The organism is Aggregicoccus sp. 17bor-14, assembly GCF_009659535.1.
In the GTDB taxonomy this organism is placed as follows: Bacteria; Myxococcota; Myxococcia; order Myxococcales; family Myxococcaceae; genus Aggregicoccus.
Genome location: NZ_VJZZ01000016.1, coordinates 1 through 57,552 on the forward strand (window position 1 = coordinate 1; position 57,552 = coordinate 57,552).

Here is a 57,552-nt window from a genome sequence, read left to right on the forward strand (position 1 = left end):
CTGAGGCCCGCGAAGTGGCGGAGGATGAGACGGACGACAAGCTGGCCGGCTGCTTCTTTTCCCATCCCCCGCCAACAGCTAACCGCTTGTTATTACCTCCCGCGAGATGCGTTTGCCCTGCCCAGGGGGAGAGGGACGGGGTGAGGGAAGGGGGCCGCCGACTAGGGCATCCCCGGCTCCACCTCCGCCGGCGCGCGCTGCCAGGCGGTGTTCCCGTGCACGGAGCTCCACCCGCTGCGCAGCGGCACGAGCCCCGGCACGGAGAAGCGCCACAGGTTCACGAAGTCCGCGCCCGCGTTCCACTCCAGCAGCACCGTGCCATCCGTGAACGAGGCGGCCTTCACGTAGCAGTAATAGAAAGAGTCATCGCTCACCGGAAGGTCGTAGGACAGCAGCTCTCCGTCTGGCGTGACGACGTCCACGCACGCATCCGCGCGGCCGGACTCGTAGCCGTACCAGTCGTTGATGTGAGCGTCGAAGCGCGCGGTGCGCACCTGGGCCCAGCCGCCGCCCTCGAGCAGTACGCCTTCGCTCACGGCGGGGCCCGGCACCGGGATGCGCCGCCGCAGCAGTCCGTTGCCCAGGTCGAAGCGCTCGAGCCGTCCAGGGACCGCGCGGGTGATGCGGCCGCTCGCGGTGTCGATGAAGGTGCCGGCCGTCGGTGCGGCGCGGGTGCCATCCGGCTCGCGCAGCACGAAGCGCAGCGCGCCCGTCTCCGGCGCGAGCACCTCGCCGCCCTCGAGGACGAGTGCCTCGCCCGCCACCGCCACGGGCGCAGTCGTGGCGTCCTGCTGCCAGCGCAGTGCGCCCGAGCGGTCAACGCTGCGCAGCGTGCCGGGCCCGGTGCGGGAGGCACCCGGAGGGGTGAGGAGCAGGTAGGCGTTGCCCTGCGCATCCGCGATGGGACTGCCGCGCGCGAAGCCCGGGAGCTGCTCGCGCCACGCCAGGCTCACGCCCTCGGCGGACACGTCGAGCGCGAGCAGCCAGGTGCCACCCTTGGAGCTCTCCGCGGCAAAGAGGACCCGGTCTCCCCCGAGGGAGGCCGGCTCCGAGAGCTTGAACGAGACATCCCGGCCTTCGAGCGAGAGGCCTAGCAGCGTGCCCACCCACTGGGTCCCTTGCGCGAGGAGCTGCGCGGGATCGACGACGGTGAGCCAGTCTCCGCCCGGGGAGAAGAAGAGGCTGCGCTCCTGCAGCGTGAGGCCCTGTCCGAAGGTGGAGGCGTCGTAGGAGGTCGCGCCCATCCGAGCGGCGTCGTCCCCGGCGGAGAAGGTGTCGAACTGCGACCAGCTGTAGCCGCCCGACTGCACCGTGAAGCGGCCGGCGCCGCGGTGTGCCCCCGCCTCCGCGTGCCAATACCCGCCCTGCACGAGGCTGCCAGGAAGGGGGCGCTCTGGCGGCGGCACACACACGCCCTCACGGCAGGTGGCGGGCCCCTGACAGTTGGCGGCGTCGCGGCACACGGTGCCATCGAGCACGGGCGCATCCACGCAGACGCCCGCGCGGCACGTCCCCGCGTGGCACTCGCGTACGCGGCAGGGGGCTCCGTCGTCACGCACGCGCCCCGTGTCCACCCAGTTCCCCGTCGTGGAGTCGCACGCGAACTGGTGCTCACAGCTCTCCCGTACCGAGAGCGCCAGCCTCGCCGGGTCGCAGGTGCGGGCGGCTGCCTCGGGCTGCTCGGCTGTCTCAGGTTTGGACGGGGGAAGGGGCTGCGCTGGCGGCGTCGCGGGTGGGGCGTCGGGAGGGGGCGTCTCGACGATGGGATCCTCGGGCCCCTCAGCCGTCGGACCACACGCTGCTCCGAGCAGCACACCCAGCACCACGACCGACAGCCGGCTCCCGCGCATCGCACGCCCCCGCGTCCCGAGTGCGGCCACCCTGGGCACGGGGGAAGGAAGCGGCAAGGGCCGTGGACCCGGGAATCCCCGGCGACTGGACACAGCGGCGCACTCCGCTCGCGCGGGAGGCCGGGCGCTGCGGCTAGCGCTCCTTCAGCTCCGGCAGCGAGCCGCTGCGCGCGTGGGCCACCCACGCCTTGGGCCTGCGCCCCTCGCGCTCGAGCTGCACGCAGGTGGCGTAGTGCCCCGCGCAGAAGCCGGCGCTGAAGCGCGGCCTGCCGCAGCCGCGGATGGAGCAGCTGCGCTGGCCGCGCACGGCGGCGGACGCCGCGGGCCGCGAGCCTGCGCGGGCCTTCGCCGCGGCCGCCGGGAGCGGCACTGCCTGAGGTCGCGGCTGCGTCGCGGTCTCGCCCGCCGTGGCCTGCCGCGCGCGCCCCCGCCGGCGCGGCTCCGACGCAGGCGCCTGCCCCAGCCTGCGCAGCGCGCGCACCAGCTCGCGCACGGCCGGGGCGAGCTCCTCGCGCACGGCGGCGCGCACCGCCCGCTCCACCTCCGCGCTGTTCTCCATGCTCTTCCTCATTGCAGGCCTGTGCGCGCTACGGGCGCGCCGCGCTCCCGTGCTCCTGCTTCAGCCACTGCGCGAGCACCAGCGCCTGCTCCGGGTCGATGCGGCTGCCGAAGCTGGGCATGCTGGTGCCGGGCAGGAAGCGCTGCGGCTCGCGGATCCACTCGGCGATGCGCTCGGGCGGGTGCGTGCGGGCCGCGCGCACCAGGTTCTCGTGGTTGCGCGCGCCGGGCGCATGGCAGCCCTGGCAGCCCAGCTGCGCGTAGAGCTGCGCGGGGTCCAGCGTGCGCGGCGGGGCCTCCACGGGGCGGCTCGCGGGGTGCTCGCCCTGCTGCTTCGGCAGGCTGCGCAGGTAGGTGAAGAGGGCGGCGATCTCCACGTCGTCGAAGCCGCGGAAGCGCGGCATGGGCCCGCGGATGGCGCTGCCGTCCGGCTTCACCCCGTCCTTCAGCGCGCGGCTGAAGTGCGCGAGCGTCCACTCGCCAATCCCCGTGGCGCCGTCCGGCGTGAGGTTGGGCGAGAACACCGGCTTGCTCGCGGAGTCCACGAACTCGAAGCCGCCCGTGAGCGCCTTCGGGCCGTTCGCCTTGGCCGGGTCGAAGCCCGGGCTGTGGCAGTCCGCGCAGTCGAGCACCGCGTGCGCGAGGTAGTGCCCGTACTCCACCGTGTTCGCCTTCGCCGGGACCGGGATGCCCTTCGCCGGGAGCGCCGGCGCCTTGCCGCCCGTGCTCACCGCGAAGATGAGCCGGCCCACGAAGCTCAAGCGGCTGGGCGGCTGCAGCGTGGGGTCCGGCGCGAAGAGCGGGTCCTCCGAGCGCAGGAAGCCCAGCAGCGCCGCGAGGTCCGCATCGCCCATCGCGTGCGCCGGCATCACCGTCAGCGCGTCGCGGCGGTTCACGCCGTAGCGGATGGTGCGCGCCACCTGCGCGTCCGTCGCGCGGCCGATGCCCGCCGTGGGGTGCGAGGTGACGTTCGCCGAGTAGAAGGCGCCCAGGAAGGCGGGCACCTCCACCAGGTGCGCACCCGAGGCGCGTGTGCTGTCCGCGCCGCGGTGGCAGCCCTCGCAGCTCGCATGGAAGATGGCGGCGCCGCGTGCCACGCCCTCCGCGGAGCGGTCCGCCACGATGGGCGGCAGCGGCGCCTCCACCGGACGGCTCGAGATGGACAGCAGCGCGGCCAGCCCGCCACCCAGGCCGAGCGCGAGCACGGCCGCGCCATAGGTCAGCACCTTCTTGAGCTTCAAGACTCCCCCCGTTACCCGGCGTGCCGGAGCGCCCCCCGCGCCCCACGCACACCGTGACGGGGCTTATGCCCCCCGAGGCGTGACCGGGGCGTGACGGGGGCTCGCCTTCCTCTCAGGGAAAAGGGGGCGGCGCACTCGGACTAAGGGAGGAGGAACTCCTTCACCTCGAGGCGCTCCGGGGGCAGGGGGAAGGGCAGCGCCACGTCCTCCTCGGACGGGGGCAGGCCGCTGCGGTCCTCGCACACCACCGCCACCCGCCCGCTGCACGCGTCCGCCACCACCACCGTGCACTGCGTGTCCTCGCCGCGCACCTGCGCCGCCGGCCCCTGCCGCGCCGTGCTGCTCACCAGGAGGTCCAGCGCCCCGCCCACCTCGCTCACCCTGTCGTCCGGGCGGCCCGTCTCCACCGGGGCGGGCTCCCCGTCCACGTCGGTGCCCGCATCCACATCCGGCACCAGGCCGAAGAGCAGCGCGCCGCTGCCCTCCACCCCGGACTCGGTCCAGGCGTAGCGGTCCACCCACAGGCCGCGGGGGCAGCCGGGCGCGGGGGTGAGCTCTCCCACCTCGCCCTCGGCGGGCAGCGCCACCTCCTGGCCGAGCCGGTACAGGTGCAGGTAGGCGCGCTCGCGCACGCTGGCCGCCGGCGCCGCGGCGAGCCGCTGCAGCAGGGGCACCACCTCCTCCAGCCGCCCCTGCGCCTCGAGGCAGCGCACGCGCTCGCTCAGGGCGCGGGTGGGCAGGGGAGCGCCCGGGTGCTCGGGAGCCTCGGGGCAGGTGTCCTGCGCGCGGGCCGGGAGGGCTAGCAGCAGCAGCAGGGCGCTCAGGGGGACCCCCGTGGCGGCGAGGCCGCAGCGCGGGGGAGAGGAGGGGTGGGGTGCGGCCCGGGGGCCGCGGAAGGGTCGAGGGCTGGACATGGCTGACTCCACGCGGACACGCACCCCACCGCGAAGGTGGGGTGCTGCCTGGGAGCAGTGCACGGCCTCTGCCAGCGCCCTGGGTGTGGCGGAGGTCGCCTAGTGGTGCTTCTCGGGCGGCTCGATGGGCTTCGGCGCGGCGAAGAGGCTGTCGGGGCCGTGGCTCAGGTACACCTCGCCGTGGGCCACCTCGCGCACATCCTCCAAGCTGACGGCGAAGTCCTTGTGACGGAAGAGACCCTTCTCCACGATGAGCTCTTCGCCGCGCACCGACAGCACGTGCCCCAGCTTGTGCCCGTCGATGGTGCGAACCGTCATCCCCTCCCGGATCTCGGAACGGTCGAACATTGCCTCCTCCTTGCCCGGGGCCTGAGGAAGTTCGCGCCCGACCGTCGAGCGCGAGGGTAGGCCCCCCGCCAAACATGTCCCCGGCCCACGCCGTGTGCAGCGCGTTGTACGCACTGCGACACAGAGCGCTGCGCTGCAGGGCGGGCATGCTCGGCGCGCGCACCCTCCCGTTGGACCGGAGGGCAACGCGGCGCGGGAACAGAATCCGGAAGCGGACTACTTCTTGCGGGACATGAAGGCCATGAAGGCCTCGCGCGCCTCGTCCGAGCCGAGGCGCTGGACGAACTCGGCGCCTTCGCGGCGCAGGGTGGCCTGCACGGCCTCGCGCTGGGGGGCGCGCATCAGGCGCTTGGTCAGCTGCAGCGCCTGGGCGGGCTTCTGCGCGAGCGCGGCGGCCCGCTCGGCCACGTGGGCCTCCAGCGCGTCCGGGGCGAGCACCCGGTTCACGATGCCCGCGCGCAGCGCCGTCGCCGCGTCGAAGGGCTCGCCGAACATGAGCAGCTCGCTCGCCAGCACGCCGCCCGCGAGCTGGGGCAGCAGCAGGCTGCTCGCCGCCTCGGGCACGAGGCCCAGGTTCACGAAGGGCATGGCGAAGCGGGCCTTCTCGCTCGCGGCCACGTAGTCGCAGTGCAGGAGCATCGTGGTGCCGATGCCCACCGCCGCGCCCTCCACGCCCGCCACCACCGGCTTGTCCAGCGCGATGAGGGCGCGCAGGAAGCGGAACACCGCGCTGTCCTCGCCCGTGGGCGGGTTCTCGAGGAAGTCGCCCAGGTCGTTGCCCGCGGTGAAGCTGCCGCCCGCGCCCGCGAGCCGCACCACGCGCACGGCCGCGTCCGTGGCGGCCGCCTCCAGCGCCTCCGCGCCGCGCGTGTACATGGCGTGCGTGAAGGCGTTCTTCTTCTCGGGACGGTTGAAGGTGACGTGCAGGACGCCACCCTCGGTGCGGGTCTGGAGCGTGTCGGACATGGTGCGGCGCACCTTACAGCTGCGGGGCGCGCCCGAACACCAGCGACGCGTTGGTGCCTCCGAAGCCGAAGGAGTTGCTCATCACCGCGTCCACGCGCACCTCGCGCGCCCGCTGCGGGACGAGGTCCAGCCGCACGCGCGGGTCCTGCCTCTCGAGGTTGAGCGTCGGCGGGAGCACGCCGCGGGTGAGGGCGAGCACGCTGATGATCGCCTCCGCCGCGCCCGCAGCGCCGTTCATGTGGCCCGTCATGCTCTTGGTCGAGGAGACGGCGAGCGAGCCGCCGCGCTCGCCGAACACCGCCTCGATGGCCTCCGCCTCCAGCGCGTCCCCGATGTCCGTGCCGGTGCCGTGCGCGTTGAGGTAGCCGATGTCCTGGGGGCGCAGTCCCGCGTCCTCGAGCGCGAGCCGCATCGCGCGCTGCCCGCCCTCGTGCGCGGGGGCGGGGCTGGTGGGGTGGTTCGCGTCCGAGGAGGCGCCGTAGCCCACGAGCTCCGCGTAGATGCGCGCCCCGCGCGCCTGCGCGTGCTCGAGCGACTCGAGCACCATCACGCCTGAGCCTTCTGCGATGACGAAGCCGTCGCGGTCCTGGTCGAAGGGGCGGCTCGCGCCGGCGGGGTCCTCGTTGCGGGTGCTGAGCGCCTTCATCGCGTTGAAGCCCGCGACGCCCAGGAGGCACACCGGCGCCTCCGCCCCGCCCGCGAGCGCCACGTCGTAGTCGCCGCGCTGGATGCCGCGCATCGCCTCGCCGAGCGCGTGCGCGCTGGTGCTGCACGCGCTCGCCGGGCTCCAGCTCGGGCCCTTGAGGCCGTGGCGCATGGACACGTAGCCCGCGGCCATGTTGGGGATCATCTGCAGGATGAAGAAGGGGCTCACCCGGTCCGGCCCCTTCTCCAGCGCCTTGCGGTACGTCTCCTCCAGGCTCGCGATGCCGCCGATGCCCGTGCCGATGATGCAGGCCGCGCGCGGGGCGAGCTGCGGCGTCACCGTGAGCTTCGCGTCCGCCATCGCGAGGTCGCTCGCGGCGACCGCGAGCTGCGCGAAGCGGTCCATGCGCCGCAGCTCGCGCTTCTCGATGAAGTCCTCGGGAGTGAAGTCGCGCACCTCGCCGGCGATGCGCGTGTCCAGGCGGCTCGCGTCGAAGAGGGTGATGGGCCCCACGCCGCTGCGGCCCTGCACCAGCGCGCTCCAGCTCTTCTCCACACCCGTGCCACAGGGGGTGAGCAGGCCCATCCCGGTGACCACCACCCGCCTCAGCTCGACGGTCCTGCGCACGCCCTGCGTCTTCACGGTGTGACTCCAGCGACTGCGGGTTTCAGGTTCTCAGCTTCGGTCTTTCAGCTGCGCTCGACGATCATCGCGACGGCCTGGCCGCCGCTGATGCACAGGGTGACGAGGCCGGTGGCGAGGTCGCGGCGCTCCAGCTCGTCGAGCACGGTGCCCAGCAGCATCGCGCCGGTGGCGCCCAGCGGATGGCCGAGCGCGATGGCGCCGCCGTTCACGTTCACCCGCTCGGGGTCCAGCCCCAGCCGGCGCATCGTCTCCAGCGGCACGGCGCTGAAGGCCTCGTTGATCTCCCAGAGATCGATGTCCCCCACCTGCATGCCGGCCTGCTGCAGCGCGCGGCGGCTCGCGGGGGCGGGCGCGGTGAGCATGAGCAGGGGCTCGGCGCCCGCCGTGGCGATGGCGCGCACGTGGGCGCGCGGGCGCAGGCCGTGGGCACGCGCGTAGTCCTCCGAGGCGAGCAGCACCGCGGCCGCGCCGTCGGTGAGGGGGCTCGAGTTGCCGGCGGTGTGCAGGTGCTGGAGGGCGCGCGCGTCCGGGTAGGCGGCGAGCGCCACCTCGTCCAGGGTGCGCCCGTCGGGCACGCGCGTGCGCCCCGGCTCGACGAAGGAGGCGGGCAGGGCGGCGAGCTTCTCCAGCGTGGTGTCGGGGCGCGGCAGCTCGTCGCGCGAGAGCACGACGCTCCCCGTGGCGGGGTCCTTCACCGGCACGAGCGAGCGGGTGAAGAGCCCGCGCTCCATCGCCTGCGCCGCGCGCTGGTGCGAGCGCAGCGCGAAGGCGTCGAGCTCGGCGCGGCTGAAGCCCTCGCGCGTGGCGATGAGGTCCGCGCTGATGCCCTGCGGCACCTGGAACACGCGCTCGCGCAGCCGCACGTTGCCGCCGTCCTGCCCGCCGCCGTCCGAGCTCATCGGCACGCGGCTCATGCTCTCCACGCCGCCGGCGAGCACCAGGTGCTGGAAGCCCGAGGCCACGCCGTACGCCGCCGTGGCCACCGCCTGCAGCCCCGAGCCGCAGAAGCGGTTGAGGGTGACGCCGGTGACCTCCTGCGGCCAGCCCGCGGCGAGCACCGCGTTGCGCGCGAGGTTCGCCCCCTGCTCGCCCACCTGCGAGACGCAGCCCGCGACCACGTCCTCCACGTCCGCAGGCGCCACGCCCGTGCGCTCGACGAGACCGTTCATCGCCTGCGCGAGCAGCTCCTGCGGGTGCAGCCCCGAGAGCGCGCCCTTGCCCACCTTGCCCCGCCCGCGCGGGGTGCGCACTGCCTCCAGAATCACTGCCTTGCCCATGACGCGTTCCCCCTTCGTGTGACCCGTGTGATGGCCGCTTCAGCGCTCCGAGCCGAGCGCATCGCGCGCGAAGTCGCGGCAGGCCTCGAGGACCTCCTCGGACAGCGGCGTGCCGCGCAGCGCGCGAGAGAGCGAGAGCCCGCCGTACATGAGCGCGAGCGTGGCCAGCCCGAGCCGGCGGCGGCGCGGGGCGCGGCCCTCCAGGTGCTCGTCCAGCACGGCCAGGTGCGCCTCCATCTCGGCGGCGAAGGACTCCTTCACCGGCGCACCCGCCTGGGGCAGCTCGCTCAGCACCGAGGGCACCGGGCAGCCGAGGTCCGGGCGGTCGCGGTGGGCAGGGGAGAGGTACTTGCGCAGCAGGGGAGCCAGCGCCTCCGCGCCCCGGCCCGGCCCCAGGTGCGCGCGCATCACGTCGCGCATCTGGGTCATGCAGCTGTGCAGCCCCTGGGCGACGAGCGAGTCCTTCGAGTCGAAGTGGGCGTAGAAGCCGCCCACCGTGAGGCCCGCGCCCTTCATGACCTCGGCCACGCTCGCCCCACCGATGCCGTGCTCGCGCAGCCGGCGCACCGCGGAGGCGAGGATGTCCTCGCGCGTGCGCTCCTTCTGTTCCGTCCGGGTCGGGCTCATATGATGAGCATCATATTATGACCATCATCCGGATTTGCAACTGGCCGGTCAACTGCGGGCGAGCCACCGGTCGAGCGACCACCGGCCGCTGCCTCGCACCACCACCGCGAGCGCGATGCCGATGGCCAGCAGGTGGTACTCGAAGCCCTCGCCCTTCTGGTTGCCGAACCAGTTCATGAAGAACCCGTTGTCCAGGTGCGAGGTGAGCGCGGCCACCGCCATGTTGACGGCGATGCCCAGCGCCGCCGCCCGGCCGCCCAGCCCGAGCACCAGCGCGAGCGCGCCCAGGGACTCGGCGAGGATCGCCGCGAGCGCGAAGGGCCACGGGATGTGCATCGTCCCGGTGAAGAAGCCCATGGTGCCCTCGAAGCCGTAGCCGCCGAACCCGCCCAGCGTCTTCTGCAGGCCGTGCGGGAGCATGACGAGGCCCAGGGTGAGGCGCAGGCCCAGGGCCACCGGGTCATCCCCGGTGGCGAGCAGCCGCTGCAGCGCCGCGCGCACGCTCGGAGTCGCCGTGGGCGCGAGCCCCCCTTCCGTCCGGAGGAGGCCGCTCATGACCGCACCAGGGGAAGGCCGGCGTCCGCCCAGTCCTGCTTGCCGCCCGCGTACACCTTCACGTCCCGGAAGCCGAGGGCGCGCAGGCGCTCGGCCGCGACGTGCGAGTTCTGGCAGGTGAGGCTCGCGCAGTACACGACGACCTCGGTGTCGGGGCTGCCGAGCCGCGCCACGTCGGGCGTCTCGTGCGAGAGCTGGATGGCGCCGGGCAGGTGGCCCTTGCGGAAGTAGGGCTCGGGCAGGGCCTCGGCGAGCACGAAGCGCTCGCCGCGCTGAAGCTTCTGGTGGAGCTCGTTTCGGGAGATCAGCGACGACATGGGGACCGCCTTTGGGAAGAGCGGCGGAGGAGCCCGCCGTCTCTGCTGAGCCAAGAGGTACTGCCGCGGCCCCCTGCGCACGAGACCCGCGGGATGGACGCACTGTTCCGCCTGCGCAACAATCCCGCGCCATGGCCCTGCAGGTGGACGACGTGGTCTCGATGGTGCTCTTCGCGCGCGTGGTGGAGGAGCGCAGCTTCACGGCGGCCGCCGAGCGGCTCGGGATGCGCAAGAGCACGGTGAGCCGCAGGCTCGCGGCGCTGGAGGAGGACCTGGGCGTGCGGCTCCTGCACCGCACCACGCGCCGGCTCAGCCTCACGGACGCGGGGCTCGCCTACTACCAGCGCTGCGCGCGCGTCACGGCGGAGGCGGACGCGGCGGCAGCGCTCGCGCAGGGGCTCGGCGGTGCGCCGCGCGGCACGCTGCGGGTGAATGCGCCGAGCGTGCTCGGGGCGCGCTACCTGGCTCCCGCGGTAGGGGCCTTCCTGCAGGAGTTCCCGCAGGTGCAGGTGGAGCTGAGCGTGGACGACGCGCCGGTGGATGTGCTGCACGGCGGCTACGACGTGGTGGTGCGGGTGGCGCGCAAGGGGCCGCTGCAGGCCGAGGCGAGCCTCGCCGCGCGCAGGCTCGCGATGGACCGCCTGGTGGCGTGCGCCACGCCCGGCTACTTCCAGAAGCACGCGCGCCCGGAGGTGCCCGAGGACCTCACGCAGCACCACTGCCTGCGCTACGCGCAGAACGCGCCGCACCAGGAGTGGCGCTTCGTGCGCGACGGCGAGCCCGCCTACGTGCCGGTGCCCAGCAGCTTCTCCAGCAACAATGGCGAGGTGCTGCGCATGGCGGCGCTCGCCGGGATGGGGCTCGCGGTGCTGCCGCACTTCGGCGTGGTGGACGCGCTGGAGAGCGGCGCGCTCGAGGAGGTACTCCCCGACTACCGCATCGACGAGCTCGCGGTGTGGGCCCTCACACCCGAGCGCCAGGGAACGCCCGCGCGAGCGCGCGCCTTCGTGGACTTCCTCGCGGCGCGCTTTCGCAAAGGGCTGGGAAGGCCGCTCTAGTGGCTCAGGTCCGCGTCGTCTCGGTGAAGAGCACGAAGGCGTCGCGGCTGCCGCGCGAGGGGCCCGCGAGGTCGCCCGTGGTGTAGCCCACGATGAAGGCGCGGCCGCAGGGGTCCACGGCCACGGCGGCCGGGTGGTCGTCCCCGGCGCTGCCCCACTGCTGCGTGGCGCGCACCTGTCCGTCCGCCGAGAGGCGCGCGAGGAACACGTCGAACTCCCCCGCGTTGGGCTTCGCGGGGTCGAACGTGCCGGGCGTCTCGCCCACCACGACGATGGAGCCGTCCACCGGGTCCACCGCCAGGTCCGTCACCCAGTCGCTGTCGTCCGTGCCCAGCTGCGTCGTCCAGCGCACCTCGCCCGTGGCTCCGTCCCGCCGCTGCACGAAGGCATCCTGCTGCCCGTAGGCATGCTCGCCCAGCTGGTGGAAGGTGCTGCCCGCCACGAGCAGGTCCCCGCCCGGCAGCACGTGCACGGCGGCAATCATGTCGAAGCCGGTCGGCGTCACGCGCCGGTTCCACAGCGCCTGCCCCTGCGCGTCCAGCTTGCGCAGGAAGGGCCCGTCCTGCGCGCCCGAGAGCACCCCACCGCTCACGTAGACCGCGCCGTCACTGCCCACGCCGAGTCCCAGCACCTGATCCGAGCCGTCCGTGTCGTCGTGGTTCCACCAGGAGGCCTGCAGCGCTCCGTCCTCGCCCGCGTGCAGCTTCAGCACGAAGGGGTCCTCCTCGCGCGCCAGGTAGTTCACGTCGATGGTGTCGTCGTCGTAGCCGGCCACCACGAGGTCTCCCGCCGGGTCGAAGGTGAGGCGGGTGGGGTGCTGCGGGTGCTCGCTGCCCCCCTGGTAGCGCACGCGCAGCTTGCCGTCCGGGCCCACGTCGCCCACCACCACGTCGTAGCGCCCGCCCGACTTGAAGCCCGGGAAGGCGCCCGTGGTACGCGCGGCGAAGTGCAGCGCGTTCGTGCCCGGCTGCAGCGTGAGTGCCTCGACGACCTCGGCCGAGCCGGGGAGGTTCAGCAGCTGGTAGGTGGGGATGGGGCTCCCCGGCGCCACCGTCCAGATGACCCCGAGCGCGTCGCCCTCCGGCGGCACGCTCGCGTCCAGGGAGCCGTGCTCGTAGCCCGCGAAGACGAGGCGGCCCCCGGGCGCCACCAGCACGTCCAGCAGCTCGTCGCTCTTGTCCGTGCCCCAGTGCCCGCCCTTGTCCGTCACCCAGTGCTCGGGCAGCGCGACGCAGCCCTCCGTCACCGGCGCGGGCTGCTCGGGCTCCGGCTGCTGAGTCTCGGGCTCGGTCGTGCCACAGGCCGTGAGTGCGAGTGCTGCGGTCATCGCGGCGATGTGCCTCGCCCCCGTCGTCTTCATGCGCCCCATCTGTGTCCCCCTCCGTGAGCGCGCTTTGAGCGCACCCTGCGTGACACAGGCGTGACCGGACGAGCAGAGGAAATTGGGAACCGGATTCCTAGCGGCGCTCCCAACGCGGGCTGACGCGAAGACATGCCGCTCGAGCGACCGGCTCAGCGCGTGCGCGTCAGGGTGAGGACGCGGTGGCTCAGGCAGCCGGGGACGCGGCGATGTCGATGAGCGGCGCGGGCGTGCGGCGCTTGCCCGGGGGCTCGTAGTCGAAGTGGCCCTCGGCCCGCGCGCGGCAGTTGTCGCAGTGGTTGCAGTCACCCTCTCGCGGCTCGTCGAAGTACTCGCCCAGCAGCTTCCAGCGGCAGGCGGTGGAGCTGCCGTAGCGCATCATCGCCTCCAGCCGCTCGCGGTCGGTCTGGTGGCGGGCCTCGTAGGCGCCGAGGTACGCGTCCAGCTCCTCGGGGCGCTCGAAGGCGCGCAGCTGCTTCAGCCCCCGCGCTCCGCGCTCCAGCACTCCGGCCGCCACCAACTGCGCCACCAGCACCTTCGCGCGCTTGTCCCCGAGCCCGCTCGCCTCGGCGAGCCGCTTGAGCGCGACGCTCTTCTTGCCCTCGCACAGCCGCTGCGCGGCGGCGTACAGCTGCTGGCTCTCGTCGCGGCGCGGGTACTTGCCGCCGAGGAAGAAGCTCTGGATGCGCCGGTCCTCGAGCCGGTAGAGCAGCGCGGCCTTCGCGGGGTTGCCGTCGCGCCCCGCGCGGCCCGCCTCCTGGTAGTAGCTCTCGAGCGAGTCCGGGAAGTGGTAGTGCACCACGAGCCGCAGGTCCGGCTTGTCGATGCCCAGGCCGAAGGCCTTGGTCGCCACCACCACCGGCGTGGTGCCGTCCATGAAGTGGCGCTGGCTCTCCTCGCGCTCGGCCGCCTTGAGCTTGCCGTGGTAGCGCCCGGCCTCCACGCCTTGCGCGCGCAGCCAGCGCCACAGCTCGTCCGCGCGGCGCACGGTGGCCGTGTACACGATGGCGCTGCCGTCCGCCTCGCGAAGCAGCTCGAGCAGCTTCTGGCGCTTGAGCTCCGGGTTCACGGTGCGCTGCACCTCGAGGAAGAGGTTGTCGCGCTGGATGCCGGTGCTCACCACCTCGGGGTCCTTCAGCCCCAGCTGGCTCACGATGTCCGCGCGCACCTGGGGCGTCGCCGTCGCGGTGAGGGCGAGCACGCGCGGGCGGCCGAGTGCGCGGATGGCGTCGCCGAGCGCGAGGTAGGCGGGGCGGAAGTCGTGGCCCCACTGCGAGACGCAGTGCGCCTCGTCCACCACGAAGAGGCTCACGTCCGCGCGCTTGAGCAGCGCGAGGCGCTCGGGGTTCTCCAGCTGCTCGGGGGTCACGTAGATGAACTCGTGCTCGCCGCGGCGGATCTCGGTGTGCAGCTCGCGCGCGTCGCTCGCGCTCAGGGTGCTGTCGAGCTTCGCCGCGTCCAGGTCGAAGCGCTCGGTGAGGTGCTCCTTCTGGTCGTGCATCAGCGCGAGCAGCGGGCTCACCACCACGGTGGAGCCGGGCACGAAGAGCGCGGGGAGCTGGAAGGTGAGGCTCTTGCCGGCGCCGGTGGGCAGCACGCCCAGCACGTCCCTGCCGGCGATGACCGCCTCCATGATCTCCCGCTGGCCGGGGCGGAACTGCTCGACGCCGAAGCGCTCGCGCGCCTCGCGCTCGAGCTCGGGCCAGAGGGCTTCGGGGTCCAGGGGAGGCGTCATGGACGAGAACCTAAGGACGCGCGCAGGACGCGCGCTCGCCCGCCTGCCCTGCGGCAGGAGGAGCAGTCCCGTCCGGCGGGAGGGGTTCCCGTTCCCCACGTGGCGGAAGCCGTGCGCGCGAGGGCAGGCGGGCGCACCATAATCGTTGCCCCTATGGAACAGTCCCAGCCCAGCCCTGCCGCCGCCGTCCGCAGTGAGGACTTCGCCCTGCTTGTGGCGGTGCTCCCTCCGCCGCTGCAGGCGGCCGTGAACGCGCTGCCCGAGGCGGAGCTGCTGGAGGTGGTGATGGACCTGGGCCGCCCGCCCGAGGCGCGGCTGGTGGGCGGGGTGCAGCGCCTCTCCGAAGCGCCCGTCACGCCCGAGGACCTGCAGGCGGTGCTCGGAAGGGTGGGGGAGCTGGGCGGGGACAACCGCGCCGGCATCGAGCGCACGCTGCACCGCGTGTCGGCCATCCGAAACCGACAGGGCCGCGTGGTGGGGCTCACCCTGCGCGTGGGGCGCGCCATCCTGGGCACCATCGACATGCTGCGCGACCTGGTGGACTCGGGGCTGAACCTGCTGCTGCTGGGGCGGCCCGGCGTGGGCAAGACGACGAAGCTGCGCGAGGTGGCGCGCGTGCTCGCGGACGCGCTGGGCAAGCGGGTGATGGTGGTGGACACCAGCAACGAGATCGGCGGCGACGGCGACATCCCGCACCCGGGCATCGGCGGTGCGCGCCGCATGCAGGTGAGCCGGCCGGACCGCCAGCACGACGTGATGATCGAGGCGGTGGAGAACCACATGCCCGAGGCCATCGTGGTGGACGAGATCGGCACCGCGGCGGAGGCGGCGGCCGCGCGCACCATCGCCGAGCGCGGCGTGCAGTTGGTGGCCACGGCGCACGGCAACACGCTGGAGAATCTGGTGCTGAACCCCACGCTCTCGGACCTGGTGGGCGGGGTGCAGACGGTGACCCTGAGCGACGAGGAGGCGCGGCGGCGGCGCACGCAGAAGACGGTGAGCGAGCGGCGCGCGCCGCCGACCTTCGACATCGTGGTGGAGATGGTGAGCCGCGACGAGGTGCTGGTGCACCGGGACACGGCCGGAGCGGTGGACCGGCTGCTCGCGGGCGCGGAGGTGGGCGGGGAGCGGCGCCAGCAGGAGGGCGGCAGCGTGCGCGTGGAGGCGGCGCCCGAGGTGGTGGAGGCCACGCCTCCGGGACACCACGGGCAGCACGCGGCACCGGGCGCGGGCGGAGGCGCCTTCGGGGCGCTGCGGCCGGGGCCCACGCGCATCGCGGCGCACGCGGTGAGCCGCGAGCTGCTCGAGCGCGTGCTGCGCGACCTGCCGGTGGAGGCGATTGCCGTGGGGCGTCCGGAGAACGCGGACCTGGTGCTCACGCTGCGCAGCCGCGCGAACGCGCCGCGCCTGCGCAAGGCGGCCGAGCGCAGCGGGGCGCGGGTGCTGCCCATCAAGCGCAACAGCGCCACGGAGATCCGCCGCGCATTGAAGTCGGCGCTCAACATCCTCGAGGGCGTGGACCAGGACGAGGTGCGCGCCGCGGTGGCGGAGGCGGAGCACGCCATCCAGCGCGTGCTCGCGGAAGGGGTGAACGTGCCGCTCGCGCCGCGCCCCTCGCGCCTGCGCAAGCTGCAGCACAAGCTGGTGACGCGCTACCACCTGGAGACGGTGAGCCTGGGCAGCGAGCCCTTGCGCCACCTGGTCATCTACCCGCTGGGCTCGGGGGTGGTGGCAGCGCAGGACGACGCGCACGAGCCCGCGCTGGACGAGGAGCCCGAGGCGCTGCTCGCCGACGACCTGCGCGAGGGCGGCGACGACGAGGAGCCGCTCGAGGAGGACGACGCGGGCAACGGCCACGACGACGCGCCGGAGGATGACGAGGACGTCTCCGAGCGGCACGTGTGAGCGCTCCCTTTGCCTCGCGTCCTGCGCGCTATCTCAGGAGTCGCAGCAGGTCCTCGGCCTTGACCCACCAGACGGTGTTGACGGGGATGACGTTGAAGCCGCGGTCAGCCAGCGTGAGCAGCGCCGGCGGCACCCAGCCATAGACGATGCCGTAGCGTCCACGCACCTCGTGCGCGAACCAGGTGTCCCAGCCCGGGATGTCGAGGTCGTCGAGGAAGCCGTTCGACTGGACGATGGCCGCGCCACAGAGGTCGGTGTCGAAGTCGGTCGCGAACACGCGTCCACCGGCGAGCTCCCGAAGCGGTGGGGTGGGGGCGTTCGAGAGCTCCAGCGCCTCGCGTCGGCGCGCGGCGATGAAGTCCACGGCCTCGAGGCTGCACTGGGGTGAGCCGAGCAGCAGATCGAGCTGCGTGTTCTCGTCCTGCGCGAACAGCGGAGGCATCAGCGCCTTCGTGCGCGTCGTCTCTCCCGCCCGGGCGGCAACGGCTCTCGGCGCACACCACGCAATGGTCTCTGCCAGCCGGGTCACGACGTCGCTCATCGCCGCCCATCCTCTCGTCGCACGCGGAGCTTCACTGCCGCGCCCAAGAGACTGTCACGTCTCCCGCATGGAGGGAGGACCGGATGGGACAGGCTCGATTCGCCTGCGTCGAGCGCGCACGGGCGCTGCCCTGCGCCGCGCTCCGGGGAGGCGCAGGCAGTAACTTCTCCAGGAAAACCCCCGACATCTCAGAACAGGAGCGCGCATCCCTGCGTCCGAAGACACGGCACGGTCGTGCGGAAATGGGATGGCCGCCGTGCGCCCCCGGAGCGCATCGCAGGGCAACGCCTCGGCGCGCTCGGCGCAGGCGGAAGTCGACCGTTCGTTCCGTCTTTCCCACGAGCGCTGTTCGCGACGCGCACTGCGGCCGACCCGCGCAGCTGCCGACCCACCCCTCCGGGCGCGAAGTCGCGCGCTCCTGTTCTGAGATGTCGGGGGATTTGCTGAAAGAACTACCGGCTCCTCTCCACTGCGCTCGGTCGGCTCGGGCCGCACGGCTCCTCGCGACGACGTGTCGGACACTCCGGGCATCGTGCACCGCTGGGGGAGGGGTGGGGATGGGGAGCAAGCGACTCACGCCGCGCAAAGACTGCGACACACGCCCAGCACCGAGCGAGCTCTGCGAGCGCTTGGGGCTGCTGCGCCGCAGGGACTGGGCACCGTACGGGATTCCCTTCGCGCACGTGCGCTGGGGGCTGACGAGAGTGGCGCCGGGGGTCTACGCGAGCTACCCGACCTTCTTCGATGCGACCACCGTGGCGGCAAAGCGTGTTCCGCAGGGAGTGGTCTGCCTGCGCTCCGCGCTCTACCTCCACGGCCTGGAGCCGGAGCCGCCGCAGGTATGGTTCGCCATTGGCGAGAAGGCGCGGCGGCCTCGCATCGAGGAGCCCGCACTGCGCACGGTGCGCTTCGGCGGGCTCGCGTGGACGCAGGGAATCGAGGAGCGCACCCACCGCGGCGTCCCGGTGCGCGTCTACTCGATGGCGAAAACCGTGGTGGACCTCTTCCGGTGCCGGAAGGAGCTCGGCCAATCGACGGCGGCCTACGCCCTGGGCCGCGCCGTGCGTGCGGGGCTCTGCACGACGGACCAGGTGCGTCACTTCGCCGGGATGCTGCACGTGTGGCGCGTGGTGGAGCCCTACCTGCAGGTGCTCGAGCACCGCCCCTCACCGCCGGTGCGGCGCCTCAGCGCGACCCCTTGAAACGACGAGGGCCCCGGGGGCGCCCCCGAGGCCCTCGCGCTCAGGAAGCCGAAGAGCCTAGTTGCCGGCCGCGAACGAGCCCTCGGCGACGATGAGCAGCTCCATCGCCGGGGTGCTCTTGCTGCCGAAGGCCGAGAGCACCGAGGCCTGGTTGCGCAGGCCGGTGGCGAAGGTGCCGTACGCGTCCGCGGTGCCGGTGGCGAGCGCGGTGGCGTCCACGCCGCCCGCCGTGCTCACCGCGCCGCTCGCGGCGATGTCCAGGGTGCTGTCCAGCACGGCGCCGGCGCTGCTCGCGGCCTGCAGCGCGAGGGTGACACCCGCGGAGGTGCCGGCGTTCACGCCGAGGAAGTTGCCGAGCACCGTGGACTGCACGCTCGCGTCGGTGGCGATGGTGGCGCTGAAGGTGGAGAAGGCCTGCGCGGCGACGCCGGCGCTGCCCGAGCTGTCCACCTGGCTGCGCAGCTGCAGCGCGGCGTTGGCGGCCTGGGTCTTCACCGCGTCGGTGGCGCCCGCGGCCTGCAGCAGCGCGGAGATGGCGGCGCCGGAGCTGCGCGCCTCGAGCGAGCCGGCGGCGCGCACGGCCGCGTCCACCAGGGGCTGCGCGTCCTGCGAGGGCAGCTGCGCCTCGAGCGAGACGCGGAAGGCGGCGCTCGCGCTGCTCTCGCTCTGCGCCTGCTCCTGGGCCTCGGCGCCGGCCTTCTGCACGGCGGCCGCGAGCTCGGCGTAGAAGGTCTCGTAGGCCTGCGCCACGTTGCTGCCCGCATCCAGCGAGGCGTTCAGCTTCGCCGCGGCGGAGAGCTCCGCCTCGAAGAGCGCGTCGCCGCCGGTCTGCACGCCCGCCTTGGCGAGCGCCTTCACGCGCGCCTCCTGCGCGGCGCGGGTGCTCTCGGCGAGCGCCTTCAGCCACGCGCTCACCTGCGCGGCGGTGCCCTTGCGCACCTCCTTCGCGATGCGCGCGTCGAGGCGCGCGCGCAGGTCCACCGTGTCGGTGTCCTCGGCCTTCGCGCCGTCCTTCACCATCTGCAGGAAGACCTCGGCCTCCAGCGAGCTCTCGCTGTCCATGGGCGGCGCGGTGACGGTGTCACCCGCCTTGCCGCTGGTCTCCAGCAGCGCGCTGGCGAGCACCTGGCCGCGGGCGTCGACCGCCTGCAGCACGAGCCGCTCCTCGCCCGCAGGGACGCTCAGCTCGTAGCGCCCCTCGGCCTGGACCTGCGCCTCGGCCTGCGTCTGCAGCGCGCCGCCGGCGCCCACGCTGCTCACGCGCACCTGGCTCGCGGCGGCCACCGTGCCGCTGCCGCCGAAGCCGCCCTGCGCCTGCACCACGCCCTGGGCCTGGGTGCCCGCGCCATCGCTCACGCGCCCGCGCACCGTGGCGTCGCCGCCACCGCAGGCCACGAGCCCCAGCGCCGCAAAGGCCACCACTGCGCCGACCACCCGCTGCTGAACCGACTGCCTCATGTGTTGTCTCTCCTCGGGAGGAACGCCGCGGGACCCGTGTGCAATGCCTCTGCCGCTGCCAACCCCGCGAGCCTTCACGGGTAGGAGCTGCACCTTCCCGACGCGGGCGTCAGGGCAGGCGGGCGTGAGCGGGCCCCTGGCGATCGGTGCGCGCCGGCCCTCCTCGCGCACGCTGCCCTCTCCTTGCGGAGTGGGGGCCCTTTTGGATCTCCTCCCGGCCTTTCGAGGCTTGCCAACTTTACGGGGAGAGGCCGCAGCAGCTAAAAAGCACGGCGCCGCGCGGGACTGCCCCCGCGCCCGCGCTCCCCGAGCCCCCATGATCTCCTGCCGTCCCGTCCTGCTGGCCTGCGCCGTGGCCGCGCTGCTCGTCCCTGCTGCGGCGCATCCCCAGACCGTCGTTAATGCCACCTTCAACACGGCCTACGTCTTCGAGACCGTGGACAGCTACGAGGTGAAGGGCTGGCCGAATCGCGTCGTCGTCACGGGGCTGCAGGTGGGCGCGAGCGACCCCACCACGATCTCCTTCCCCTACTACACAAGCAACGCCACCTCGACCGAGACGGCTCGCTCCTTCGAGCGCTGCGACCGGTTCGCGCTGATCGCCATGAACAAGCCAGGTCAGTTCCTGCTCGAGGTCCGCACCGAGGGTTCCTCCAGCAGCTTCCCCTTCGTCGCCTGCAAGCTGACCCGCCGCTAACCCCCCACCGCTCGCGAGCTCCCATGCGCCCCCTCGTCTTCGCGCTCCTGTCCCTCGCGGCCCTCGGTGCCTCGGCCGCCACGCCCACGCTCCCGCTCGTCTTCGTCACCGTGGACCGCTACGTCATCACTCCGAGCCAGTTCGTCGAAGTGACGGGCCTCGTCGAGGGAGAGGCCACGCCCCGCACGGTGCGCTTCTTCGCCGGCGGCTACGAAAACACCCAGAGCCTCAGCTCCTCCGCGACGCGCTGCGAGAAGCTCGCGCTGCTGGCGATGGCGAGCCCGGGCAAGTTCAAGCTGGAGCTGGGCGGGGCCACCACGGGCACGGAGCCGGAGGAGTTCCCGTCCTGCGCCCTCACCCGGGTGAAGCCGTGAGGGCAGCGCTCCTCTGCGCGGGCCTGCTCGCGCTCGCGGGCTGCGGCGGCTCACCGGACCCCGAGCCCGTGAAGCCCACGCCCCCGGTCACCCCGGCTCCGCCGGTCGTGGTGGACGCAGACCACGACGGCGTGCCCTCCACCGCGGACTGCGCGGACGACGACGCCACGCGCTTCCAGTACGTCTCCGGCCACCGCGACGCGGACGGCGACGGCGTGGGTGCGGACGCGCTCGAGCAGGTGTGCGCGGGCGCCGCGCTGCCGCAGGGCTGGGTGAGCACGGGCGGAGACTGCGCGACCTACGACGCCACGCGCTGGCGCGAGCTGGCGGTCTACGAGGACTGGGACGGCGACGGGCGCACCCGGCCGTACGCGCAGACGCTGTGCATCGGCGCGCAGGTGCCCACGGGCTACGTCACGCAGCGGGGTGAGGACGACTGCAGCGACTTCGACGCGACCGCCTGGCACGAGGTGCCGCTCTACTTCGACCTGGACGGGGACGGCGTGGGCGATGACTACGCGATGTCCATGTGCCTCGGCAGCGCTCCGCCGCCCACGTACATGGTGGCCACCGGCGGCGACTGCGCGCCCCGCGACGCCACGCTCTACACGATGCTGCCCTACGCCTACCGCGACGCGGACGGCGACGGCGCCACCGTGCCGCAGCAGGGCAGCGTGTGCTCGGGCTTCTACCTGCCCGCAGGCTACCGCGAGAGCGCGCAGGGCCTGGACTGCAACGACGCGGACCCGAGCGTCTACTCGATGCAGCCGGGCTTCCCGGACCCGGACGGCGACGGGGTGGGCTCGGGCGAGAGCTTCGAGGTGTGCGCGGGGGTGGCGATGCCGCGCTACTCCTCGCGCCGCAGCGACGACTGCGCGCCGCAGGACTCCAGCCGCTGGGAGCAGCGCGAGTACCGGCTCGGCGACGCGGACGGCGACGGACGCACCGTGCCGCTCGCCGAGCCCGCCTCCTTCTGCGTGGGCAACACCGACCCGCAGGGCTACTCGCGCGGCACCCCCTGGCCGGATGACTGCGACGACGCGGACGCCGCGCGCTACCAGGTGCTCGCCTACGCGTACCGCGACGCGGACGGCGACGGGGCGACGGTGCCGGCGACCGGCTCGCTGTGCAGCGGCGCGAGCCTTCCCGCGGGCTACGCGACGCAATCGCGCGGCGCGGACTGCGACGACGCGGACGCCCAGCGCTTCGTGCAGCTGAGCGGCTTTGCGGACGTGGACGCGGACGGCGTGGGGGCGGGCGAGGCGCAGGCCTTCTGCACCGCGGGCGCGCTGCCCGCGGGCTTCGTAGCCTCCTCCACCGACTGCGCCGCACAGGATGCCGCGCGCTGGCGCACGGTGACCCCGGGCTTCCTCGACCAGGACGGGGACGGCTACACGGTGGTGGACCCGGCGCCCACCGCGCAGTGCATCGGCACGGCGCCGGAGGCGCCCTCGGTGCTCGCGGCGCGCGGCAACGACTGCGAGGACACGGACCCCACGCGCTTCCTCTGGCGGGTGTTCTACCGGGACGAGGACGGGGACGGCGTGGGGGCGGCGCCGCGCCTGCTGCGCTGCCTGGCCACCGGGGCGGCCCCCGCGGGCGAGTCCCCCTACGGCTGGGACAGCGACGACGCGGACCCCGCAGTGCAGCAGTCCGAGGAGGACGAGGCCGTGCTCCAGCTCCTGCTGGAGACCTGAGGGGCAGGCGGGCGGGCGGCGTCCACGGCCGTTCCGGGCCCCCGCCCCCACCCCCGCCCGGTGTCCGTTTGCGGGACGCGCCTTTCCCGCCTCCGCGCAACGCAGCGGAAAGAGATGAGGCCACGGCAAGGAAATCGGCCTCTTGGCCGTGCGTAGAGCGGTGGCACGCAGTTCGCTCTAGGCCTTCCCGTGGACATCCCCCGCCCCAAGAAGAAGAAGAAGCTGCCCTACGTCCTGGCGGCCGTCGGTGTGGTCGCCCTCCTGGCCATCACGCTCGGGCTGTCGAAGCTGCGCGCCGCGGCGCCCACGGTCCCGCGCGACGGCGTGTGGGTGGACGCGGTGAAGCGCGGCCCCATGGTGCGCCAGGTGAAGGGCCCGGGCACGCTGGTGCCCGAGTATGTGCGCTGGCTCACCGCGGACACCCCGGGCCGCGTGGACAAGATCCTTCTGCGCCCCGGCGCCCAGGTGAAGCCGGACACGGTCATCCTCGAGCTGGCGAACCCGGACGTGCAGCTGCAGGCGCTGCAGGCCGAGCGCGAGCTGGCGGACGCGCAGGCGCAGCTGGTGGCGCTCAAGACCGAGCTGACGAACCAGGGCTACACCGCGGAAGCGGCCATGGCCACGCTCAAGGCGGAGACGAGCAACGCGCAGCGGCGCGCCTCGTACAACGAGAACCTCCTCAACAAGCACTACATCGCCGAGGTCGAGGCGCAGCAGGCGAACGAGAAGGCCGAGGAGATGACGGCCCGCCTGGACCTGGAGAAGCGCCGCGTGGACGTGCTGCGCGACAGCCAGCGCCAGCGCGTCACCGCGCAGCTGGGGCAGATCGAGCGCCTGCGCGCCGTGGCGGAGTTCCGCCGCAAGCAGGTGGACGGGCTGCACGTGCGCGCCGGCGACACCGGCATCCTCCAGGAGCTTCCCCTGCAGCTGGGCCAGTGGGTGACCCCCGGCGTGCTGCTCGCCAAGGTGGTCAAGCCCGAGCGCCTCAAGGCCGAGCTGCGCATCGCCGAGACCCAGGCGCGCGACGTGGCGGTGGGCCAGAAGGTGGCGGTGGACACGCGCAACGGCATCGCCGAGGGCACGGTGGCCCGCGTGGCGCCGAGCGCGAGCCAGGGCACGGTGCTCGTCGAGGTGAGCCTGCCGGGTGAGCTGCCCCGCGGCGCGCGCCCCGACCTCACCGTGGAGGGCACCGTGGAGCTGGAGCGCCTCAACAACGTGCTCTACGTGGGCAGGCCGGCGGGCGCGCAGAGCGGCGCCACGGTGAGCCTGTTCCGGATGCAGGGCGGCAGCGACGAGGCCGAGCGGGTCCAGGTGCGCCTGGGCCGCAGCTCGGTGAACACCATCGAGGTCCTCGCGGGCCTCAGCGAAGGGGACCAGGTGGTCCTCTCCGACATGACGCAGTGGGACAGCGCGGAGCGGGTGAAGCTCAAATGACGACGACGACCAATGTGGGCGCAGTGCAGACCGTGACTCCGGCAGGCCTCTCCACCAGCGGCTCGAAGAACCTGCTGCAGCTGGAGGGCATCACGAAGGTGTTCGAGGCCGAGGACGTGGAGACCCACGCCCTCTCCGACGTGCACCTCACCGTCACCCCGGGCGAGTGGGTGGCCATCGTGGGTCCCTCGGGCTCGGGCAAGACCACCCTGCTCGCGGTGCTGGGGCTGCTGGACACCGCCAGCCGCGGCACCTACCTGCTGGACGGCAAGAGCGTGGCGCAACTCTCCGCTGCCGACCGCGCCCTGGTGCGCAACCGGCACATCGGCTTCATCTTCCAGAGCTTCAACCTCATCGGCGACCTCTCGGTCTTCGAGAACGTGGAGCTGCCGCTCACCTACCGCGGCATGCCTGCGCAAGAGCGCAAGGAGCGCGTGGAGAAGGCGCTCGAGCGCGTGGGCATGAGCCACCGCGCCCGCCACATGCCCGGCCAGCTGTCCGGCGGTCAGCAGCAGCGCGTGGCCGTGGCGCGCGCCGTCGCCGGCGACCCGCTGCTGCTGCTCGCCGACGAGCCCACCGGTAACCTGGACTCCAAGAACGGCCACGCCGTGATGGAGCTCCTCCAGGAGCTGCACGCGGGCGGCGCCACCATCTGCATGGTGACGCACGACCCGGCGCACGCGCGCGTCGCCACCCGCACCGTGAGCCTCTTCGACGGCCGCATCGTCCAGGACGAGCGCGCCACCCGCTAGGCGGGAGCAACAGGTCCATCCTTTCCCTTCCGGAGAGGAACCGTGTCCTCCCTCTCCCTTCTTCGTGGAGGCAGAGGGTCGGGGTGAGGGACGTGCGCCTCCCCCGCAGGACCCGTCTGTCCGCATCACCCGAGGGGAGAGAGCACCGAGATGGACGCGCTGCTGCAGGACCTCCGCTACGCCGTGCGCACGCTGCGCCGCAGCCCGGGCTTCGCGCTCGCGGCGCTGCTCAGCCTCGCGCTGGGGCTGGGCGCGAACACCGCCATCTTCAGCGCGGTGGACGCAGCGCTCCTGCGCCCCTTGCCCTACCCCGAGGACTCGCGGCTCGTCTCCGTGAGCAGCACGATGAAGGCGCGCGGGCTGGACTCCATCCCGCTCAGCCTGCCGGACTACCACTCGTACCGCGACGGGGCGCCCAGCCTCGCGGGGCTCGCGGCGTGGGCGGGCGCGAGCCCCAACCTCACCGCGCCGGACGCCGCGCCCGAGCAGCTGGAGGCGGCGGTGACCACCGCGAACCTCCCGCAGGTGCTCGGCGTGGGCCCGCGGCTCGGGCGCGCCTTCTCCCCGGAGGAGGAGACGCCGGGCAAGGACCACGTGGTGCTGGTCTCGGACGCCTTCTTCCGCCGGCGCCTGGGCGGGCGCGCGGACGCGTTGGGCCGCGCGAGCCTGCAGCTGGACGGCGAGAGCTTCACGGTGGTGGGGGTGATGCCGCCGGGCTTCGACTACCCCTCGAAGGACACCCAGCTGTGGCTGCCGCTCTCGCTGGACGCGGCGAGCCTGGGCCGCGCGAACCACTTCATCCGCGCGGTGGGAAGGCTCGCCCCCGGAGCGAGCCTCGAGCGCGCGCAGGCGGAGCTGGACGGGGTGGCGGCGCGGCTCGCGCGGGACTTCAAGGAGTCCGCGCTCACCGGCGCGAGCGTGCGCCCGCTGCGCAGCCTGCGCGGCGAGGACGTGCGCACCGAGCTGTGGGTGCTCCTGGGGGCGGTGGGCTGCGTGCTGCTCATCGCGTGCGCGAACCTGGCGAACCTGCTGCTCGCCCGGGGCGCCGCGCGCAGCCGGGAGCTCGCGGTGCGCGCGGCCCTGGGCGCCCCGCGCTCCCGCGTGGTGCGCCAGCTGCTCACCGAGAGCGCGCTGCTCTCGCTCGCGGGCGCGGTGCTGGGGGCGCTGGTGGCCACCTGGGCGCTGGACGGCGTGCGGGCGCTCGCGCCCGCGGACCTGCCGGGCATCGCGGAGGCCTCCGTGGACGGGCGCGTGCTGCTCTTCACCTTCGCGCTCGCGCTCACCACGGCGCTGCTCTTCGGGCTCGCCCCGGCGCTCGCGGTGAGCCGCCCGCAGCTCTCCGAGACGCTGAAGGCGGGAGGCCGCGGGCTCGCCGGCGGCGGGCGGCACCGGCTGCGCAGCGGGCTGGTGGTGGCGGAGGTGGCGCTCGCCATCGTGCTCCTGAGCGGCGCGGGGCTGCTGCTGCGCTCCTTCCACGCGCTGCACCGGGTGGACCTGGGCTTCGTGCCTGCGCACGTGCTCACGGCGGACATCGTCGTGCCGGAGGGTGGCTACAAGGAGCCCGCGCAGGTGCAGGCCTTCCGCCAGCAGCTGCTGCAGCGGCTCTCGGGGCTGCCCGGGGTGCAGGCCGTGGGCGCGCTCTCGGGCGCTCCCCTGAGCACGCACAACAACCTGCGCCTGTGCACGGTGGAGGGCGCGAGCCTGCCCACGGACCTCTCGCAGGTGCCGGCGGTGATGTACCGCGGCGTGGAGGGCGGGGCGCTCGAGGCGGTGGGGATGCAGCTCGTGCGCGGGCGCCCCTTCGGCGCAGGCGACGTGGCGGGCGCGCCCGGCGTGGTGCTGCTCAACGAGACGGCGGCGCGCCGGCTCTTCCCCGGCCGCGACGCGGTGGGCGGCCGGCTGTGGCTGGGGCCCCCGGAGTCGCTCGCCCCGCCGGACGTGCTCGCGCGCCTGCCGGGCGGGCGCTTCCCGCGGCTCACGGTGGTGGGCGTGCTCAAGGACGCGCACACCCAGGGGCCGGGCGAGGAGGTGCCGCTCGAGGTCTACGTCCCCATGGCCCAGGCGCTGGACGCCTTCCGCGCCATGACCCTCACCGTGCGCACGCAGGGCGAGCCGGGCGCGGCGCTCGCCGGCGTGCGCGGCGCGCTCGCGGAGCTGGACCCGTCCTTGCCGCTCGCCTCCGTCACCACGCTGGAGGCGAGCCTGGACGAGTCGCTCGCCCCGGCGCGGCTGCAGACCTTCCTGCTGGGCGGCTTCTCGCTGCTCGCGCTCGCGCTCGCGCTGGTGGGCATCTACGGGGTGATGGCGTACGCGGTGAGCCAGCGCACGCAGGAGTTCGGGGTGCGCATGGCGCTGGGCGCGGACGGCGCGAGCGTGCGGCGCATGGTGCTGCGCGAGGGCGCGCGCCTGGTGGGCCTGGGGCTGCTGCTCGGCCTCGCCGGCTCGCTCGCGCTCGCGCGGGTGCTGCAGGGGCTGCTCTTCGGCGTGGGCGCGGGAGACCCGCTCACCTACGCCGCCGTGGTGGTGGTGCTGGGCGGCGCGGCGCTCGTGGCGCTGGATGCGCCGGCGCGGCGCGCGACGCGCGTGGACCCGATGGAGTCCTTGCGCGCGGACTAGAGAAGGAGCTGGGTCATGGAAAGCCTGCTGCAGGACCTCCGCTACGCACTGCGCACGCTGCGCCGCAGCCCCGGCTTCGCGCTCGCCGCGGGGCTCACCCTGGCGCTCGCCATCGGGGCGAACACCGTCATCTTCAGCGCCCTGTACGCGACCCTGCTCAAGCCGCTGCCCTACCGCGAGCCCGAGCGGCTGGTGCGGGTGTGGGACGCGCAGGTGGGCGTGGACAAGGCGAGCGCGAGCGCGTCCGAGGTGCTCGCGTGGCGCCAGAGCAGGGCGGTCGCGGGGATTGCCGCCTACGACCGCGCGGACCTCAACCTCACCGGCACGGACGCGCCGCAGCGGGTGAACGCCGCGCGCTCCACCGCGAACCTCTTCGACCTGCTCGGCGTGCACCCGCAGCTGGGGCGCGGCTTCACCGAGGACGAGGCGCAGGAGGGCGCGCCGCACGTCGCGGTGCTGAGTGACGCCTTCTGGCACCGCCAGCTCGGCGGGGACCCGCAGGTGCTGGGCAAGAGCCTCACGCTCAATGGCGAGAGCTACACGGTGGTGGGCGTGCTGCCCGCGGACTTCTCCTTCGGCGAGAACTCGCAGGACGCGGACCTGTGGGTGCCGCACCCGCTCAAGACGGACAAGCCGGGCAGCCACTACCTCAGCGTCCTCGCGCGGCTCGCGCCGGGCGCGAGCGTGAAGGCGGCGAACGAGGACCTCACCCGCCTCAACGAGGCCTTCTGGCGCGCACAGGGGGAGCCCATCCCCCACGCCACCCTGGTGATGGACTGGCGCGAGAGCCTCACCCGCCAGACGCGCGGCGGGCTCCTGATGCTGCTCGGCGCGGTGGCCTTCGTGCTGCTCATCGCGTGCGCGAACGTGGCGAACCTCACCCTGGTGCGCGCGCTCAGCCGCCAGCGCGACGGGGCGATTCGCGCGGCGCTGGGCGCGAGCCGGCTGCGCCAGGTGCGCCAGGCGCTCGCGGAGAGCGTGCTGCTCGCGCTGGGCGGCGGGCTCGTGGGGCTGGTGCTCGCGCTGTGGGGGATGGACCTGGTGCGCATCCTCACCCCCTCGAGCATGGCCCGGCTCTCGCCGGCCACCCTCAGCGTGCCCGCGCTCCTCTACAACTTCGGCCTCTCGGTGGGCTGCGGGCTGCTCTTCGGCCTGCTGCCCGCGCTGCACGTGACGCGCGGCGAGCTCACCCCGCTGCTCAAGAGCGGCGGCGCCCAGGCGGGCGCGCTCGGCCACCACCCCATGCGCAGCGCGCTGGTGGTGCTGCAGCTCGCGCTCGCGCTGGTGCTGCTCATCGGCACCGGGCTCACCCTGCGCTCGGTGCACAACCAGGCTACGGCGCAGCTGGGCTTCGAGCCCGAGCACGTGCTCACCGCGCGCATCACCCTGCCGCCGGAGAAGTACCCGGACCCCGCGCGCATGCGCGCCTTCTTCGAGCAGGTGCAGCAGCGGGTGCGCTCGCTGCCCGGCGTGGAGCAGGCGGGCTTCGTGAACAACGCGCCCCTGTGGGGCAGCAACGTGAACGGGGACTTCACCATCGAGGGGCGCCAGGGCGCGCCCGGCGAGCGCCTGGTCACCGAGTTCCAGATCGCGAGCCCCGAGTACTTCGGCGCCATGGGCATCCCGCTCAAGCGCGGGCGCAACTTCGGGCCGCAGGACACGGACACCTCGCCCGGGGTGGTCATCGTGAACGAGACCTTCGCGAAGACCTTCTTCCCCGGCCAGGAGGCGGTGGGCCAGCGCATCAACCTGGGGTGGAAGGAGAACGAGCCGGCGCGCGAGATCATCGGCGTGGTGGGCGACGTGCGCCACATGGCGCTCAAGCAGGGCCCGGTGCCCGAGAGCTACGTGCCGCTCGCCCAGATGCAGATGAACCGGATGGTGCTCGCGCTGCGGGCGAAGGGAGAGCCCACGGCGCTCGTGAGCTCGGTGCGCCAGGAGGTGCTGGCGGTGGACGCGCAGCAGCCGGTCTACGACCTGCAGTCCTACGGCGACCGGCTGGACAGCCTGCTGCGCCAGGACCGCGCGGCGACGCGGCTCTTGGGTGCGCTCGCGGTGCTCGCGCTGGTGCTCGCGGGCGTGGGCATCTACGGCGTGATGGCCTACACGGTGGGGCAGCGCACGCGCGAGCTGGGCATCCGGCGCGCGCTCGGGGCGCAGCAGACGCAGGTGCTCTCGCTGGTGCTGGGGCAGGGCGCGCGCCTCACGCTGGTGGGCCTGGGGCTGGGGCTCGCGGGCGCGTACCTGCTGGGGCGCGTCGCGCAGAGCATCCTCTACGAGGTGAGCGCCTCGGAGCCGGCGGTGTTCCTCGGGGTGAGCGCGGGGCTCGCCGCCGTGGCGCTCGCTGCCTGCTGGCTCCCCGCGCGCCGCGCCTCCCAGGTGGACCCCGCCATCAGCTTGCGCGCCGAATAGCCGAGGAGCACCCGCCATGGACACCCTGCTGCAGGACCTGCGCTACGCCGTGCGCCTCATGCGCCAGAGCCCGGGCTTCACGCTCGCCGCCGTCCTGGCCCTTGCCCTCGGCATCGGCGCGAACAGCGCCGTCTTCAGCGTGGTGAACGGCGTGCTGCTGCGCCCGCTGCCCTACCCGCGCGCGCAAGAGCTCACGACGGTGCACACCACCTTCGCGGCGCAGGGGCTCGAGGGGCTCGCGCTCTCGGTGCCCGAGTACGAGGACGTGCGCACGCAGACGCGCGGCTTCGCGAGCTGGGGCGCGCTCGCGCAGGCGGACGAGACGCTGGCGGGGGCGGACGGCCCGGAGCGCCTCCAGGTCGGCCTGGTGACGGCCTCCTGGCTGCCCACGCTGGGCGTGGGGACGGTGCTGGGGCGCGGCTTCACGCCGGAGGAGGAGACGCCGGGGCGCGACAAGGTGGTGGTGCTCGGGCACGCGCTGTGGCGCACGCGCTTCGGTGCGGACCCCGGCATCGTGGGGCGCAGCGTGACGCTGGAGGGCGAGCCCTACACGGTGGTGGGGGTGCTGGCGGAGGGCGTCGCGCAGCCGGCGGGCACGCAGCTGTACCAGCCGCTCGCGCTGGGGCCGGACGCGCGCGCGGAGTCCCTGCGCGGCACGCGCTACCTGCAGGTGCTCGGCCGGCGCGCGCAGGGCGTGAGCGAGGCGGCGGCGCACGCGGAGGTGGCGCGGGTGGCGGGGGAGCTCGCGCGGGCGCACCCCGAGGCCTACCCGGCGAGCAAGGCGTGGCGCCTGGACGTCTCGAGCCTCGGCGAGGAGACGGTGGGCGGGGTGCGCGGCACGCTGTGGCTGCTGCTGGGCGCGGTGGGCTTCGTGCTGCTCATCGCGTGCACCAACGTGGCGAGCCTCCTGCTCGCGCGGGCGGCGGCGCGCGGGCGTGAGCTCTCGGTGCGCGCGGCGCTGGGCGCAGCGCGGAGCCGGCTCGCGCGCCAGCTTCTCACGGAGAGCCTGCTGCTCAGCCTCCTCGGCGGGGCGCTGGGGCTGCTGCTCGCGCTGTGGGGCACGGAAGCGCTGGTGGCGTGGGTGGGCGACGGGCTGCCGCGCGCCTCCGAGGTGCGGCCGGACGCGGCGGTGCTCCTCTTCACGCTCGCGGTGAGCGTGGGCACGGGGCTGCTCTTCGGACTCGCGCCGGCGCTGAGCGGGAGCCGGGCGGACCTGCACGCGGCGATGCGCGAGGGGAGCCGGGGCACGGGCGGCACGCGCGCGGTGCGGCTGCGCTCGCTCTTCGTCGTCTCGCAGGTGGCGCTCGCGCTGGTGCTGCTGGTGGGCGCGGGGCTGCTGGTGCGCAGCTTCGTGCGGCTGCAGGCGGTGGACCCGGGCTTCCGGCCGGAGGGCGTGCTGAGCGCGCGGGTGAGCCTGCCGGACGGCGCCTACCCGGATGCGGCGGCCCGCGCGCGCTTCCACACCGCGTGGCTCGAGCAGGTGCGCGCACTGCCGGGCGTGGAGGCGGCGGGGCTGACCACGCTGCTGCCCCTGCGCGGGCGCGCCGACCGCGGCCTGGACGTGGAGGGCGTGGAGCCGCCGGCGGGCGCGGTGCGGCCCGCGGTGGAGTACCGCGCGGTGAGCCCGGGCTACCTGGAGACGCTGGGCGTGGCGCTGCGGCGCGGGCGCGCGCTCGCGGACACGGACGGGGCGCAGGGCGCGCCGGTGCTGCTGCTCAACGAGGCGGCGGTGAAGGTGCTGTTCCCGGGCGGGGAGGATCCGCTGGGCCGGCGCATCCGGCTGCGCAGCCGCAAGGCCCCGCAGCCGTGGACGACGGTGGTGGGCGTGGTGGGGGACGTGCGCGAGTGGGGGCTCGACGTGCCGGCGCGCCCCACCGCCTACTTCTCCGCGCTGCAGGCGGGGCCCTCGGCGGTGTCGCTCGTGGTGCGCACGCGCGCGGCGCCCACGGCGCTGCTGGGCTCGCTGCGCACGGAGCTCGCGCGGCTGGACTCGGGCCTCCCCCTCTTCGAGGTGGCGCCACTGTCCGAGGTCGTGGAGGCCTCGGTGGGCCAGCGCAGCCTCACGCTCGCGCTGATGCTGGGCTTCGCGCTGGTGGCGCTGGGGCTCGCGGGGCTGGGGCTGTACGGGGTCATCGCGTTCGGGGTGGCGCAGCGCTCGCGCGAGGTGGGCATCCGGCTCGCGCTGGGGGCGCGCCCCGCGCAGGTGCTGCGGCTGGTGGTGGGCCAGGGGCTGCGGCTCGCGCTGGCGGGGGTGGCGCTGGGGCTGGTGCTCGCGCTCGCGCTCGGACGGCTGCTGGGCGGGCTGCTCTACGGCGTGCAGCCCGCGGACCCGCTCACGCTGCTCGCGGTGCCGCTGCTGCTCACGGGCGTGGCGCTGCTCGCGAGCTGGGTGCCGGCGCGCCGCGCGACGCGGGTGGACCCGGCGAGCACGCTGCGCGCCGAGTAGTTCTGGAGGCCCACCGTGTCGGGGTGAGGGAAGCGGGCCCTGCACTGTTCGCCCCTGGGATTGCCCCTTCCCAGCCCCGCACAGCGCCGCGCTGAGCGGCGCGAAGCCCCCAGCAAATCCGCCCCCTTGGGACCCACCGCGCCGCTGGCACGCCCCTCGCTTTAGCGCCTCCCGGGCGGCCCGTGTGCCGTCCGCGCGCGCGCAGGAGAGGAGCTCCCGATGGACACCTTCGTGCAGAACCTCCGCTTCGCGCTGCGCATGCTGCGCAAGAGCCCGGGCTTCACGCTGGCGGCCGTCCTCACGCTCGCCCTCGGCATCGGAGCGAACACGGCCATCTTCAGCGTGGTCAACGGCGTGCTGCTGCGCCCGCTCCCGTACAAGGACCCGCAGCAGCTCACGTACCTGTGGGAGGGCACGCCGCAGTTCCCGGAGATGAGCCTCGCGGTGGAGAACTACCGGGACTACCGCGACCGCAGCCGCTCCTTCGCCTCCTTCGCGGGCTTTCGCACCGAGAGCCGGGACCTGACGGGGGTGGACGCGCCCGAGCGGCTGAAGGCGCGCATGGCGAGCGCGAGCCTGCTGCCCACGCTGGGCGTGCAGCCGGCGCTCGGGCGCAACTTCACGGCGGAGGAGGACCGGCCGGGTGGGGCGCCGGTGGTGATGCTCGAGTACGGCTTCTGGCAGCGGCGCTTCGGCAAGGACCCGAACATCGTGGGGCGCACGCTCACGCTGGACGGCAAGCCGCACACGGTGGTGGGCGTGCTGCCGGAGGCTTTCCGCTTCTTCAGCCCGCGCGACATCTGGATGCCCTTGGAGGGCAACCTGCCGGCGGAGACCCGGCGCGGGAACCACCCGGGGCTCTACGGCGTCGCGCGGCTCAAGCCGGGCGTCACGCTCGCGCAGGCGCGCGCGGACCTGGAGACGGTGGGCCACGCGCTGCAGAAGGAGTACCCGAACGAGTACAGCACCATCCTTCCCCACCTCAACGTGCTGCACGCGGAGCTGGTGAAGGAGGTGAAGGGCAGCCTCCTCACGCTGCTCGCGGCGGTGGCGGCGGTGCTGCTCATCGCGGCCATCAACGTGGCGAACCTGATGCTCGCGCGCGGCGCCACGCGGGAGCGCGAGCTCGCCATCCGCGCGGCGCTGGGCGCGGGCCGCTCCACGCTCGTCGCGCAGCTGCTGGTGGAGAGCGCGGTGGTGGCGCTGCTGGGCGGAGGCCTGGGACTGCTGCTCGCGCTGTGGGGCGTGGACGTGCTGAGCAGCGCGCGGCCCGAGGCCATCCCCGAGGTGGCCAGCTTCGGGGTGGACGCGAAGGTGCTCGCCTACACGCTGGTGCTCTCGCTGGGGGTGGGGCTGCTCCTGGGCATCCTGCCCGCGCTGCGCGGCAGCCAGGTGGCGCTCGCCGGGGCGATGAAGGGCTCGGAGGCGCAGGCGCTGCCGGGCCGCCACCGGGTGAAGGCGCGCGACGTGCTGGTGGTGGGCGAGGTGGCGCTCGCGCTCGTGCTTCTCGTGGGTGCGGGGCTGCTCCTGCGCACCTTCGTTCAGCTGCAGCAGCTCGACGTGGGTTTCAAGTCCGAGGGTCTCCTCACCCTCGAGATGAGTGCCCCGGCGAGCCGCTTCCCCGGAGCGGAGTCGCTCCGGGCCTTTACGCAGGCCGCCACGGCGCGCCTCGCGAGCGCGCCGGGCGTGCGCTCGGCCGCGGTGTCGGCCGGGATGCCGCTGCTGGGCGCCTCCGAGAGCAGCATCCGGGTGGTGGGCCAGCCGGAGCCCAAGCCGGGGGAGGCCCCGCTCGCGGTGAACTACATCGTGGGGCCGGGCTTCTTCGAGACGATGGGCATCCGGCTGCTCGAGGGGCGCTACCTCGACGCGCGCGACACGCCCACCAGCCCGCGGGTGATGGTGGTGGACGAGGTGTTCGCGCGCCGCCTCTTCCCGGACGGCCACGCGCTGGGCCAGCGCATCAAGTGGGCGGACATGGAGCAGGAGATCGTGGGCGTGGTGCGCCACGTGGCGAACTACGGCATCGGCGGCCGCGAGCCTGCGGGCATCCAGATGTACCAGCCCTACACGCAGCTGCCGGAGAAGTTCATCCCGATGGTGCGCGAGTTCAACGTGGCGGTGCGCGCGGCAGGCGCGGACGCGGTGGCCATCATCCCCACGGTGCGCCGCGAGTTCGCGGCGCTGGACCCGGACCAGGCGCTCGCGGAGCTCAAGCCGATGGACGAGGTGGTGCTGGAGAGCCTCGGCGAGCGGCGCTTCACGCTGCACCTCATCGAGCTCTTCGCGGCGCTCGCGCTGGTGCTCGCGGGCATCGGCATCTACAGCGTGATGAGCTACGCGGTGGCCCAGCGCACGCGCGAGATGGGCATCCGCATGGCGCTGGGGGCGCGCGGCCACGACGTGCTGCGGCTCGTGGTCGGGCACGGCTTCCGGCTCGCGGCGGCAGGGGTCCTCTTCGGCGTCTTCGCCGCGTGGGCGCTCACCCGGCTGCTGGGCACGCTGCTCGAGGGCGTGAGCGCCACCGACCCCGTCACCTTCGCGCTCGTGGCGCTCGGCCTCGGCGCCGTGGCCGTGTTCGCGAGCTACCTGCCGGCGCGCAAGGCCGTGAAGGTGGACCCCGTCGTCTCACTCAAGGCCGAGTAGCGAAGACTGCAGCACCCGAGGAGCACGACTCATGGACACCTTCCTGCAGAACCTGCGCTTCGCGCTGCGCATGCTGCGCAAGAGCCCCGGCTTCACGCTCGCGGCGGTCATCACGCTCGCGCTCGGCATCGGCGCCAACACCGCCATCTTCAGCGTGGTCAACGGGGTGCTGCTGCGCCCGCTGCCCTACCAGAACCCGGACCAGCTGCTGATGCTCTGGGAGGGCACGCCCACCTTCCCGGACGCGAGCCTCTCCTTCGCGGACTTCCGCGACTACCGCTCGCGCAACCGCACGCTGGCGAGCGTGGCGGGCTTCCGCACCGAGCGGCGGGACCTGACGGGCCAGGAGACGCCGGAGCAGCTCAGCGCGCGCATGGCGAGCGCGAACCTGCTGCCCACGCTGGGCGTGCAGCCGGCGCTGGGTCGCAACTTCAACGCCGATGAGGACCGCAAGGGTGGGGCGCCGGTGGTGATGCTGGAGTACGGCTTCTGGCAGCGGCGCTTCGGCAAGGACCCGAACATCATCGGGCGCACGCTCACCCTGGATGGCAAGCCGTACACGGTCATCGGCGTGCTTCCGGAGTCCCTGCGCTTCTTCGGCACGCGCGACATCTGGCTCCCACTCGAGGCCTTCCCCCGCTGCGAGGACTCGCGCGGCTGCCACCCGGGGCTCTACGGCATCGCGCGGATGAAGCCGGGCGTCACGCTGCAGCAGGCGCGCGCGGACCTGGAGACGGTAGGCCACGCGATGCAACAGGAGTTCCCGAAGGACTACTCGAACTACCTGCCGCGGGTGAACGAGCTGCACGCGGAGCTGGTGAAGGACGTGAAGGGCAGCCTGCTCACCCTGCTCGTCGCGGTGGCCGGCGTGCTGCTCATCGCGGCGATCAACGTGGCGAACCTGCTCCTCGCGCGCGGGGCCACCCGGGCGCGCGAGCTCGCCATCCGCGCGGCGCTGGGCGCGGGGCGCGCCGTGCTGGTGATGCAGCTGCTGGTGGAGAGCGCGCTGGTGGCGGTGATGGGCGGAGGCCTGGGGCTCCTGCTCGCGCTGTGGGGCGTGGACGTGCTCGCGGGCAGCCGGCCGGACGCCATCCCCGAGGCGACGAACTTCAGCGTGGACCTGCGGGTGCTGCTCTTCACGCTGGCGGTGAGCCTGGGGACGGGGCTGCTGCTCGGGATGCTGCCGGCCCTGCGCGGCAGCCAGGTGGCGCTCGCGGGCGCGATGAAGGGCTCGGACGCGCAGCTCTCGGCGCCCGCGCGCGGCAAGGTGCGCGCGCGCGACGTGCTGGTGGTGGGCGAGGTCTCGCTCGCGCTGGTGCTGCTGGTGGGCGCGGGGCTCTTGCTGCGCAGCTTCATCCAGCTGCAGGAGCTGGACCTCGGCTTCCGGCCGGACGGGCTGCTCACGCTGCAGACGAGCGCGCCCGAGTCGCGCTACCCGGCCTCGCAGCTGCGCGCCTTCGCCGACCGGTTGCACGAACGGCTCGCGAGCGCGCCCGGGGTGAAGAGCGCGGTGGTGACGGCGGCGCTGCCGCTCATCGACTTCAACGAGCAGAGCTTCTACGTGGTGGGCCGGCCGGAGCCGGTGTCACTCGGGGACACGCCGCTCGCGGCGAGCTACCTCGTGGGCGAGGGCTACTTCGAGACGCTGGGCATCCCGCTGGTGAAGGGGCGCTACCTGCAGCCCTCGGACAAGCTGGGCAGCCCGCTCGCGGTGGTGGTGGACGAGCGCTTCGCGAGCGCGATGTTCCCCGACGGCAACGTGCTGGGGCAGCGCATCAAGATGGGGCGCAAGGAGGGGGAGCCGTGGGAGATCGTGGGCGTGGTGCGCCACGTAGCGGGCTACGGCGTGGGGGCGAAGGAGCCGGCCACGATGCAGTTCTACACGGCCATCGCGCAGCGCACGGACGACGACCTGCCGCGCACCTTCCACGTGGCGATGCGCGGCAGCGGCGACACCGAGGAGGCGGCGCTCTCGCTGGTGCCCACGGTGCGCACGGAGCTCTCCGCGCTGGACCCGGACCAGGTGCTCTCCGAGGTGAAGCCGATGGAGCGGGTGGTGGCGGAGAGCCTCGGCGAGCGGCGCTTCACGCTGGGGCTCATCGGGCTCTTCGCGGCGCTGGCGCTGGTGCTGGCGAGCATCGGCATCTACAGCGTCATGTCCTACGCGGTGGTGCAGCGCACGCGCGAGATGGGCATCCGCATGGCGCTGGGCGCGCGGGGTGCGGACGTGCTGCGCCTGGTGGTGGGCCACGGCTTCCGGCTCGCGGCCGCGGGCGTCGTCTTCGGCGTCTTCGCGGCGTGGGCGCTCACGCGGCTGCTCTCCGGGATGCTCTCGGGCGTGAGCGCCACCGACCCCACCACCTTCGCGCTCGTCGCGCTGGGGCTGGGCGCGGTCGCCGTGTTCGCGAGCTACCTGCCTGCGCGGCGCGCCGTGAAGGTGGACCCCGTCGTGTCACTGAAGGCCGAGTAGCAGTCCCGAGGGAGCACGACCCATGGATACCTTCCTGCAGAACCTCCGCTTCGCGCTGCGCATGCTGCGCAAGAGCCCGGGCTTCACGCTGGCGGCCGTCCTCACGCTGGCGCTGGGCATCGGGGCGAACACCGCCATCTTCAGCGTGGTCAACGGGGTGCTCTTGCGCCCGCTGCCCTACGAGAAGCCCGAGCAGCTGCTCATGCTCTGGGAGGGGACGCCCCAGCAACCGGAGGCGAGCCTCGCGTTCCCCAACTACCGCGACTACCGCGACCGCAGCCACACGCTGGCGAGCGTGGGCGCCTTCCGCTCGGACACGCGAGACCTCACCGGCGTGGACAGCCCGGAGCGGCTGAAGGCGCGCATGGCGAGCGCGAGCCTGCTGCCCACGCTGGGCGTGCAGCCGGCGCTGGGGCGCAACTTCACCGCGCAGGAGGACACGAAGGGCGGCCCGCCGGTGGTGATGCTGGAGCACGCCTTCTGGGTGCGGCGCTTCGGCAAGGATCCGAGCGTGCTCGGCCGCACGCTCACGCTCAATGGCCAGCCCCACACGGTGGTGGGCGTGCTGCCGGAGCGCTTCCGCTTCTTCGATGCGCGCGACGTGTGGCTGCCGCTCGAGGACAACCCGCTGTGCGGCGAGTCGCGCGGCTGCCACCCCGGGCTCTATGCCGTCGCGCGCCCGAAGCCGGGCGTGAGCGTGAGCCAGGTGCGCGCGGACCTGGAGACGGTGGGCTACGCGCTGCAGAAGGAGTACCCGCGGGCGTACTCCAACTACCTGCCCAAGGTGAACGGGCTGCACGCGGAGATCGTGAAGGACGTGAAGGGCAGCCTCTTCATGCTGCTGGCGGCGGTCGCCGGGGTGCTGCTCATCGCCACCATCAACGTGGCGAACCTGCTGCTCGCGCGCGGTGCGGCGCGCTCGCGCGAGCTCGCCATCCGCGCGGCGCTCGGTGCGGGCAAGGGCACGCTGGTGATGCAGATGCTGGTGGAGAGCGCCCTGGTGGGTCTGCTGGGGGGCGTGTTCGGGCTGCTGCTCGCGATGTGGGGGGTGGACGTGCTCGCCAGCAGCCGCCCGGATGCGATCCCCAGCGCGGCGACCTTCAGCGTGGACGGCAATGTGCTCGCCTTCACGCTGGGGGTGAGCCTGCTCGTGGGCATCGTCCTGGGCGTGCTGCCTGCGCTACGCGGCAGCCAGGTGGCGCTCGCGGGGGCGATGAAGGGCTCGGACGCGCAGGTGGAGGCGGCGGCCGGCAGCGGGCGCCGGCGGCTGCGCGCGCGCGACGTGCTGGTGGTGGGCGAGGTCTCGCTCGCGCTGGTGCTGCTCGTCGCGGCGGGGCTGCTCCTGCGCACCTTCGTGCAGCTGCAGGGCCTGGACCTGGGCTTCCGTCCCGACGGGTTGCTCACCCTGGGCATCACCGCTCCGGAGAGCCGCTTCGACCTGGCCGCACTGCGCGCCTTCCCGGAGCGGGTGCGTGAGCGGCTCGCGGGTGCGCCGGGCGTGAAGAGCGTGACGGTGGCGGCGGGCATGCCGATCATCGGCGCGGCCGGGTACAGCTTCACCGTGGTGGGGCGCCCGGAGCCGGCGACGCTCGGCGAGCAGCCGATGGCGATCGTGTACCCGGTGGACCCGGCCTACTTCGAGACGCTGGGCATCTCCCTGCTGCAGGGCCGCCTCATCGGCGCGCAGGACCGGCTCGGCGCCCCGCGCGTCGTGGTGGTGGACGAGGCGATCGCGAAGCAGCTGTTCCCGGACGGCAACGTCGTCGGCCAGCGCATCAAGTACGACGGCGACGTGGCCGAGATCGTCGGCGTGGTGCGCCACGTGGTCCACGATGGCGCCGGGCAGAAGGAGGGAGCGCCCTTCCAGTTCTACGCGCCGCTCGCCCAGTTCACCGACGAGGCGATGAAGTTCACGCGCGAGTTCGTGGTGGCGGTGCGCGCGAACGGCAGCAGCGAGGAGGCGGCGCTGGGCCTGGTGCCCACGGTGCGCAGCGAGATCACGGCGCTGGACCCGGACCAGGCGATCTCGGACGTGAAGCCGATGGAGCAGGTGGTGAGCGAGAGCCTCGGCGAGCGCCGCTTCATGCTCGGGCTCATCGGGCTCTTCGGCGTGCTCGCGCTGGTGCTCGCGGGCATCGGCATCTACAGCGTGATGAGCTACGCCGTCGTGCAGCGCACGCGGGAGATGGGCATCCGCATGGCGCTGGGGGCGAAGGGCGGAGACGTGCTGCGCCTCGTGGTGGGCCACGGCTTCCGGCTCGCGCTCGCGGGCGTGCTCATCGGCGTCCTCGCGGCCTGGGCCCTCACCCGGCTGCTCTCCGGGATGCTCGCGGGCGTGAGCGCGACCGACCCCACGACCTTCGCCCTGGTGGCGCTGGGGTTGGGCGCGGTGGCGGTGCTCGCGAGCTACTTGCCCGCGCGGCGCGCCGTGCGGGTGGACCCGGTGGTTTCGCTCAAGGCGGAGTAGCGCCCCCGAGCGGGGCGGGGGTGCCTCCAACCCCCCGCCCGTTTTTTCTCGACAGGACCCGCGCATGAACACGCTGCTCCAGGACCTCCGCTACGCGCTGCGCACGCTGGTGCGCCAGCCGGGCTTCACGCTCGTGGCCGTGCTGGTGCTCGCGCTGGGCACGGGGGTGAACACGGCCCTGTTCACGCTGGTAGACGCGGTGCTGCTGCGCCCGAGCCCCGGCGTGCACGACGCCGGGCGGCTCGCGTGGTTGAGCACCACGTCGCAGCGCGCGATGCGCCGCTTCCCCATGAGCTACCCGGACTACGTGGACTACCGCGACGGGGTGGCTCGCGTGGCGGCGCTCGCGGCCTACGACCGGGCGAGCGTGCACCTCGCGGGGCGGGGCGGGGAGCCGGAGCGGGTGGGCGCGCACCTGGTGAGCGGCAACTACTTCGATGTGCTGGGGGTGCGCCCGGCGCTGGGCCGCGGCTTCCAGCCCGAGGAGGACCGCACGCCGCTCACCCACCCGGTGGTGGTGCTGGGGTACGCGCTGTGGCAGCGGCGCTTCGAGGGAGCGCCGGACGTGGTGGGCAGGAGCCTCACGGTGAACGGCCACGCCTTCACCATCGTGGGCGTGGCGCCCGAGGGCTTCACGGGCCCGGAGCTCGACGACCGCACCACGGACCTCTTCCTGCCCTTGATGATGAAGCCCTGGGCGGAGCCGCAGCGCGCGGACGAGCTGCAGCGCCGCAACGCGAGCAGCCTGCGGGTGCTGGGGCACCTGCTGCCCGGGGCGAGCCCCGCCTCGCTGCAGGCCGCGGTGGACACGGTGTCCGCGCGGCTGGAGAAGGACTACCCGGGGACGCGCAAGGGCGTGGGGGCGCGTGTGCAGCCCTTCCGCGGTGCGCTGCACCCGCGCTCGGCCGAGGAGGCGAGCGGCGCCGTGATGCTGCTCGCTGCGGTGTGCGGGCTGGTGCTGCTCATCGCGTGTGCGAACACCGCGAACCTGCTGCTCGCGCGCGGGGCGGGGCGCACGCGCGAGCTCGCCGTGCGGGTGGCGATGGGGGCAGGGCGCGGGCGGCTCGTGCGCCAGTTGCTCACCGAGAGCCTGCTGCTCGCGCTCGTGGGCACGGGGGTGGGGCTGCTCCTCGCGCTGTGGGCGGCGGACGCGCTCGTCGCGGTGACGGGCGCGCCCATCCCGCTGCAGGGGGCGGTGGACGGGCGGCTGCTCGCGGTGGCGCTCGCGCTCGCGCTGGGCACCGGCGTGCTCTTCGGCCTGGTGCCGGCGCTGCGCGCGAGCCAGGTGAGCGTGATGGGCTCGCTCAAGGGCGCGGGGCAGGTGAGCCGCTCGGGGCGGCTGCAGGGCGCCTTCGTGGTGGGGCAGGTGGCGCTCAGCCTCGTGCTGCTGGTGACGGCGGGCCTCTTCCTGCGCAGCCTCGCCAAGGCGGACCGCATCCCGCTGGGCTTCACGCCGGAGGGCGTGGTGACGGCCGCGGTGGACCTGGGGGTGCAGGGCTACGACGCGCCCCGGCGCGACGCCTTCTACACGGCGCTGCTCGCGCGCACGCAGAGCCTGCCGGGCGTGGAGAGCGCGGCGCTCACGAGCATGGTGCCCCTGAGCGGGCGGATGATGAGCGCGGGCTACGAGCTCTCCGGGGACGAGCGCGTGCCGCTCGAGCAGCGCGAGGAGCGGGTCGCGGGCGTGGCGGTGGTGACGCCGGGCTACCTGCGCACGCTGCGCATCGCACTGCGCGCGGGGCGGGACCTCTCTGCGGCGGACGTGGCGGGCGCGCCGAAGGTGGCGCTGGTGAACGAGACCCTGGCGCGCGCGCTCGCGGGGCCGGGCGGCAGCGCGCTGGGCCAGCGCGTCGGGCTGGGCGGCCCGGACCGCATCGAGGTGGTGGGCGTGGTGGCGGACGGCAAGTACGACGCGCTGGACGAGCCCGCGCGCCCCTTCCTGTACCTCTCCGCGCCGCAGTTTCCCGAGTGGATGACCGAGGCGAGCCTCGTGGTGCGCAGCCCCGCGGACCCGGCGGCGCTGCTCGCGAGCGTGCGCGCGGAGGTGCACGGGCTGGACGCGGACCTGCCGGTGTACGAGGTGCGCACGCTGCCGGCGCTGGTGCACGCGCGGCACGAGTTCCGGCGCGCGCTGAGCGGCATCCTCTCGGCCTGCAGCGCGCTCGCGCTGGTGCTCGCCGCGGTGGGGCTCTACGGCGTGGTGGCCTTCGGCGTGGCGCAGCGCACGCGCGAGCTGGGCGTGCGGCTCGCCCTGGGGGCGCGGCCCGCGGACGTGCTGCGGCTCGTGGTGGGCGGCGGGGTGCGGCTGGTGCTCGTGGGGGTGGGGGTGGGGCTCGCGCTGAGCGCGGCGCTCACCCGGATGCTCTCGAGCGTGCTCTTCGGCCTCTCGGCCACCGACCTGCCCACGTTCCTGGGCGTCAGTATCCTTCTCGGGAGCGTGGCGCTCCTGGCATCGTACCTCCCGGCGCGGCGTGCCGCGCGCGTGGACCCGGCAGTCTCCCTCAAGGCGGAATAGACCCTCATGACCCAGCCCCTCATCAGCCTGCGCAACGTGGAGAAGAGCGTGCCCACGGGCCCCAGCCGCACCTGGCTCCTGCGCCGCATCGACCTGGACGTGGCGCAAGGCGAGTTCGTGACGCTCATGGGCCCCTCGGGCGCGGGCAAGAGCACGCTCCTGTCCATCCTCGGGCTGCTGGATGCCGAGTGGGAGGGCGAGTACCAGCTCGACGGCGAGCCCGTGCACCGGATGAACCACAAGCAGCGCGGCGAGCTCAGCCGGCGCACCATCGGCTTCGTGTTCCAGCAGTACCACCTGCTGGACGGGCTCACGGTGGCGGAGAACCTCGAGGTCCCCTTGAGCTACCGCAACCTGCCCAAGCGCGAGCGCGAGGCGCTGGTGGGCGATGCGCTCGACCGCTTCCAGCTCGTGGGGAAGAAGGACCTCTTCCCGAACCAGCTCTCCGGCGGCCAGCAGCAGCTGGTGGGCATCGCGCGAGCGCTCATCGGCAGCCCGAAGGTGCTGCTCGCGGACGAGCCCACCGGCAACCTGCACAGTGCGCAGGCCACGGAGATCATGGAGCGCTTCAAGGCGCTCAACCAGGCGGGCACCACGGTCATCCAGGTGACCCACTCCGAGAGCAACGCCGCCTACGGCCACCGCGTCATCCAGCTGCGAGACGGGTGGATCCAGAAGGAGTAGCCCGCGTCCTCCCTCTCCCTCTGGGAGAGGGTCGGGGTGAGGGAAGACTTCGCTGGCCTGCGCGCCGTAGAGTGCGCGACGTGTCGGTTTCCGCCGAAAAGCCGCTGAAGCTCTCCGCACGCGTCCTGGTGGAGCAGGGCGTGTGGGGAGCCGTGGCCGTCATCGGCGCCTTCGTCTTCGAGGGACTCGCCGGGCTGCTCGACTCGATCGGTTACACGACGAGCGGAGCAATGGGCGACTGCATCGGCGTGGGCAGCAAGGTGGGTGCGCTCGCGGTCTGTGCCCTGCTCGCGATGTCGGCCCGCTGGTATGGACGGAGGGCGTGGCCAGGGCTGTGGGCGACCATCGTTGCAGTCGAGAGCCTGCGCTTCATCCCCTCGCTCGCCATCCTGGCGTTCATCGCGAGCAAGGGGTCTTTGGTGCCAGCGACCTGGAGAGAGTGGTGGAACTCCGCTTTTCTCTGGTGGCCACTGATGGCGCTCGCATGCGTCGCCTCTGCGTGGATCCTCACGCGCAAGCCGCGTCAGGACATGCGCCAGGTAGCGGTGTCCATTCTCGGTGGCCTGACCTTCATCGCGCTCGTGGCTGCCCTGCGGAGCCTCGAGCCGTTGCTGCCATGGGCGTGGCTCGTCGCGATTGTCGCTCGGTAGCTCTTCGAACCCGATTCTCGCGTATCACTCCCCACTTGCCCGTGCGTGTGGAGCAGGCGCAGATGGGTCATCCACCGACGCAGCAGGGTGCGCCGTGGGAACCTGACCGTCCATGACGACGACGCTCGCACCCCCCACGCAGGAGGCCAGTGGCCAGCACCTGCACCTGCTGGACGGGGGCGCGGAGGCCTTCCCGCGGATGCTCGCGGCGATCGACGCGGCGGCGCGCTTCGTCCACCTGGAGGTCTACACCTTCGAGCTCGACACCATCGGCACGCGCTTCCTCGAAGCCCTCGAGGCGGCGCTGCGGCGCGGCGTGCGGGTGCACGTGCTGGTGGACGGGTGGGGCACGGCGCGCGACGCCGACGCCATCCGCGATCGCCTGCGCGCCGCCGGTGCGCGCGTGCGCGTCTACAACCCGCTTCGCGTGCTGCCCACGGGGCGCTCCTGGCGCAACCACCGGAAGATCCTCCTCGTGGACGGGCAGGTGGCCTTCATCGGGGGCATCAACATCGGGGATGCCTACGCGGGCACGGCGGAGCGGCCGGGCTGGGCAGACCTCGCGCTGGAGCTGCGCGGTGAAGTCGCGGCGCAGCTCGAGTCGCGGCTGCACGCGCGCGCCTCCCGGCTGCAGGTGGGGCGCGTGCAGGTGCACCTCGCGGGCTTTGGCGGAGGCCTGCGACTCGAGGCGCGCTACCGAGCGGCGATCGAGAGCGCGCGCGAGCAGGTGACGATCGCCCACGCCTACTTCCTTCCCGAGGGCGGACTCGTGCGGGCACTCGCGCGCGCAGCGGCGCGGGGCGTACGGGTGCGGCTGCTGCTCGCGGGGCGCTCGGACGTGCCGCTCACGCGGCTCGCGACGGGGCGGCTCTACCGCAAGCTGCTGCAGGCGGGCGTGAGCGTGCACGAGTGGGAGTGCAGCATCCTGCACGCGAAGGCGGCGGTGGTGGACGGGCGGCGACTCCTGGTGGGCTCCTTCAACCTGGATCCCTTGAGCCTCGTGAACCTCGAGACGCTGGTCGAGGTTGACGACGCGGGCGTGGCAGCGCAAGGGGACCGCTGGATGGAGCGCCACCTCGCGGCTGCTCGCACGCTCACGCTCGCGGACCTGCCGCGTCCGGGGCTGCGGCGCTGGGTGATGGACCTGCTGGGGCTGCTTCTCGCGCGGCTCACCGGAGCGGCGGCGCACCTGCTGGGCTGGCGGCTGCGGCGCCGGCCCGTGCTGCCGCGGGGGCAGGGTTGAACATGAACTTCGAGATTCACAGCCGACCGTGGCCGGACATCGTCGGCTTCTACCGCGACCTGGTCGAGAACCACGGATGGGAGCTCGAGGGCATGTTGAACCTGGTGTGCCAGCTCGCCGCATCCCGCTACGCGCAGGGCCATCTCTACGGGGCGACGTCCATGGAGCGCCTGCTGCTCGCGCAGACGCCGACCTTCGAGTACCAGCGCGAGATGCTCCTCATCGAGCCGTCGCGAGATCGGCTCGTCTTCACGTACTTCGAAGAGCCCTACGTCTCCGTGCGCTGGACGAAGACCTGCGCCCCGGAGGCCGGATTCTCGGCGCTCGAGCACTTCCTCGTCGACGTGAAGAAGTGGTGGAGGGAGCAACCTCCGCCCAGCCAGTAGACCCTCGAGCCCGGTGGCATGGACGCCCGGCTCGGCAGGAAGAGGACGGAGTGTTCCGATAGGTGGCGTGCTTCGCGCCCAGCTCGCGACGGCATCGCCCTGCGACATGCTCAGGGGAAGCACAGGTGCGGCACCTCCAAGTGGCGCGGCATACCCCTCTCGTTCGCAGTGCTGTGCGTCGCTAAATACAAACCTAGGGAGTTTCGAAATCTCCCGAGGTTTGTATTTAGCGTCGCACCGAAGTCCGCCCGACAGGGGCTCCTCCCACTGCGCGCCCCCTGAGCCTCCCGCACGGCACCGCCCCGATGTGCCCGACGTAAGCGCTTCAACCACCCTCCATCCGCGTCCTTCCCTGCATGCGCGCCTCGAGCAACCGCGCGGCTCACGCGTGAGGGGGCGGATCGAATGGCGAGTACGACTCGAAGCGCCACCGCAGCGCCGTCTCGCGCGGACGCTCCTCCACGCTTTCGATGTCGAAGCGCAGCAGGCGCTCCGCACCTGGGAACTCCGCCTGCCGCGGGTCGTCCCAGAGCACCTGGCCGCGGCCGAGCAGCTCTGTCGCCGAGCCGCGCGCGAAGTCCACGAGGAGCAGCGCCGCCTGCGGGCTGAGCTCCACATTGCCGAGCGAGTTGAACATCGCGTTGCCCTTGTAGTCAGGCACGAGCAGCTGCCCCGGCGCGGGCTGATGGATGAAGCCAGGCCTCCCGCCACGGTGGGACGCATCGAGCCCCAGCGCGCGGCTGCCGGTGGCGATGAAGAAGGTATCCGCCTGCGCGATGCGCTCGGCCAGCGGCGCGAGCGCCCCGGGCTCCGCGCCGACGTGCACGAGGCCGCGCGCCTGGATGTACTTCGGGCAGTTGCCGTACACCTGCTCGAGCCGCAGTCGAGCGCCTCCCTCCCCGGACGCCTCGAAGGTGCCGTTGAGCCGCACGCGGCTGCGCGTCGCGAGCTCGATGGCGAGCAGGCCGAAGGGGTCACCCGGACGGAGCCCCAGCGCGCCCACGTCCGCGAGCAGCTGCACGTGCTCGGCATCGAGCGGCTCGAGCACGGGCCGCTCCGGAGCCCCGCTGTCCACGAGCCGCAGCCGGGGGCGCTCCTCCGCATCCAGGTACGCGAGCAACACGAAGGGCTGCTCCGCGAGGAAGTCGCCCAGGTGCTGCGAGAGGGCGGGGCGGATGCCGCGGCCCACGCGCTGGGCCAGGGCGCTGACGCCTGCGCGCTGCTGCAGGGTGAGCTCGCCGGAGTGGAAGGGAGAGGGGTCCATGCGCAGGGGATTCTCGGCCCCGGCGAGCGTTGCGCGCGCGAGGTGTCCGCTCCTGGGACGCGCCTTCCCACGCCCGCCCACCGAAGCCGCGGAGCGCGAGCAATTCCAGGGCCTTGTCCCCCGAAGAAGCCGTGGCACGCCCCTCGCTATACCGGAGGGTTGCGATGAGCACCTTCCTCCAGGACCTGCGCTACGCCTTGCGCCTGCTGCGCCAGGCGCCCGGCTTCACCCTCGCTGCGGTGCTGGCGCTCGCGCTGGGCATCGGGGCCACCACGGCGCTCTTCAGCGTGGTGCACGCGGTGCTCCTGCGGCCGCTGCCCTACGCGGACGCCGAGCGCCTGGTCATCGTGACGGACCCCAGCGCGCAGCCCGGCAGCCAGCGCTACAGCCTCTTCGAGCGCGACGAGCTCGCGCGCGGCGCCACGCAGCTCTCGAGCCTCACGGCCTACAGCAACACCGCACTCGCGCTCACGGGGCTCGGGGATGCGCAGCAGGTGCGCGGCGTCCTCACCGACGGGCCCTTCTTCGAGGTGTTCGGCGTGCAGGCGGAGCTGGGCCGCACGCTCGACCCGCGCACCCCCGAGGCACCGGAGGTGGTGGTGAGCCACTCCTTCTGGGCGCAGCAGCTGGGCGGCAGCCCGCAGGCGCTCGGCCGCACGCTCACGCTCAGTGGCCAGCCCTACACGCTGGTAGGCGTGATGCCGGACACCTTCGCGGTGCCCAACACGCGGGCGCAGCTGTGGCTCACCCAGGCGAGCACGCCCAACGCTTCGCAGCAGGCGGCGCGCACCTCGAAGGGCTGGCGCGCCTTCCAGCTCACGGGACGGCTCGCGCCGGGGGCGAGCCTCGCCTCCGCGGGCAGCGAGCTCGCGGCGCTCGGCGAGCGGCTCGCGGCCACCTACCCGGACACGCAGGGGGACCTGCACCTGGGCGCGGCGAGCCTGCACGAGGCCACGGTGGGCAACGTGCGGCTGCTCCTGTGGGTGCTGCTGGGCGCGGTGGGCTTCGTGCTGCTGCTCGCGGCCTCCAACGTCGCGCACCTGCAGCTCGCGCGCGCGGCGGTGCGGCAGAAGGAGCTGGCCATCCGCATCGCGCTGGGGGCGAGCCGCGGCCGGCTCGTGCGCCAGCTGCTCACCGAGAGCGTGCTGCTCGCGCTGCTGGGCTGCGCCCTGGGGCTCCTGCTCGCGCTGTGGGGCACGGACGCGCTCGTCGCGCTCGCGGGCCGGGCGCTTCCGCGCGCGGGTGAGGTGGGGATGGACGGGCGGGTGCTCCTCTTCGCGCTCGCGACGGCGGTGGCCACGGGCGTGGGGGTGGGGCTGGTGCCCGCGCTGCAGCGCAGCCAGCAGAGCCCGCAGGCGTCCCTGGGGCGAGGCAGCGCAGAGGCGTTTCGCGGCCGCACGCACGGGGTCCTGGTGGTGGCCGAGGTCGCGCTCGCGCTCGTGCTGGTGCTGGGCGCGGGGCTGATGCTCAAGAGCTTCTACAAGCTGCAGCAGGTGGACCCGGGGGTGGACGCGGAGGGCATCTACACCGGGCGGCTCAACCTCACCGGCACGCGCTACCAGGAGGACGCGGCGCTGCTCGCCTTCCAGCAGCAGCTGCTCGCGCGGCTCGCGGCGCGCCCGGAGGTGGCGGGCGCCGGCCTGGGGCTCAGCGTGCCGGCCGGCGCAGACCAGCGCGGCAACAGCTACCGGGTGGAGGGCACCCCGGAGAACCTGGCGAACCCGCCGCAGGCGATCACCAACGTCGTGAGCCCTGGCTTCCTCGAGACGCTGCGGGTGCCCCTGCGCGCAGGGCGCCTGCTGCAGAAGAGCGACGACGTGGCTGGAGCGCCGCAGGTCATCGTGGTGAGCGAGGCCTTCGTGCGCGCGGCCTTCCCGGACCAGGACCCGCTGGGCAAGCGCATCTCCATGGGCCAGGTGGAAGGCAAGCCGGACTGGTACACGGTGGTGGGCGTGGTGGGGGACGTCGCCTACGACGGCCTCGACACGGCCCCAGGCCCCACGCTCTACCAGCCCAGCGTGCAGTCGCCCTACCGCGCCCCGCAGCTGGTGGTGCGTGCGGCCGGGGGCATGCCGGTCGAGCGGCTCGCGGGCGTCATGCGCGAGGAGCTGCGCGCGCTGGACCCCAGCGTGCCGCTGGGCGACGAGATGACGCTGGAGGCGATGCTCGCCCGCGGGCTCGGCGCGCCGCGCTTCCGCACGCTGCTGCTCGGCGTCTTCGGCGCGCTCGCGCTCGTCCTCGCGGCCGTGGGCATCTACGGCGTCATGAGCTACGCGGTGGCGCAGCGCGCGCACGAGATGGGCGTGCGCATGGCGCTGGGCGCGCAGCGCCGCGACCTCCTCTCGCTCGTGGTGGGGCAGTCGCTGCGGCGCGTGGGGCTGGGGCTCGCGGTGGGGCTCGCGCTCGCGCTCGCCGCGCACCGCAGCATCGCGGGGCTGCTCTTCGGGGTCGGTGCCCTGGACCCCGCCGTCTTTGCCTCGGTGCCCGCGCTGCTCGCCGGCGTGGCGTTCGTGGCCAGCTGGCTGCCTGCCCGCCGGGCAGCCGGAGTAGACCCCGCCGTGGTCCTGCGCCGCGGCTAGGGAACAGTCCCCTCTCCCTCCGGGAGGGGGAAGGGGTGAGGGATGTCCCCCCACCCGAGACCTTCTGGTTAGAGTGGTGACCGCCGTGTCCCAGCCTGCTTACGAGTCCGCCTCCCCCGTGACCACCCCCGCTCCCGCCCCCGCTCCGCAGCAGCCACGCATCCTCGTCGCCGACGACCAGGCGGACGTGCTCGAGGCGCTGCGCCTGCTGCTCAAGCGCGACGGCTTCTCGGTCGTCACCACGCAGTCGCCCGCCGGCGTGATCAGCGCGCTGGAGGGGCAGGACTTCGACCTGCTGCTGATGGACCTCAACTACACGCGCGACACCACGAGCGGGAAGGAGGGCTTCGACCTGCTGCAGAACCTGCGCAGCCACGACGCGAACCTCCCGGTCATCGTGATGACGGCGTGGGGCAGCGTGGAGGGCGCGGTGGAGGCGATGCGCCGCGGGGCGCGCGACTACGTGCAGAAGCCCTGGGACAACACGCGCCTGCTCGCCACGCTGCGCACGCAGCTGGAGCTGGGCCGCGCGCTCAAGCGCACGCGCCGGCTGGAAGAGGAGAACACCCACCTGCGCGCCAAGGGCGAGCGCCCCGCCTTCCTCGGCGAGAGCCGCGCGATGCTGCCGGTGAAGAAGCTCATCGAGCGCGTGGCGAGCAGCAGCGCGAACGTGCTCATCACGGGCGAGCACGGCACGGGCAAGGAGGTGGTCGCGCGCTCCCTGCACGCGCTGAGCGGGCGCGCGGGCACCCCGTTCGTCGCGGTGAACGCGGGCGGCCTCTCCGAGGGCGTCTTCGAGAGCGAGCTGTTCGGCCACGTGAAGGGCGCCTTCACGGACGCGAAGAGCGACCGCATCGGCTGCTTCGAGCTCGCGGACGGGGGCACGCTGTTCCTCGACGAGATCGGCAACATGCCGCCCAGCCAGCAGGCGAAGCTCCTGCGCGTGCTGCAGACGGGCGAGCTGCACCCGGTGGGCAGCAGCAAGGTGCGCCGGGTGAGCGTGCGCGTGGTGAGCGCGACGAACGCGGACCTGGGCAAGGCGGTGGAGGAGGGGCGCTTCCGCGAGGACCTGCTCTACCGGCTCAACACGGTGGAGGTGCAGCTGCCGCCGCTGCGCGAGCGCACCGAGGACATCCCCATCCTCGCCTCGCACTTCCTGGACGTGCAGGGCCAGAAGTACGGCCGGCCCGGGATGCGCTTCGACTCGGGCGCGCTCGAGGCGCTCATCGCCTACACCTGGCCGGGCAACGTGCGCGAGCTGGAGCACGCGGTGGAGCGCGCGCTGCTCATGGCCCAGGGCGACACGGTGGGCGCCGAGGACCTGCTGCTGCGCCGGCGCGGCGGCGGCGAGGGCGGCAGCGCGCGGCTCGAGGAGATGACGCTGGAGGACGTGGAGCGCCACCTCATCCAGAAGAGCCTCGTGCGGCACGCGGGCAACGTGAGCGACGCGGCGCGCGCGCTGGGCCTCAGCCGCAGCGCGCTCTACCGGCGCATGCAGCACTTCGACATCACCAGCGCCGCCAAGGGTCAGAAGGGGTAGGGATGAAGAGGCGGCGCCAGCCCCTCAAGCACGACGTCCACGTCCTCCTCCTCACGCTGCTGGCGGGCCTGCCCGGCTCCGTCACCGCGCTGTGGATCCTCTGGGACGGGGACTTCAGCCTGAAGGTGCGCTGGACGCTCTCCGCCCTCATCCTCTGCGTGTGGGGCGGCGCGGCGCTCGCGGTGCGCGAGCGCGTGACGCGGCCCCTGCAGACGGTGAGCAACCTGCTGCTCGCGCTGCGCCAGGGCGACTACGGCGTGCGCGGGCGCGGCGGCCGGCTCAACGACCCGCTCGGTGAGGTCTTCCTCGAGGCCAACGTGCTCGGCGAGACGCTGCGCGAGCAGCGGCTCGGCGCGCTGGAGGCCGGCGAGCTGCTCTCCAAGGTGATGGAGGAGATCGACGTGGCGGTGCTCGCCTTCGACGAGGGCGCGCGCCTGCGGCTCGTGAACAAGGCGGGCGAGCGGCTGATGGGCAGGGGCCGGCGCGACCTGCTCGGCCAGGCGGCGGAGGCGCTCGCCCTCGGGGAGCTGCTCGAGGGCGCGGCGCCGCGCCGGGTGAGCCCCACCTTCGCGGTGAGCACGCCGGGCCACGAGGGCGGCCCCTACGAGCTGCGCCGCTCCTCCTTCCGCCAGCACGGCCTGCCGCACACGCTGGTGGTGCTCGCGGACCTGGGCGCGGCGCTGCGCGAGGAGGAGCGCGAGGCGTGGAAGCGGCTCATCCGCGTGCTCAGCCACGAGATCAACAACTCGCTCGCCCCCATCCACTCGATTGCCGCGGGCCTGCAGGACGCGCTCACGCAGCAGCCGCGCCCCTCGGACTGGGACGAGGACGCGGCGAGCGGGCTCGCGGTCATCGCGCGGCGCAGCGCGAGCCTCAGCCGCTTCATGAGCAGCTACGCGCGGCTCGCGCGTCTGCCGCCACCTTCCCTGGGCACCGTGGCCGTGAGCGAGTGGGTGCGGCGCGTGGCGAGCCTGGAGAAGCGCCTCGCCGTGGAGGTGCGCGCGGGCCCCGAGCTCACGCTGCGCGCGGACGGCGACCAGCTGGAGCAGCTGCTCATCAACCTGGTGCGCAACGCGGCCGACGCGGCGCTGGAGACCCAGGGCCGCGTCTGGTTGTCGTGGAGCGTGGTGGCGCCCGGAGCCCTCGAGGTGTGGGTCGAGGACGAGGGGCCGGGCCTGCCGGACACCGCGAACCTCTTCGTGCCCTTCTTCACCACCAAGCCCAACGGCAGCGGCATCGGGCTCGCGCTGAGCCGGCAGATCGCCGAAGCCCACGGCGGCAGCGTGCGGCTCGAGAACCGCGCGGGAGAGAAGGGCTGCCGCGCGCGGCTGCGCCTCCCGTTCGAGGTGCGCGCCCCGGCCCCCGCGCAGAACGCTACGGCCTGACCCGCGTCCTCCCTCTCCCCCTGGGAGAGGGTCGGGGTGAGGGAGTCGGGTTCCCACCTGCGCCCCTGTGCACCCGCACCACACCGTTGTAGCACCAACGGTTCAGCTTCCCGCAGAGCTGCAGAACGGTGTAAACGCCGCCCTCCCTCTGGAGGCCTCCGGTGACCGTGCTCCGTCTCGCAGCTGCGCTCCTGCTCGTGCTCCTCGCCACGCCTGCGCGCGCGCAGGACGTCGACCTGCCCGCGCTGCTCGCGCGCATCCGCGAGGCCACGCCGGGCGTGAGCTACCTGGTGAAGGAGCGGCTGCAGGCGATGACGGTGACCTCGGTCACCGAGGAGCGCGACGGCAAGGGGCGCGTGACGCACACCTACGAGCGGGTGCGGCGCATCAGCGAGCAGGAGGGCAAGCGCACGAGCGCGGTGCTGCGCGCCGTGGACGACGGCAAGGACGTGACGGCGCTGCGCCGGCGCGAGGCCGAGGAGCGCGAGACGAAGGAGGGGCCGGAGAAGAAGGAGGACGACAAGGGGATGTCCTTCGAGCTGCCCTTCACCGCGGAGAACCAGCCGCGCCACCGCTTCAGCGTGGTGGGACCGGACGCGCGAGACCCGCGCCTCCTGGTCGTGCACTTCGAGCCCGCGGGCGAGCGCGACCCGGCGGTGATGGAGGGCGAGGCGCTGGTGGATCCCACGAGCGGACAGGTGCGCCGCCTGCGCTTCCGCCCCTCGAAGTACCCGAGCATCCTCATCGACCGGCTCGACGTGGAGATGGACTTCCGCAGCCACCCGCAGGTGGGCGCGGTGCTCACCCGCATGGTGGTGGACGGCGAGGGCGGGCTGCTCTTCTTCAAGAAGCGCGGCCGCTCCACGCTCAGCTTCAGCGACGTGGTCTTCAAGCCCACGGGAGCGCCTTCGGGCGCCACCATGGTCCACGCCGCACCGTAACCGGGACGCTGTTCGCATCTGGGAAGCGCGCATCCCGCAAGCGGCGAGCGCCGAGAGCAGGCAGGAGAGCGCGCTCTGCCCTGCGGGCGTAGCCCCGGGGTCCAACGCCCCTCGTAGAGGGCTGAACCCACGGGCTTTTTCGCAGCGCCCTGGAGGCCCCCGGGCGTTGGCACGCGCCATGCTCATGGAAGGGATGTGCGGACGCAAAGGTGCGGACGCCACGAACCCCTGGAGCACACGCCATGAGCACCCTCGCCAAGAACAGCCACGACCTCACCTCCTTCGGGCTCAGCGCGCTGATGAGCGGCTACGTCCTCGGCTTCGTCGTCCTCTGCGCCCAGTACATCCACGGCTAGTGCGCGACATCCCGCGGGCCTGTCCAGGCCGCGGGAAGATGAGAGCAGGAGCCGGCGCGCAGTGACGGGCCGGCAGAGAGACCCCGGGAGTGAGGCGCCGCGCCGGAGCGCGCGTCGAGAGCCCCTTCCGGGAGTGAGCGGAGCGAGCGCCGCAGCGCACCCCGCGTAGAGCCCCTTTCACGCTTCGACTGTTTGCCCGTGTCCTCCCTCTCCCTCTGGGAGAGGGTCGGGGTGAGGGAGGCACGCTCGGCACTGTGCGCCCGTGGGACGCGAGCATCCCTAACGCATCGTGAGCAGTGCGCTGTGCACTTGTGGGACGCGCCCGTCCCGAGCGCATCGCGAGCAGTGCGCCGTGCGCCCGTGGGACGCGCGCATCCCGCGAGCGCCGCACGAGCTCCTTCGCCCGCCTGCCCGCACTGCGCGAAGACCCATCGAACTTCCGCGCACTTCGCTGCGTGCACGCGCGTGGCCCGCGCCTTGCTCTCTGCTGTCGTGTGCGCGGCGCACGACTCTGCACCGCGGAAGGAGGACGTCATGCCGCAGATGATGGAGCAGGCGAAGAAGGCGCAGCACGACGTGTCGGGGCTGGCGCTGGGGGCGCTGATGAGCACGCACGTGTTCACGCTGGTGCTGCTGTGCCTCGACTACATGGGGCGCTGATGGGCTGCCGGTGCACACAGTGGGCGTGAGGTAGGCGCCCCTCGTGCGCTGCAACTTTCCCCTGCAGCAGGATGCGCAGGGGCCGGGTCACGCGAGCCCCACGCCGGCGCATTTCCTCTGTGCGGTGTGCTCGCGGTAGAGAGGGAGACTGGCGTGAACGTCCACGCCGTTGGGAGCTCCCTGCATGCGCCTCGTCGTCAGTCTCCTCGTCTCGCTCTCGCTGGTGGGCTGTGCGCATGGCGGGCGCGAGGCGGCGAAGGCCCCTGCAGCGTCCCTCGTCGCGCCGCCTCCCGCCGCGCTCGCTCCCGAGGCCGAGGGCCGCAAGCTCGCGGGTGAGGCGGACCGGCGCGCGAGCGTGGGCGACACCACGGCGGCTCTGGAGCTGTACCGGCGCGCGTGGGAGCTCGGCGTGCGCGAGGACGCGGCGCTGTACAACGCGGCGTGCGCGGCGTCGCTCGCGGGCCAGACGGCCGAGGCGCTCACCTGGCTGCAGCGCGCGGCGGACGCGGGCTTCGCGCACGCGGCGCACCTGCAGCAGGACCCGGACCTCGCGGCTGCGCGCGCGGAGGAGGGCTTCGCGGCCGTGGCCGCCCGCGTGGCGGAGAACGAGGCGAAGCTCACCCTCGCGAGCGACCCCGCGCTGCGCGATGCGCTGCTGCAGCGCATGGCCGAGGACCAGGTGGCGCGCGCGGCGGTGGAGAAGAGCGACTACCGGGACGAGGCGGCCACGGCGCGCCTGCGTGCGGTGGAGCAGCAGAACACGCAGTGGCTGAAGGAGCAGGTGACGAAGGGCGGCTGGCCCACGCGCTCGCAGGTGGGCGAGCGCGGCGCGCAGGCGGCGTGGCTGCTGGTGCAGCACGCGGATGGGGACCTCGCGTTCCAGAAGCAGTGCCTCGCGCTGCTCGAGGGGGCCGCGGCCTCGGGCGAGGCGGCGAAGAAGAGCGTGGCCTACCTCACCGACCGCGTGCTGGTGGCCGAGGGCAAGCCGCAGCGCTACGGCACGCAGTTCCACCGCCCGGAAGGGCTGCCCGTGCCGCGCACGATGGAGGACCCGGAAGGCGTGGACGCTCGCCGCGCGGCGATGGGACTCGCGCCGCTCGCCGACTACACGCAGCAGCTCGAGCAGCTTCAGGCGGAGGTGCCGACCCCCTAGCGACGGCGGGCCCGCCGGTGTAGAAGCGCGGCGCGCGCGGGCCGACCCGCGACCACTCGTGGGGAGTGGGTGAAGTGCGGGAACGACCCGCGTCCCTCTCTGGTGTCACGGAGACGCACGCGATGCCCGTCCTCCCGCTCCTCCTCGTCCTCGCCCTGAACGCCGCGCCGCCCGTGCGGATGGGCAGCCACGGCATGGTGCTCTTCGGCCAGGGCAGCGCGCTCTACGCGAGCCACATCCCGATGTTCCACCCGCCGCACGACGTGCAGCTGCTGCTGCAGGTAGAGCTCACAGGGAAGGGCCTGCCAGCGGACTTCGCGCGCGGGCTCTACACGCTGGACCCCGAGCGCTTCGACCTGAGCCAGCTCATGGCCGGCAAGGTGCGCACGTTCCACGCGGCCCTGTACCGCGGCAGCTTCGATGGTGGCGGGACGGTGCTGCAGAAGGACGTGACGGTGCGGGTGCGGCGCGTGCTGCACGCTGCGCCCCTGAAGGCGGATGCACCGGCGCTGCCGCAGCTGCGCTACCTCGTGGTGGGCGAGGGGCGCGAGGGCTACCTCGTGCATGCGCTGGGACGCGCGCCGGACTTCGACCAGGTGCTGCGAGCGACGTTCGAGAAGCCCCTGCCCGCGGGTGTGCACGTGCTCGAGCTGCCGAGGCGGGAGAACGCCGTGGACACGCGCCTCACCCCTGGAGCGGTCCCGAACGCCACGCTCGATGGCGCCGCGACGCACCTCGAGGTCGCCCAGGAGCTCTCCTTCCTGCGCGGCCCTGACTTCACGCCGTGACAATGTCCCCTCTCCCCCCGGGAGAGGGACGGGGTGAGGGAAGGGCGCTTCACACTGCGCGCCCGCCTCTTGGCATCGCTCGCGGCACCTGCGATGAGCAGAGGGCTCCGATGACCTCCTTCCTGCGCACCACCCTCGAGCGCCTCACGCAGCGCCTGCGCCCGCAGCGCACGACACCGCCACCCGCTCCTGCGCGCGCAGTCATCCCTCTGCGCCCGCTCGCCCCCGAGGTCGCCGAGCGCATCGCGGCCTTCTGGCGCTGGTTCTCCGCAGAGCGCCCCCGCTTCGAGCACGCAGTGCGCATGGGCCTGAACCCCGAGCTGCAGGAGCTGCTCGGCGCGGAGGTGAGCGCGCTGCACCCCGAGCTGCACTGGGAGCTGGGCCGCGCGCGCGACGGCGTCATCGACCTCTCGCTCACGGCCGAGGGGAACTTCCCGCTGCGCAAGCTGACCGAGGCCTGGTGCCAGGCTGCGCCGCACGACCTGCAGGGCTGGCGCTTCCACCCCGCGCGTCCGCCCACGCCGGGCGCGACCGCCTTCACCCTCAACGTCGCGGGACAGGACGCGGCGATCGCCGACCTGCGCTGCGCCCTCGAGCCGGACGACGCCCGCGCGCGCCTGAACCTGCGCGTGTGGCACCCCGCCTTCGCCGCGCTGGAGCCCGAGGCGCGCAGCATGGTGGCGTTCCTCTCACTGGATGCACTGCTGGGCGAGGACGACGTGGAGCGCTGGGTGGGCGGCATCCAGCTCGTGGAGGAGGCGGCGGAGGCCTTCGTCCCGCCCGCCGAGCTGCAGGCCCGCGTCGCTGCCCTCGCCGCGGCTCCGCGCGACACCTTCTCCTTCCTGCAGGGCAAGAACCCGCAGGGCCGCGCGGCGATGGCCACGCTGAACCTCGCGCTCAAGCGGCTGGACCACCTGGCGTACGAGGACCAGCTCGTGGTGACGATCGCGTACCGCAACGCGGACGCGCAGGGCATTCCGCCCGCCGAGGAGCACCAGGCGGCGCAGGCGCTGGAGGACACGCTGGTGGAGTCACTCGCGGGGCTCGCGCTGCACTACGGGCACGTGGTGAGCGGCGGGCGGCTCGAGGTGCTCTTCTACGTCGCGGACAAGCGCGCTGCGGAGGGGAAGCTCGCCGCGTGGCGCGGGCGCGCGCAGGGCTGGCAGGTGCAGCGCACGTGGCACCACGACCCGGAGTGGAAGGCGCTGCTCAAGTGGTGAGGTCTCGGGGTGGAACAGCGCTCAGTGGCGCCCGTGCCACTTGTCGATGCTGGTGTCGAAAGCCGTGATGAGGTCGCGTGCACGCAGGAAGGTCTGCGGAATCGCTGCACGTCGTTGCTCGTAGGCTGACTCCGAGAACGGTGTGCCCAGCTTCTCTGCGCGGTGTTCGAGGAGAAGCCGGGACTCGTAATCGACCCATTCGCGCAGCCAGGCGCTGCGGCTCGGTTCGTCCCATCTCTCGCGCTGAGCATGACGCCAGAGGAAGCGGAACTTCTCGTGTGCAGCGATCCGATCCAGCCGCTCGATCCAGGCTCCCTTGTAAGCGACGCCCTTGCCCGCGACGAAGCGGCCGTAGGTTCCCAGCCGTAGCACCTCCACCGCGACGTTCAGGGGGGAGTCCAGGTTGGCCCTGTTGAGAAAGCACCCTCCCGTGTCCGTGTCGTAATCCGTGCGATGGGCTGCGATGAGCCGATGGGCGTAGCGCTGCGCGCGGCGGTAACGGCGTGGATCCACTGCACGCAGCAGCTCGAGCCCCTTCACCAAGCGTCTGCTCTCGGCTGGGACGGCGAAGAGCTTGAACCCGTCCACCGCGTCGTGCGGACCGTGAGCGAGCAGGGCGCGGATGACGGGCTCCAACGCGCGCACGAGAAAGCGAGGTGCCACTCAGCCGTCCTCAGGTCGGGAAGGGTATTCCGGAGACTCTGCCACAGGGACTCATGCTTCGCCCGGCACCCTCACCCTGGCCCTCTCCCAGGGGGAGAGGAAGGACACATCAGGGGCTGTCGGCGGCGCTGCCGAACACGGGCGTGCCGCCGGGCAGCGTGGGGTCGTGCGGGAGGCTCCCGCGCGGGCTGCGCAGGTACACGAACGGGGTCGCGAAGAGGAAGTTGGACACGCGGCTCGTGTAGATGTCCGCGTAGCGCTCGATCTGCCGCGCCAGGTGGCTCTTGTCGTTGCCCGCACGGCTGAGCAGGCCC

At 73.4% G+C, this 57,552-nt stretch carries 45 protein-coding genes (1 of these 45 only partly in view); 27 read left to right on the plus strand and 18 right to left on the minus strand.

The window, feature by feature from the left end; translation table 11 throughout:
- Positions 1 to 161: 161 nt before the first annotated feature.
- The 11 genes from FGE12_RS24780 to FGE12_RS24830 all read right to left on the minus strand — a co-directional run bounded on the left by FGE12_RS24780 (position 162) and on the right by FGE12_RS24830 (position 9,944).
- Entirely contained in the window at positions 162 to 1,559 is a 1,398-nt protein-coding gene (locus FGE12_RS24780; protein ID WP_153869080.1) for a hypothetical protein, read from the minus strand.
- A 424-nt stretch (positions 1,560 to 1,983) separates the two neighbouring features.
- Entirely contained in the window at positions 1,984 to 2,409 is a 426-nt protein-coding gene (locus FGE12_RS24785; RefSeq protein WP_153869081.1) for a hypothetical protein, read from the minus strand.
- A 28-nt stretch (positions 2,410 to 2,437) separates the two neighbouring features.
- Positions 2,438 to 3,649 carry a c-type cytochrome gene (locus tag FGE12_RS24790; protein WP_228531078.1) on the minus strand — a complete coding sequence of 404 codons (1,212 nt, stop codon included), beginning with the start codon at positions 3,647 to 3,649 and terminating at the stop codon, positions 2,438 to 2,440.
- A gap of 140 nt (positions 3,650 to 3,789) precedes the next feature.
- Positions 3,790 to 4,563 carry a hypothetical protein gene (locus tag FGE12_RS24795; protein ID WP_153869082.1) on the minus strand — a complete coding sequence of 258 codons (774 nt, stop codon included), beginning with the start codon at positions 4,561 to 4,563 and terminating at the stop codon, positions 3,790 to 3,792.
- Positions 4,564 to 4,662: 99 nt separating this feature from the next.
- On the minus strand, positions 4,663 to 4,911 hold the full coding sequence (locus FGE12_RS24800) for a DUF2171 domain-containing protein (RefSeq protein WP_153869083.1): 249 nt from the start codon (positions 4,909 to 4,911) through the stop codon (positions 4,663 to 4,665).
- A 216-nt stretch (positions 4,912 to 5,127) separates the two neighbouring features.
- Positions 5,128 to 5,877 (minus strand): enoyl-CoA hydratase, encoded by a 750-nt coding sequence (locus FGE12_RS24805; RefSeq protein WP_153869084.1) that lies wholly within the window; start codon positions 5,875 to 5,877, stop codon positions 5,128 to 5,130.
- Positions 5,878 to 5,890: 13 nt separating this feature from the next.
- A complete protein-coding gene (gene fabF / locus FGE12_RS24810) occupies positions 5,891 to 7,165 on the minus strand; it encodes a beta-ketoacyl-ACP synthase II (RefSeq protein ID WP_370459138.1) in 1,275 nt (424 codons plus the stop codon).
- Between the two features lie 47 nt (positions 7,166 to 7,212).
- Positions 7,213 to 8,445, minus strand: a complete 1,233-nt coding sequence (locus tag FGE12_RS24815) for an acetyl-CoA C-acetyltransferase (protein ID WP_153869085.1) — start codon at positions 8,443 to 8,445, stop codon at positions 7,213 to 7,215.
- Positions 8,446 to 8,484: 39 nt separating this feature from the next.
- The gene (locus tag FGE12_RS24820; RefSeq protein WP_153869086.1) at positions 8,485 to 9,072 is read right to left on the minus strand and encodes a TetR/AcrR family transcriptional regulator; all 588 of its coding nucleotides are present in this window, start codon (positions 9,070 to 9,072) and stop codon (positions 8,485 to 8,487) included.
- A gap of 48 nt (positions 9,073 to 9,120) precedes the next feature.
- The gene (locus FGE12_RS24825) at positions 9,121 to 9,627 is read right to left on the minus strand and encodes a DoxX family protein (protein ID WP_153869087.1); all 507 of its coding nucleotides are present in this window, start codon (positions 9,625 to 9,627) and stop codon (positions 9,121 to 9,123) included.
- Positions 9,624 to 9,944, minus strand: a complete 321-nt coding sequence (locus tag FGE12_RS24830; protein ID WP_153869088.1) for a rhodanese-like domain-containing protein — start codon at positions 9,942 to 9,944, stop codon at positions 9,624 to 9,626. The genes FGE12_RS24825 and FGE12_RS24830 overlap by 4 nt, the downstream gene beginning before the upstream one ends.
- 131 nt (positions 9,945 to 10,075) lie before the next feature.
- Here FGE12_RS24830 and FGE12_RS24835 point away from each other — a divergent pair, with 131 nt between their 5' ends.
- On the plus strand, positions 10,076 to 11,002 hold the full coding sequence (locus FGE12_RS24835) for a LysR family transcriptional regulator (RefSeq protein ID WP_153869089.1): 927 nt from the start codon (positions 10,076 to 10,078) through the stop codon (positions 11,000 to 11,002).
- A 4-nt stretch (positions 11,003 to 11,006) separates the two neighbouring features.
- On the opposite strand, the gene FGE12_RS24840 is transcribed toward FGE12_RS24835, so the two are convergent.
- The gene (locus tag FGE12_RS24840; protein ID WP_228531079.1) at positions 11,007 to 12,362 is read right to left on the minus strand and encodes a hypothetical protein; all 1,356 of its coding nucleotides are present in this window, start codon (positions 12,360 to 12,362) and stop codon (positions 11,007 to 11,009) included.
- A gap of 187 nt (positions 12,363 to 12,549) precedes the next feature.
- Positions 12,550 to 14,097, minus strand: coding sequence for an ATP-dependent DNA helicase RecQ (locus tag FGE12_RS24845; RefSeq protein WP_153869090.1), 1,548 nt, complete (start codon positions 14,095 to 14,097; stop codon positions 12,550 to 12,552).
- 153 nt (positions 14,098 to 14,250) lie between these two features.
- Between FGE12_RS24845 and FGE12_RS24850 the strand changes: the two genes are divergently transcribed.
- Positions 14,251 to 16,002, plus strand: coding sequence for a R3H domain-containing nucleic acid-binding protein (locus FGE12_RS24850; protein ID WP_153869091.1), 1,752 nt, complete (start codon positions 14,251 to 14,253; stop codon positions 16,000 to 16,002).
- Positions 16,003 to 16,030: 28 nt separating this feature from the next.
- On the opposite strand, the gene FGE12_RS24855 is transcribed toward FGE12_RS24850, so the two are convergent.
- Positions 16,031 to 16,543: a hypothetical protein gene (locus FGE12_RS24855; protein WP_153869092.1), complete on the minus strand. Its 513-nt coding sequence runs from the start codon at positions 16,541 to 16,543 to the stop codon at positions 16,031 to 16,033.
- A gap of 704 nt (positions 16,544 to 17,247) precedes the next feature.
- Between FGE12_RS24855 and FGE12_RS24860 the strand changes: the two genes are divergently transcribed.
- Entirely contained in the window at positions 17,248 to 17,745 is a 498-nt protein-coding gene (locus tag FGE12_RS24860; protein WP_153869093.1) for a transcriptional regulator, read from the plus strand.
- A 57-nt stretch (positions 17,746 to 17,802) separates the two neighbouring features.
- Here the strand turns inward: FGE12_RS24860 and FGE12_RS24865 are convergent, their stop codons facing one another.
- The gene (locus FGE12_RS24865) at positions 17,803 to 19,203 is read right to left on the minus strand and encodes a hypothetical protein (protein WP_153869094.1); all 1,401 of its coding nucleotides are present in this window, start codon (positions 19,201 to 19,203) and stop codon (positions 17,803 to 17,805) included.
- Between the two features lie 316 nt (positions 19,204 to 19,519).
- Between FGE12_RS24865 and FGE12_RS24870 the strand changes: the two genes are divergently transcribed.
- From FGE12_RS24870 to FGE12_RS24945, 16 genes are all read left to right on the plus strand, one after another.
- On the plus strand, positions 19,520 to 19,900 hold the full coding sequence (locus FGE12_RS24870) for a hypothetical protein (protein ID WP_153869095.1): 381 nt from the start codon (positions 19,520 to 19,522) through the stop codon (positions 19,898 to 19,900).
- A 23-nt stretch (positions 19,901 to 19,923) separates the two neighbouring features.
- On the plus strand, positions 19,924 to 20,274 hold the full coding sequence (locus FGE12_RS24875; protein WP_153869096.1) for a hypothetical protein: 351 nt from the start codon (positions 19,924 to 19,926) through the stop codon (positions 20,272 to 20,274).
- The gene (locus FGE12_RS24880; protein ID WP_153869097.1) at positions 20,271 to 21,971 is read left to right on the plus strand and encodes a hypothetical protein; all 1,701 of its coding nucleotides are present in this window, start codon (positions 20,271 to 20,273) and stop codon (positions 21,969 to 21,971) included. The genes FGE12_RS24875 and FGE12_RS24880 overlap by 4 nt, the downstream gene beginning before the upstream one ends.
- 189 nt (positions 21,972 to 22,160) lie before the next feature.
- Complete coding sequence (locus FGE12_RS24885) at positions 22,161 to 23,405, plus strand: HlyD family efflux transporter periplasmic adaptor subunit (RefSeq protein ID WP_194798246.1); 1,245 nt, start codon at positions 22,161 to 22,163, stop codon at positions 23,403 to 23,405.
- On the plus strand, positions 23,402 to 24,157 hold the full coding sequence (locus FGE12_RS24890; RefSeq protein WP_153869098.1) for an ABC transporter ATP-binding protein: 756 nt from the start codon (positions 23,402 to 23,404) through the stop codon (positions 24,155 to 24,157). Before FGE12_RS24885 ends, FGE12_RS24890 begins: the two co-directional genes overlap by 4 nt.
- 150 nt (positions 24,158 to 24,307) lie before the next feature.
- Positions 24,308 to 26,773 carry an ABC transporter permease gene (locus tag FGE12_RS24895; RefSeq protein ID WP_153869099.1) on the plus strand — a complete coding sequence of 822 codons (2,466 nt, stop codon included), beginning with the start codon at positions 24,308 to 24,310 and terminating at the stop codon, positions 26,771 to 26,773.
- 15 nt (positions 26,774 to 26,788) lie between these two features.
- The gene (locus FGE12_RS24900) at positions 26,789 to 29,185 is read left to right on the plus strand and encodes an ABC transporter permease (protein WP_153869100.1); all 2,397 of its coding nucleotides are present in this window, start codon (positions 26,789 to 26,791) and stop codon (positions 29,183 to 29,185) included.
- Between the two features lie 16 nt (positions 29,186 to 29,201).
- The gene (locus FGE12_RS24905; RefSeq protein WP_153869101.1) at positions 29,202 to 31,631 is read left to right on the plus strand and encodes an ABC transporter permease; all 2,430 of its coding nucleotides are present in this window, start codon (positions 29,202 to 29,204) and stop codon (positions 31,629 to 31,631) included.
- Between the two features lie 219 nt (positions 31,632 to 31,850).
- Positions 31,851 to 34,274, plus strand: coding sequence for an ABC transporter permease (locus FGE12_RS24910; protein WP_153869102.1), 2,424 nt, complete (start codon positions 31,851 to 31,853; stop codon positions 34,272 to 34,274).
- Positions 34,275 to 34,305: 31 nt separating this feature from the next.
- A complete protein-coding gene (locus FGE12_RS24915; protein ID WP_153869103.1) occupies positions 34,306 to 36,744 on the plus strand; it encodes an ABC transporter permease in 2,439 nt (812 codons plus the stop codon).
- Between the two features lie 22 nt (positions 36,745 to 36,766).
- On the plus strand, positions 36,767 to 39,211 hold the full coding sequence (locus FGE12_RS24920) for an ABC transporter permease (RefSeq protein WP_153869104.1): 2,445 nt from the start codon (positions 36,767 to 36,769) through the stop codon (positions 39,209 to 39,211).
- Positions 39,212 to 39,275: 64 nt separating this feature from the next.
- Positions 39,276 to 41,726: an ABC transporter permease gene (locus FGE12_RS24925; protein ID WP_153869105.1), complete on the plus strand. Its 2,451-nt coding sequence runs from the start codon at positions 39,276 to 39,278 to the stop codon at positions 41,724 to 41,726.
- A gap of 6 nt (positions 41,727 to 41,732) precedes the next feature.
- Entirely contained in the window at positions 41,733 to 42,410 is a 678-nt protein-coding gene (locus FGE12_RS24930; RefSeq protein WP_153869106.1) for an ABC transporter ATP-binding protein, read from the plus strand.
- 80 nt (positions 42,411 to 42,490) lie between these two features.
- Entirely contained in the window at positions 42,491 to 43,060 is a 570-nt protein-coding gene (locus tag FGE12_RS24935) for a hypothetical protein (protein WP_153869107.1), read from the plus strand.
- A 112-nt stretch (positions 43,061 to 43,172) separates the two neighbouring features.
- Positions 43,173 to 44,303, plus strand: coding sequence for a phosphatidylserine/phosphatidylglycerophosphate/cardiolipin synthase family protein (locus FGE12_RS24940; RefSeq protein ID WP_153869108.1), 1,131 nt, complete (start codon positions 43,173 to 43,175; stop codon positions 44,301 to 44,303).
- 2 nt (positions 44,304 to 44,305) lie between these two features.
- A complete protein-coding gene (locus tag FGE12_RS24945) occupies positions 44,306 to 44,689 on the plus strand; it encodes a hypothetical protein (protein WP_153869109.1) in 384 nt (127 codons plus the stop codon).
- 382 nt (positions 44,690 to 45,071) lie between these two features.
- Here FGE12_RS24945 and FGE12_RS24950 read toward each other — a convergent pair whose 3' ends face one another.
- Positions 45,072 to 45,953 (minus strand): pyridoxamine 5'-phosphate oxidase family protein, encoded by an 882-nt coding sequence (locus tag FGE12_RS24950; RefSeq protein WP_153869110.1) that lies wholly within the window; start codon positions 45,951 to 45,953, stop codon positions 45,072 to 45,074.
- A gap of 164 nt (positions 45,954 to 46,117) precedes the next feature.
- Here FGE12_RS24950 and FGE12_RS24955 point away from each other — a divergent pair, with 164 nt between their 5' ends.
- The 8 genes from FGE12_RS24955 (at position 46,118) to FGE12_RS24985 (ending at position 56,575) form a co-directional block, all read left to right on the plus strand.
- Positions 46,118 to 48,532 (plus strand): ABC transporter permease, encoded by a 2,415-nt coding sequence (locus FGE12_RS24955; RefSeq protein ID WP_153869111.1) that lies wholly within the window; start codon positions 46,118 to 46,120, stop codon positions 48,530 to 48,532.
- Positions 48,533 to 48,617: 85 nt separating this feature from the next.
- Positions 48,618 to 50,072 (plus strand): sigma-54 dependent transcriptional regulator, encoded by a 1,455-nt coding sequence (locus FGE12_RS24960; protein ID WP_194798247.1) that lies wholly within the window; start codon positions 48,618 to 48,620, stop codon positions 50,070 to 50,072.
- A gap of 2 nt (positions 50,073 to 50,074) precedes the next feature.
- Positions 50,075 to 51,457 (plus strand): PAS domain-containing sensor histidine kinase, encoded by a 1,383-nt coding sequence (locus FGE12_RS24965; RefSeq protein ID WP_153869113.1) that lies wholly within the window; start codon positions 50,075 to 50,077, stop codon positions 51,455 to 51,457.
- Positions 51,458 to 51,618: 161 nt separating this feature from the next.
- Positions 51,619 to 52,398, plus strand: coding sequence for a hypothetical protein (locus tag FGE12_RS24970; protein ID WP_153869114.1), 780 nt, complete (start codon positions 51,619 to 51,621; stop codon positions 52,396 to 52,398).
- An 890-nt stretch (positions 52,399 to 53,288) separates the two neighbouring features.
- Complete coding sequence (locus FGE12_RS30735) at positions 53,289 to 53,414, plus strand: hypothetical protein (RefSeq protein ID WP_255449948.1); 126 nt, start codon at positions 53,289 to 53,291, stop codon at positions 53,412 to 53,414.
- A gap of 184 nt (positions 53,415 to 53,598) precedes the next feature.
- A complete protein-coding gene (locus FGE12_RS24975; protein ID WP_153869115.1) occupies positions 53,599 to 54,567 on the plus strand; it encodes a DUF6624 domain-containing protein in 969 nt (322 codons plus the stop codon).
- Positions 54,568 to 54,689: 122 nt separating this feature from the next.
- Complete coding sequence (locus tag FGE12_RS24980; protein WP_153869116.1) at positions 54,690 to 55,355, plus strand: hypothetical protein; 666 nt, start codon at positions 54,690 to 54,692, stop codon at positions 55,353 to 55,355.
- A 110-nt stretch (positions 55,356 to 55,465) separates the two neighbouring features.
- On the plus strand, positions 55,466 to 56,575 hold the full coding sequence (locus FGE12_RS24985) for a DUF695 domain-containing protein (protein WP_194798248.1): 1,110 nt from the start codon (positions 55,466 to 55,468) through the stop codon (positions 56,573 to 56,575).
- 21 nt (positions 56,576 to 56,596) lie between these two features.
- Here the strand turns inward: FGE12_RS24985 and FGE12_RS24990 are convergent, their stop codons facing one another.
- Both FGE12_RS24990 and FGE12_RS24995 read right to left on the minus strand, forming a co-directional pair.
- Positions 56,597 to 57,238 carry a hypothetical protein gene (locus FGE12_RS24990; RefSeq protein ID WP_153869118.1) on the minus strand — a complete coding sequence of 214 codons (642 nt, stop codon included), beginning with the start codon at positions 57,236 to 57,238 and terminating at the stop codon, positions 56,597 to 56,599.
- 109 nt (positions 57,239 to 57,347) lie between these two features.
- On the minus strand, positions 57,348 to 57,552 hold the 3' end of the coding sequence (locus tag FGE12_RS24995; protein WP_153869119.1) for an HAD-IG family 5'-nucleotidase. The gene runs 1,268 nt beyond the window's last position; 205 of the gene's 1,473 nt are visible here — the last part of the coding sequence; its start codon lies beyond the right edge, outside the window — the gene reads right to left on this strand; its stop codon occupies positions 57,348 to 57,350.

Bases quoted from the DNA above. Each gene is read 5' to 3' on its own strand.
- FGE12_RS24785 (WP_153869081.1), bottom strand. From the start codon at position 2,409: ATGGAGAACAGCGCGGAGGTGGAGCGGGCGGTGCGCGCCGCCGTGCGC.
- FGE12_RS24795 (WP_153869082.1), bottom strand. From the start codon at position 4,563: ATGTCCAGCCCTCGACCCTTCCGCGGCCCCCGGGCCGCACCCCACCCC.
- FGE12_RS24800 (WP_153869083.1), bottom strand. From the start codon at position 4,911: ATGTTCGACCGTTCCGAGATCCGGGAGGGGATGACGGTTCGCACCATC.
- FGE12_RS24805 (WP_153869084.1), bottom strand. From the start codon at position 5,877: ATGTCCGACACGCTCCAGACCCGCACCGAGGGTGGCGTCCTGCACGTC.
- FGE12_RS24815 (WP_153869085.1), bottom strand. From the start codon at position 8,445: ATGGGCAAGGCAGTGATTCTGGAGGCAGTGCGCACCCCGCGCGGGCGG.
- FGE12_RS24820 (WP_153869086.1), bottom strand. From the start codon at position 9,072: ATGAGCCCGACCCGGACGGAACAGAAGGAGCGCACGCGCGAGGACATC.
- FGE12_RS24825 (WP_153869087.1), bottom strand. From the start codon at position 9,627: ATGAGCGGCCTCCTCCGGACGGAAGGGGGGCTCGCGCCCACGGCGACT.
- FGE12_RS24830 (WP_153869088.1), bottom strand. From the start codon at position 9,944: ATGTCGTCGCTGATCTCCCGAAACGAGCTCCACCAGAAGCTTCAGCGC.
- FGE12_RS24835 (WP_153869089.1), top strand. From the start codon at position 10,076: ATGGCCCTGCAGGTGGACGACGTGGTCTCGATGGTGCTCTTCGCGCGC.
- FGE12_RS24840 (WP_228531079.1), bottom strand. From the start codon at position 12,362: ATGAAGACGACGGGGGCGAGGCACATCGCCGCGATGACCGCAGCACTC.
- FGE12_RS24845 (WP_153869090.1), bottom strand. From the start codon at position 14,097: ATGACGCCTCCCCTGGACCCCGAAGCCCTCTGGCCCGAGCTCGAGCGC.
- FGE12_RS24850 (WP_153869091.1), top strand. From the start codon at position 14,251: ATGGAACAGTCCCAGCCCAGCCCTGCCGCCGCCGTCCGCAGTGAGGAC.
- FGE12_RS24855 (WP_153869092.1), bottom strand. From the start codon at position 16,543: ATGAGCGACGTCGTGACCCGGCTGGCAGAGACCATTGCGTGGTGTGCG.
- FGE12_RS24865 (WP_153869094.1), bottom strand. From the start codon at position 19,203: ATGAGGCAGTCGGTTCAGCAGCGGGTGGTCGGCGCAGTGGTGGCCTTT.
- FGE12_RS24870 (WP_153869095.1), top strand. From the start codon at position 19,520: ATGATCTCCTGCCGTCCCGTCCTGCTGGCCTGCGCCGTGGCCGCGCTG.
- FGE12_RS24875 (WP_153869096.1), top strand. From the start codon at position 19,924: ATGCGCCCCCTCGTCTTCGCGCTCCTGTCCCTCGCGGCCCTCGGTGCC.
- FGE12_RS24890 (WP_153869098.1), top strand. From the start codon at position 23,402: ATGACGACGACGACCAATGTGGGCGCAGTGCAGACCGTGACTCCGGCA.
- FGE12_RS24895 (WP_153869099.1), top strand. From the start codon at position 24,308: ATGGACGCGCTGCTGCAGGACCTCCGCTACGCCGTGCGCACGCTGCGC.
- FGE12_RS24900 (WP_153869100.1), top strand. From the start codon at position 26,789: ATGGAAAGCCTGCTGCAGGACCTCCGCTACGCACTGCGCACGCTGCGC.
- FGE12_RS24905 (WP_153869101.1), top strand. From the start codon at position 29,202: ATGGACACCCTGCTGCAGGACCTGCGCTACGCCGTGCGCCTCATGCGC.
- FGE12_RS24910 (WP_153869102.1), top strand. From the start codon at position 31,851: ATGGACACCTTCGTGCAGAACCTCCGCTTCGCGCTGCGCATGCTGCGC.
- FGE12_RS24915 (WP_153869103.1), top strand. From the start codon at position 34,306: ATGGACACCTTCCTGCAGAACCTGCGCTTCGCGCTGCGCATGCTGCGC.
- FGE12_RS24920 (WP_153869104.1), top strand. From the start codon at position 36,767: ATGGATACCTTCCTGCAGAACCTCCGCTTCGCGCTGCGCATGCTGCGC.
- FGE12_RS24925 (WP_153869105.1), top strand. From the start codon at position 39,276: ATGAACACGCTGCTCCAGGACCTCCGCTACGCGCTGCGCACGCTGGTG.
- FGE12_RS24930 (WP_153869106.1), top strand. From the start codon at position 41,733: ATGACCCAGCCCCTCATCAGCCTGCGCAACGTGGAGAAGAGCGTGCCC.
- FGE12_RS24940 (WP_153869108.1), top strand. From the start codon at position 43,173: ATGACGACGACGCTCGCACCCCCCACGCAGGAGGCCAGTGGCCAGCAC.
- FGE12_RS24945 (WP_153869109.1), top strand. From the start codon at position 44,306: ATGAACTTCGAGATTCACAGCCGACCGTGGCCGGACATCGTCGGCTTC.
- FGE12_RS24950 (WP_153869110.1), bottom strand. From the start codon at position 45,953: ATGGACCCCTCTCCCTTCCACTCCGGCGAGCTCACCCTGCAGCAGCGC.
- FGE12_RS24955 (WP_153869111.1), top strand. From the start codon at position 46,118: ATGAGCACCTTCCTCCAGGACCTGCGCTACGCCTTGCGCCTGCTGCGC.
- FGE12_RS24965 (WP_153869113.1), top strand. From the start codon at position 50,075: ATGAAGAGGCGGCGCCAGCCCCTCAAGCACGACGTCCACGTCCTCCTC.
- FGE12_RS30735 (WP_255449948.1), top strand. From the start codon at position 53,289: ATGCCGCAGATGATGGAGCAGGCGAAGAAGGCGCAGCACGACGTGTCG.
- FGE12_RS24975 (WP_153869115.1), top strand. From the start codon at position 53,599: ATGCGCCTCGTCGTCAGTCTCCTCGTCTCGCTCTCGCTGGTGGGCTGT.
- FGE12_RS24980 (WP_153869116.1), top strand. From the start codon at position 54,690: ATGCCCGTCCTCCCGCTCCTCCTCGTCCTCGCCCTGAACGCCGCGCCG.
- FGE12_RS24985 (WP_194798248.1), top strand. From the start codon at position 55,466: ATGACCTCCTTCCTGCGCACCACCCTCGAGCGCCTCACGCAGCGCCTG.